This is a genomic window from Treponema sp. J25, assembly GCF_004343725.1.
Lineage (GTDB): Bacteria > Spirochaetota > Spirochaetia > Treponematales > Breznakiellaceae > J25.
In genome coordinates, this window is sequence record NZ_PTQW01000005.1 from 115,344 (window position 1) to 173,014 (window position 57,671).

The 57,671-nt window shown below is 47.8% G+C and carries 43 protein-coding genes (1 of these 43 only partly in view); 29 read left to right on the top strand and 14 right to left on the bottom strand.

Annotated elements, in window-relative coordinates; translation table 11 throughout:
- Positions 1 to 249 precede the first annotated feature (249 nt).
- Both ybaK and C5O22_RS01530 read right to left on the bottom strand, forming a co-directional pair.
- The gene (ybaK, locus tag C5O22_RS01525) at positions 250 to 717 is read right to left on the bottom strand and encodes a Cys-tRNA(Pro) deacylase (RefSeq protein WP_132779431.1); all 468 of its coding nucleotides are present in this window, start codon (positions 715 to 717) and stop codon (positions 250 to 252) included.
- Between the two features lie 16 nt (positions 718 to 733).
- Positions 734 to 1,948 (bottom strand): FprA family A-type flavoprotein, encoded by a 1,215-nt coding sequence (locus C5O22_RS01530; protein ID WP_132779432.1) that lies wholly within the window; start codon positions 1,946 to 1,948, stop codon positions 734 to 736.
- 199 nt (positions 1,949 to 2,147) lie between these two features.
- Here C5O22_RS01530 and C5O22_RS01535 point away from each other — a divergent pair, with 199 nt between their 5' ends.
- Positions 2,148 to 4,382 (top strand): diguanylate cyclase domain-containing protein, encoded by a 2,235-nt coding sequence (locus C5O22_RS01535; RefSeq protein WP_132779433.1) that lies wholly within the window; start codon positions 2,148 to 2,150, stop codon positions 4,380 to 4,382.
- 70 nt (positions 4,383 to 4,452) lie between these two features.
- Here C5O22_RS01535 and C5O22_RS01540 read toward each other — a convergent pair whose 3' ends face one another.
- Positions 4,453 to 4,890 (bottom strand): response regulator, encoded by a 438-nt coding sequence (locus tag C5O22_RS01540; RefSeq protein ID WP_132779434.1) that lies wholly within the window; start codon positions 4,888 to 4,890, stop codon positions 4,453 to 4,455.
- 113 nt (positions 4,891 to 5,003) lie between these two features.
- Here C5O22_RS01540 and C5O22_RS01545 point away from each other — a divergent pair, with 113 nt between their 5' ends.
- Positions 5,004 to 5,981: a tRNA dihydrouridine synthase gene (locus tag C5O22_RS01545; protein ID WP_132779435.1), complete on the top strand. Its 978-nt coding sequence runs from the start codon at positions 5,004 to 5,006 to the stop codon at positions 5,979 to 5,981.
- Here the strand turns inward: C5O22_RS01545 and C5O22_RS01550 are convergent.
- Together C5O22_RS01550 and C5O22_RS01555 are read right to left on the bottom strand one after the other, a co-directional pair.
- Positions 5,978 to 6,607 (bottom strand): carbohydrate-binding family 9-like protein, encoded by a 630-nt coding sequence (locus C5O22_RS01550; protein WP_132779436.1) that lies wholly within the window; start codon positions 6,605 to 6,607, stop codon positions 5,978 to 5,980. The two genes, C5O22_RS01545 and C5O22_RS01550, sit on opposite strands and share 4 nt — an antisense overlap.
- On the bottom strand, positions 6,604 to 7,236 hold the full coding sequence (locus tag C5O22_RS01555) for an adenylate kinase (protein ID WP_132779437.1): 633 nt from the start codon (positions 7,234 to 7,236) through the stop codon (positions 6,604 to 6,606). The genes C5O22_RS01550 and C5O22_RS01555 overlap by 4 nt, the downstream gene beginning before the upstream one ends.
- 275 nt (positions 7,237 to 7,511) lie before the next feature.
- On the opposite strand from C5O22_RS01555, the gene C5O22_RS01560 reads away from it, so the two are divergent.
- Genes C5O22_RS01560 through C5O22_RS01570 form a run of 3 tightly spaced genes read left to right on the top strand, consistent with a single transcriptional unit; the run spans position 7,512 to position 10,330 of the window.
- Positions 7,512 to 8,516 carry an ABC transporter substrate-binding protein gene (locus C5O22_RS01560; RefSeq protein WP_132779438.1) on the top strand — a complete coding sequence of 335 codons (1,005 nt, stop codon included), beginning with the start codon at positions 7,512 to 7,514 and terminating at the stop codon, positions 8,514 to 8,516.
- 1 nt (position 8,517) lies between these two features.
- Positions 8,518 to 9,546 (top strand): ABC transporter permease, encoded by a 1,029-nt coding sequence (locus C5O22_RS01565; protein WP_132779439.1) that lies wholly within the window; start codon positions 8,518 to 8,520, stop codon positions 9,544 to 9,546.
- Positions 9,539 to 10,330, top strand: coding sequence for an ABC transporter ATP-binding protein (locus tag C5O22_RS01570; RefSeq protein WP_132779440.1), 792 nt, complete (start codon positions 9,539 to 9,541; stop codon positions 10,328 to 10,330). Before C5O22_RS01565 ends, C5O22_RS01570 begins: the two co-directional genes overlap by 8 nt.
- A 4-nt stretch (positions 10,331 to 10,334) precedes the next feature.
- Here the strand turns inward: C5O22_RS01570 and C5O22_RS01575 are convergent, their stop codons facing one another.
- The 6 genes from C5O22_RS01575 to C5O22_RS01600 all read right to left on the bottom strand — a co-directional run bounded on the left by C5O22_RS01575 (position 10,335) and on the right by C5O22_RS01600 (position 20,453).
- Positions 10,335 to 11,450, bottom strand: coding sequence for a glycoside hydrolase family 88/105 protein (locus tag C5O22_RS01575; RefSeq protein WP_207895322.1), 1,116 nt, complete (start codon positions 11,448 to 11,450; stop codon positions 10,335 to 10,337).
- Positions 11,435 to 14,623, bottom strand: coding sequence for a hypothetical protein (locus C5O22_RS01580; RefSeq protein WP_132779441.1), 3,189 nt, complete (start codon positions 14,621 to 14,623; stop codon positions 11,435 to 11,437). The genes C5O22_RS01575 and C5O22_RS01580 overlap by 16 nt, the downstream gene beginning before the upstream one ends.
- The gene (locus C5O22_RS01585) at positions 14,616 to 16,919 is read right to left on the bottom strand and encodes a helix-turn-helix domain-containing protein (RefSeq protein ID WP_165910359.1); all 2,304 of its coding nucleotides are present in this window, start codon (positions 16,917 to 16,919) and stop codon (positions 14,616 to 14,618) included. Before C5O22_RS01585 ends, C5O22_RS01580 begins: the two co-directional genes overlap by 8 nt.
- Before the next feature lie 45 nt (positions 16,920 to 16,964).
- Complete coding sequence (locus C5O22_RS01590; protein WP_132779443.1) at positions 16,965 to 18,548, bottom strand: extracellular solute-binding protein; 1,584 nt, start codon at positions 18,546 to 18,548, stop codon at positions 16,965 to 16,967.
- A 136-nt stretch (positions 18,549 to 18,684) separates the two neighbouring features.
- Positions 18,685 to 19,548, bottom strand: a complete 864-nt coding sequence (locus tag C5O22_RS01595; RefSeq protein WP_132779444.1) for a carbohydrate ABC transporter permease — start codon at positions 19,546 to 19,548, stop codon at positions 18,685 to 18,687.
- Positions 19,548 to 20,453: an ABC transporter permease gene (locus C5O22_RS01600; protein WP_132779445.1), complete on the bottom strand. Its 906-nt coding sequence runs from the start codon at positions 20,451 to 20,453 to the stop codon at positions 19,548 to 19,550. The genes C5O22_RS01595 and C5O22_RS01600 overlap by 1 nt, the downstream gene beginning before the upstream one ends.
- 122 nt (positions 20,454 to 20,575) lie before the next feature.
- On the opposite strand from C5O22_RS01600, the gene C5O22_RS01605 reads away from it, so the two are divergent.
- The 6 genes from C5O22_RS01605 to C5O22_RS01630 all read left to right on the top strand — a co-directional run bounded on the left by C5O22_RS01605 (position 20,576) and on the right by C5O22_RS01630 (position 28,198).
- Complete coding sequence (locus tag C5O22_RS01605; protein WP_132779446.1) at positions 20,576 to 22,303, top strand: sensor histidine kinase; 1,728 nt, start codon at positions 20,576 to 20,578, stop codon at positions 22,301 to 22,303.
- Complete coding sequence (locus C5O22_RS01610; RefSeq protein WP_132779447.1) at positions 22,288 to 23,838, top strand: response regulator transcription factor; 1,551 nt, start codon at positions 22,288 to 22,290, stop codon at positions 23,836 to 23,838. Before C5O22_RS01605 ends, C5O22_RS01610 begins: the two co-directional genes overlap by 16 nt.
- 85 nt (positions 23,839 to 23,923) lie before the next feature.
- Positions 23,924 to 25,234 (top strand): ABC transporter substrate-binding protein, encoded by a 1,311-nt coding sequence (locus C5O22_RS01615; protein ID WP_132779448.1) that lies wholly within the window; start codon positions 23,924 to 23,926, stop codon positions 25,232 to 25,234.
- 163 nt (positions 25,235 to 25,397) lie between these two features.
- The gene (locus C5O22_RS01620; RefSeq protein WP_132779449.1) at positions 25,398 to 26,303 is read left to right on the top strand and encodes a carbohydrate ABC transporter permease; all 906 of its coding nucleotides are present in this window, start codon (positions 25,398 to 25,400) and stop codon (positions 26,301 to 26,303) included.
- A 3-nt stretch (positions 26,304 to 26,306) separates the two neighbouring features.
- On the top strand, positions 26,307 to 27,149 hold the full coding sequence (locus tag C5O22_RS01625; protein WP_132779450.1) for a carbohydrate ABC transporter permease: 843 nt from the start codon (positions 26,307 to 26,309) through the stop codon (positions 27,147 to 27,149).
- A 14-nt stretch (positions 27,150 to 27,163) separates the two neighbouring features.
- Positions 27,164 to 28,198 (top strand): glycoside hydrolase family 88/105 protein, encoded by a 1,035-nt coding sequence (locus tag C5O22_RS01630; RefSeq protein ID WP_132779451.1) that lies wholly within the window; start codon positions 27,164 to 27,166, stop codon positions 28,196 to 28,198.
- Between the two features lie 307 nt (positions 28,199 to 28,505).
- Here the strand turns inward: C5O22_RS01630 and C5O22_RS01635 are convergent, their stop codons facing one another.
- Positions 28,506 to 29,276 carry an NADase-type glycan-binding domain-containing protein gene (locus tag C5O22_RS01635; RefSeq protein ID WP_132779452.1) on the bottom strand — a complete coding sequence of 257 codons (771 nt, stop codon included), beginning with the start codon at positions 29,274 to 29,276 and terminating at the stop codon, positions 28,506 to 28,508.
- A 297-nt stretch (positions 29,277 to 29,573) separates the two neighbouring features.
- Here C5O22_RS01635 and C5O22_RS01640 point away from each other — a divergent pair, with 297 nt between their 5' ends.
- The 13 genes from C5O22_RS01640 (at position 29,574) to C5O22_RS01700 (ending at position 46,759) form a co-directional block, all read left to right on the top strand.
- Positions 29,574 to 31,484 carry a cache domain-containing sensor histidine kinase gene (locus tag C5O22_RS01640; protein ID WP_165910360.1) on the top strand — a complete coding sequence of 637 codons (1,911 nt, stop codon included), beginning with the start codon at positions 29,574 to 29,576 and terminating at the stop codon, positions 31,482 to 31,484.
- Position 31,485: 1 nt separating this feature from the next.
- Complete coding sequence (locus tag C5O22_RS01645; protein WP_132779454.1) at positions 31,486 to 32,790, top strand: response regulator; 1,305 nt, start codon at positions 31,486 to 31,488, stop codon at positions 32,788 to 32,790.
- The gene (locus C5O22_RS01650; RefSeq protein ID WP_207895323.1) at positions 32,787 to 34,676 is read left to right on the top strand and encodes a substrate-binding domain-containing protein; all 1,890 of its coding nucleotides are present in this window, start codon (positions 32,787 to 32,789) and stop codon (positions 34,674 to 34,676) included. Before C5O22_RS01645 ends, C5O22_RS01650 begins: the two co-directional genes overlap by 4 nt.
- Before the next feature lie 96 nt (positions 34,677 to 34,772).
- A complete protein-coding gene (locus C5O22_RS01655) occupies positions 34,773 to 35,732 on the top strand; it encodes an ABC transporter substrate-binding protein (RefSeq protein ID WP_132779455.1) in 960 nt (319 codons plus the stop codon).
- A gap of 94 nt (positions 35,733 to 35,826) precedes the next feature.
- Complete coding sequence (locus tag C5O22_RS01660; protein WP_132779456.1) at positions 35,827 to 37,416, top strand: sugar ABC transporter ATP-binding protein; 1,590 nt, start codon at positions 35,827 to 35,829, stop codon at positions 37,414 to 37,416.
- Positions 37,397 to 38,458 carry an ABC transporter permease gene (locus C5O22_RS01665; protein ID WP_132779457.1) on the top strand — a complete coding sequence of 354 codons (1,062 nt, stop codon included), beginning with the start codon at positions 37,397 to 37,399 and terminating at the stop codon, positions 38,456 to 38,458. Before C5O22_RS01660 ends, C5O22_RS01665 begins: the two co-directional genes overlap by 20 nt.
- Before the next feature lie 124 nt (positions 38,459 to 38,582).
- A complete protein-coding gene (yjfF, locus tag C5O22_RS01670; RefSeq protein WP_132779458.1) occupies positions 38,583 to 39,590 on the top strand; it encodes a galactofuranose ABC transporter, permease protein YjfF in 1,008 nt (335 codons plus the stop codon).
- Between the two features lie 284 nt (positions 39,591 to 39,874).
- Positions 39,875 to 41,173 (top strand): ABC transporter substrate-binding protein, encoded by a 1,299-nt coding sequence (locus C5O22_RS01675; protein WP_132779459.1) that lies wholly within the window; start codon positions 39,875 to 39,877, stop codon positions 41,171 to 41,173.
- Between the two features lie 184 nt (positions 41,174 to 41,357).
- Positions 41,358 to 42,254: a carbohydrate ABC transporter permease gene (locus C5O22_RS01680; RefSeq protein ID WP_132779460.1), complete on the top strand. Its 897-nt coding sequence runs from the start codon at positions 41,358 to 41,360 to the stop codon at positions 42,252 to 42,254.
- Complete coding sequence (locus C5O22_RS01685; RefSeq protein WP_132779461.1) at positions 42,251 to 43,066, top strand: carbohydrate ABC transporter permease; 816 nt, start codon at positions 42,251 to 42,253, stop codon at positions 43,064 to 43,066. The genes C5O22_RS01680 and C5O22_RS01685 overlap by 4 nt, the downstream gene beginning before the upstream one ends.
- A gap of 125 nt (positions 43,067 to 43,191) precedes the next feature.
- On the top strand, positions 43,192 to 44,229 hold the full coding sequence (locus C5O22_RS01690) for a LacI family DNA-binding transcriptional regulator (RefSeq protein ID WP_132779462.1): 1,038 nt from the start codon (positions 43,192 to 43,194) through the stop codon (positions 44,227 to 44,229).
- A 134-nt stretch (positions 44,230 to 44,363) separates the two neighbouring features.
- Positions 44,364 to 44,738: an ArsR/SmtB family transcription factor gene (locus C5O22_RS01695; RefSeq protein WP_132779463.1), complete on the top strand. Its 375-nt coding sequence runs from the start codon at positions 44,364 to 44,366 to the stop codon at positions 44,736 to 44,738.
- A 26-nt stretch (positions 44,739 to 44,764) separates the two neighbouring features.
- Positions 44,765 to 46,759, top strand: coding sequence for a heavy metal translocating P-type ATPase (locus tag C5O22_RS01700; protein ID WP_132779464.1), 1,995 nt, complete (start codon positions 44,765 to 44,767; stop codon positions 46,757 to 46,759).
- A 109-nt stretch (positions 46,760 to 46,868) separates the two neighbouring features.
- Here the strand turns inward: C5O22_RS01700 and C5O22_RS01705 are convergent, their stop codons facing one another.
- Positions 46,869 to 48,011 carry a glycoside hydrolase family 88/105 protein gene (locus tag C5O22_RS01705; protein ID WP_132779465.1) on the bottom strand — a complete coding sequence of 381 codons (1,143 nt, stop codon included), beginning with the start codon at positions 48,009 to 48,011 and terminating at the stop codon, positions 46,869 to 46,871.
- Positions 48,012 to 48,218: 207 nt separating this feature from the next.
- The gene (locus C5O22_RS01710) at positions 48,219 to 51,590 is read right to left on the bottom strand and encodes a substrate-binding domain-containing protein (RefSeq protein ID WP_132779466.1); all 3,372 of its coding nucleotides are present in this window, start codon (positions 51,588 to 51,590) and stop codon (positions 48,219 to 48,221) included.
- 252 nt (positions 51,591 to 51,842) lie between these two features.
- Here C5O22_RS01710 and C5O22_RS01715 point away from each other — a divergent pair, with 252 nt between their 5' ends.
- The 5 genes from C5O22_RS01715 to C5O22_RS01735 form a co-directional block, all read left to right on the top strand.
- Positions 51,843 to 52,883: a bile acid:sodium symporter family protein gene (locus C5O22_RS01715; protein ID WP_132779467.1), complete on the top strand. Its 1,041-nt coding sequence runs from the start codon at positions 51,843 to 51,845 to the stop codon at positions 52,881 to 52,883.
- A 12-nt stretch (positions 52,884 to 52,895) separates the two neighbouring features.
- Entirely contained in the window at positions 52,896 to 54,431 is a 1,536-nt protein-coding gene (locus C5O22_RS01720) for a tagaturonate reductase (RefSeq protein WP_132779468.1), read from the top strand.
- 52 nt (positions 54,432 to 54,483) lie between these two features.
- Entirely contained in the window at positions 54,484 to 56,085 is a 1,602-nt protein-coding gene (locus C5O22_RS01725) for a UxaA family hydrolase (RefSeq protein WP_132779469.1), read from the top strand.
- A 142-nt stretch (positions 56,086 to 56,227) separates the two neighbouring features.
- Positions 56,228 to 57,664, top strand: a complete 1,437-nt coding sequence (gene uxaC, locus C5O22_RS01730; RefSeq protein ID WP_132779470.1) for a glucuronate isomerase — start codon at positions 56,228 to 56,230, stop codon at positions 57,662 to 57,664.
- A protein-coding gene (locus tag C5O22_RS01735; RefSeq protein ID WP_132779471.1) for an IclR family transcriptional regulator crosses the window boundary here: on the top strand, positions 57,652 to 57,671 show its beginning. Its footprint extends 748 nt past the window's final position; the window shows 20 of its 768 coding nt (coding positions 1-20); its start codon is at positions 57,652 to 57,654; its stop codon lies beyond the right edge, outside the window. The genes uxaC and C5O22_RS01735 overlap by 13 nt, the downstream gene beginning before the upstream one ends.

Consider the following 57,671-nt stretch of genomic DNA (forward strand, 5'->3'; position numbering starts at 1 on the left):
GTATGAGGATACGCTTTTATTCTTGAAAAATCAAGGGAGATGTCAAAAATTCAGAATAAATTTTACAGAAAAAGCTAAAAATTGATATTTCTATTTTGGTTTTTATTGGAAAAATCAATTTTCTTTTCTTGAAATTGAGAGTGAAGGGGTGAAAAATGATGGCGATCTTCTGGCTGTGATGGCGATGATACCTTCTTCCTAGAAGAAAAAATCTGCGGCGGTACGCTTCGCAGAAAAGCAGACGGGGAGTTATACCAGCGAGGCAAAGTGGGCTCCGATAAGCCGGGCCAGATCCTGGGCCGCCAGTTGGACCTGGAGTCCCCGCTTACCCGCGCTTACGGTGATAGCATCAAACAACAGGGCGAGCTCTTCGATGTAGGTGGGAAACAGTTTTTTCATCCCGATGGGAGAACAGCCCCCCCGAATGTAGCCGGTAAGGCCTTCCAGTTCCCGGAGGGGAAGGGGATCTATTGCCTTGTTGCCCGACGCCCGGGCGGCCTTTTTCAAGTCTACTTCGTAGGGGCCGGGAACCACACATACGAGGGGTCCGCTACGGTCCCCTACTAACACGATGGTTTTGAATACCTGTTCTGGGGGTATTTGTAAGATCTCGGCCGCATGGACCGCGGAAAGATCCGATTCGTCCACCGGATACGACAGAACCCGGTGGGCAATCTTGTGGCCTTCGAGGATCCGTATCACGTTAGTTTTTTCCATGGCTCCTGATTTTTTCTTAAACCCCTTTTATCTTTTGGGCAAGGAGTTTCCCCGCTTCTTCGAGGCGCTTGATGTCCCCTTCCTTGGGGATTCCCGCCCATTCAACGGAAGCCAGGCTTTCCCATTTGAGGGGTTCGATGGCTGCTTCATATTCCTTTTGTGCTCCTCCGACCCATCCCCAGGAACCGATGCGGACCACCTTTTTGTGATAGATGTGTTTTCGGCGAAAAATATCGAGCACATACGCCATGGGTGGAAACATGGCATATTCATAAGTAGGCATGGCAAGGAGAATTCCCTCTGCCCGGTATGCGTCGGCCAGCACATACGAAACATCTTCGTTGGGTACCCGATGTATCCGGTAGGGAACCCCTTCGCTTTCGATACCCCGCAGAACCGCCTCAAGCCCCAGCCGGGTGTTATCATACATGGAACCCCAGATGACACAAACTTCCTTTTCTGCGGGCCCTTTGCTATAAGATGCGTACCGAAGGTACCGTTCGATGATTTCGGCCGGCCGCGTTCGCCACACAATCCCATGGCTTGGGGCCACACAACGAATGGGAAGACCGGAAAGTTTTTGAATGCCCCGTTCTACAAAGGTGGAAAAGGAGGCCACAATGTTGGCGTAGTACCGGAGACTTTCTTCTTCATAAAACCGGTGTTCCTCCGGGGTAAATTGATCATCAAATACCCGGTCTCCCAGTTTCCCAAAGGACCCAAAGGCGTCGCACGAGAAGAGGGTCCCCGAGGTCTCTTCCCAGGTCATCATCGTTTCGGGCCAATGGATATTAGGGGTCTCGAAAAACCGGAGTATCACCCCATTACCAAGGTCAAGCTGGTCGCCATCTTTTACTGCCCGTACCCCCTCTGTGATATTGTAAAAAGATTCTACCAATTTGATGCCCTTGGCGGTGGAGATAATTTCAAGGCGGGGATTAATGTTTCGCAGTTCTGCCAGATACCCCGTGTGATCCGGCTCAAGGTGGTTCAAAATGATATAGTCAATCTGTTCAAAGGATGTCCCGAGAGAATCGAGTTGCCTTCGCAACTGATCCGCCGCATTAGTCCAGTCCCGTACCAGATCGATGAGGGCGGTTTTTGTTCCCCTTACCAGGTAGGTGTTCAGGGAAACCCCTTCGGGAATAGGCCAGATCCCTTCGAATCGGTCATCCGTTTCGATATCTGCATGCAGACAGTATACATGGTCTGCGATACGGTGGGCTTTCATAAAACTGCTCCTTTCAGGGTAATCGTAGTAATCTTACATTGATACAAGGTAACGGATTTTTTGTATTCTCTCAATATGGGTGCTTCGGAAAAAAGAAAGCCTTTTTATAATGGGCTGGCCCACCGGTTTTCCCCAAAGGTGAAAAAAGAGGAATGGGGCGCCCTTTGATAAGGGTGTACTACAAGGATACCGATCCGATTTGAAAGATCCTTATGGTTGTAGTATAGTTAAGGCGGTAATGAGTGGTCCCATGAAAAATGCTTCTTCTGGCATGTCTGATTTTTATCCTTCTTTTTTGTTGCCCATGACGGAGTGGGAAGAAAGTCCGGGAGAAGGCGAACCCCTGATTGAAGAGCGTCCCTCGACAGATCCTATCCAGCTTGCCTGGAGTTACATCCGTAAGGCCCGTTCGGTACTCCTCTTATCTCGAACAAAGGAAGCCCAGGAATGGGCCATGAAGGCCCTGGAACTGTTTAAGGCCCATCAACATACCCGGGGCCTTGTGCATGTGTTTCTGTTTTTGGGTATCCTTTTTCTTGAACAAGGGGCCTTAGAAAAATCTCTGGAAAATACGACCCTGGCCATTGAGCTTGCTCAAAATATGAAAAGCCCTGAATTAGAAATTCTGGGGTTCCATACGGTGGGTCAGGTTTTGCTTAAAACAGGAGAGGTTCATGAGGCGCTCCAGTATTTCCTCCAGGCCGATAAGAAGATAAAAGAGGCTACCAGCCTGCAGGGGAGCAAGGTTTTCTATGAGCTAGAAACCCTCCTTTTTATCAACCTGGGAGAGGCCTTTATTGCCCTGGGAGAGACGGACAATGGGGCGGAGTATTTTGCCCTTGCCCAGGAAGCGGCGACCCATTTGAACAATGTGACCGTAGAGATACGGATCTTAAAGGGCCTTGCGATTATTCAAAAGAGAAGGGGCTTCCGAAAAGAGGCCATGGAGATGTTAGAGCGGGCTATCGAAGAGGCCCAGCGCTATTCCCTTCGTCTCTATCTTATCGAACTGTGGCTTGAGCTAGGAGTGATTCATATTGAGCTCAATGAATATGATCGGGCTATTCAGATATTTACTGATGTTGTAACCGAATCAGAAAAGAATGGGCTTTTCCCGTATGTGGCAGAGGGATATCGAAATCGATCCCTTGCCTACGAAGCATCCCTGAATTTTCGGGAGGCCCTTTCAGATTTTAAACGATTCCATGAAACCCTGGAACATATTTCTCTTGAGCAAAGTGTGAGCCGCCGTCGAGATGCGGAGATTCTCTTCGAACTTGAAAAGGCCCAACGAGAAGCAGAGATATTCCGCTTACGAAATGTAGAATTACGGGAGCATAAGGATGCCCTGGAGCGTTCTAATCGGCAAATTCAGGCTGTTGCAGAGGCTGGTAAGGCAATTACTTCTTCCCTGGATATCCAAGAGATAGCCCGTTTAGTTCAGGAAAATCTTAAGACCCTGATGGAGATAGAGGGCTTTTCTTTGGCCATGTATGAGGAAGCACAAGAACAACTGCAGTTTGTGTTCTGTGTGGAAAAAAACGAGCCCCAGTCCTTGCCCCCTCTATCTTTAGACGATTCCTGTCATCTGCTGGTATGGGTGGTACAACATCAGCAAAGTATCCGCATTGATGATCTGGAAAAGTCATTAGCCGAGGGAGTTAGTCCTTTAAGATATCTGGAGGGAGTCTCGGCCCGATCGGTGATTGGAATTCCCCTGACGCTGGGGGGGACAATTATTGGAACCCTCAGCATCCATTCTCAAAAAAGAAAGGCCTACTCCGAAGAGGATGTGCGTCTTCTGGAATCGATCGGTACCTTTGTGGCCATAGCGATCCAGAATTCCCAGCATCGCCAGGAATTGCTTCGTCTTAATGAAGCCCTACGGGCAGAAAAAGAAGCCCTTGAACAACTTACCCGTAAGGTTTCTCGCCTAGCAAACCATGATGGCCTTACGGGCCTTCCGAACCGTTTGCTCCTGGCGGAACTTCTAGAGCGGGCGATTCAGCGGAGTAAGCGGCAAAAGACGCTGTTAGCAGTCTTGTTTATGGATCTGGATAATTTTAAACCCATCAATGATACCTTTGGACATCAGGAAGGGGATCGTGCCCTGGTAGAAGTGGCCCACAGAATAAAAGGGGCTCTCCGCGCTTCTGATGTGATAGCCCGTGTGGGAGGCGATGAATTTGTGGTGCTCCTGATGGATATGGACAACGAGGAGGGGGCGCGACTTGTGGCGGAGAAAATCATAAAGACCCTGGAACACCCCCTGTACATTGAAGGGCAACTGTGTCAGCTGGGGGTATCTATTGGAATTGCCCTGTATCCCCACGATGGGGGCTCTGGGGACGAACTAATCCGGCATGCCGACGAAGCGATGTACCGAATAAAACGGGCAGGGAAGAATGGGTATACCTTTTATTCTGTTCGTTAGGATGGGTCGCCGCCGACGCAGATCGGCAGCTTTGATTTATCTATTGTGTCACCCGTGAGGAGTCGTTGTATTATTTTTTAAGAACCGCTACAACCCGCTCTAGAACCTTTTTTCGGTCCAGGGGTTTTACAATGTAACTTTTAGCGCCGAGAAGAAGGGACTTCTTGACCACATCTTCCTTTCCAAGGGCACTTACCATTATAACGGTAGCATTTTTGTCAAATTCCAGTATTTTCTCCAGGGCCGTTACCCCATCGAGGACGGGCATGGTAATATCAAGCGTTACAAGATCCACATTTGGGTAGAGTTCTTTGTATTTTTCAATCCCCTGCATACCGTCGGTAGCGGTAGCCACTACTTCGAATCCTTCTGAGGTCAGGATCTGGCCCAGTTGCTTGGCAATGAACATAGAATCATCGATGATGAGGACCCGATAGGGAGTGCCATCGGGTTTTATCCCATCGGGCTTTTTCTCGTTGATACTGGGCATGTCGGTTTTTGCAATCATGGGGTATCCTCCTTCTTCTTTTATAGCGTAACTTAGAGGATATTGCAAGCATCAGTGGGTATGGTTCTGGATCTCCTTTTCATAAAAAGATCCCTATGGTAGGATAAAACCCCATGTCAGTGCCCTATCTTCTTGCCCCCATGGCATCCTTGAGTAATCGGGTTCTCCGGGAACTAATAGAAAGCTTTGGTGGGTGTGATGAGTATTTTACCGAAATGATCAGTGCCCCCGCTCTGCTTGCCGGAGGCCCCTACGAAAAATTCTATATCGATGGGGAGCCCGTTCCCTCTAAGATAGTCTACCAATTGGTTGGCTCTGATCCCGAGGCCTTGGCCCGGGCCGCGGCCTTGCTCGATGGGCGGGAATGTAAGGGGATCGATATCAACATGGGCTGTTCCGCGCCGGAAATCAAGAAGCGAGGTGCCGGGGTATGGTGGATGGCCCATCCGGAAGCGGCATGGAATATGGTAGACCAGGTCCGCAAACAGGTGCGGCGTCGGCGACTGAGTGTAAAGATCCGGCTTGGTTTTGAGCTGAACCCGGAGGAACTCCTTCGTTTTTGTAAAGGCCTTGAAGCGGTCGGGGTCGATATGATTACCCTTCATCCCCGAACGGCCAGTGAAAAGTTTAAGCGTTCTTCCCGCTGGGAATATGTGGGACTGGTACATTCGTCCCTGCGGATTGCGGTCATAGGAAACGGAGACATCGAGACTGCTTTCCATCTTTTGGAACGGGGCCAGTCAGGTCTGTGTGATGGGGTTATGGTTGGACGGGCGGCGGTCCGACAGCCCTGGATTTTTGCGCACGCAAGGGCCCTGGAAAAGCAGGAGCCCTTTTCTCCGGTGGATCTCCTCGAGGTGGGGCTCCGTTTCCTCAACTTCCTTGCTCAGTACCAGCCGGAAGAGTTTCATCCTTCTCGGGCGGAAAAGTTTTTTCTCTATTTTTGCGACAATGTACGCTGGGGCCACTATCTTCGAACCCTCTTGAATCGGGCGGCAAGCCTCAGAGAGAAGGCCCAGGTCCTGGAGCAGTACTTTCAGGACCATCCTGAAGAACGATGGATTCCTCGTCCTTCGACCCTTAACCCTTAGACAAACTCGAGGATCCCAAAATATTCTGGTTGATGGAAACTTACTTTTTCTTTGGGGAAGGAGCTCCAGCTGCCGTAGGAGGGCTTTTCTTCTTCGTTCAATATGATTCGATTAAGACTTATCCGCCACTGAGTTCCTGGTAATGGGGGCTCGGTACGCTCAAAATCATGCCAGGGAAGGGCTAGTTCCAGGACCAGCGTCTTTTCTTGGGAATAATACTGGACGGTATATTGGGCGGTGCTTTTCCAGGGGTACTCAAATTCGATTTCCTTGCCTTCCTGGGTATAGGCCTGGTAATCAAGTAGCGTACCAAGGGCGTTTATTTCCCAGGCCCAGTAGCGGCATCCCGGTGGCATAAGGAAAACTTCAAGGCAGTCATCCCGAAAAACATCCGACTTCGGTTCGGTTCTCCGGGCTCGAAGAGTAGGGGCATACGCGTCAAACCGAACGTAGAGGAATTGGTCCGTATATCCTATTCGTACGCAGGTGGAATATTGCAGGGTATCATAACCCGCCCAGGGAAAATGGAACTCCTCTATGGCGGGTTTATCTTCTAGTTCCTTTCGAAGTTCCGGGGCATCGGGAGAGAAATCCCGGCCAAGGCGGTACGTACGGTAGTGCTTCACCGTAAACCCAGGGCTTTTTTGAAGTTTTCTTCCACCACTTCTACCGCAGGACGGGCATCCACATCGACCAGGAGACCTTTTTGACGATAGTACTCGATAAGAGGAGCCGTCTGGGCCCGATATACCTCGAGGCGTTTCTGGATGGCCTCGCTCCGATCATCATCACGAATGTAGAGCTCTCCTCCACAGCTATCGCAGATCCCCTCTTTTTTGGGTTTCTGAAACAGGACGTGGTAATTGGCTCCGCAGTTTTTACATACCCGCCGACCCGAAAGCCGCTCGATTACCGCCGCATCGGGAATATCAAAATTGACGACCTTATCAATTTTAGAAAAGGTGGCAAGGGCCTCTGCCTGGGCAATGGTCCGGGGAAACCCATCGAGGATATACCCTTTTTTCGTATCCTCCTGACTGAGCCGTTCCCGCACGAGGGCCACGGTTGTCTCATCGTCTACGAGTTTCCCCTCATCGATAATCGCCTTTACCTTAAGTCCCAGGGGTGTTTTGGCTGCAATGGCGGCCCGAAAGATCGCTCCTGTAGAGATTTGGGGGATCCCCAAAATTTCTACCGCCCGGGCGGCTAATGTTCCTTTTCCTGCCCCCGGGGGACCTAAAAATATAAGATTCATGGACTGCTCCTTACTGACATGAAGATACCAGGTCTTTTGTGGGACCCTTTGAATGCGTTCATAATGGAATAAAATTTCACTTTGAGCAAGGTGGCCCTTTGAAAATTCTGTAGTTCTAAAAGCGGTCCAAAGGGCGTAATGGTGAGTGGTATGGGTTTTCTCAAAGAATCGACTATGGGGGATGTAACCCTAAAAGATACAATAACAAAACCCTTGACGGTTCCCTCCTTTTTTGCTATGGTTGTTTCTGTTTATAGAAACGTAGGAGGAAAATAATGAAACAAATCGATGGGTCCCTGCACAAAGGACTGACTATTCTTTTTTTAGGATTAGGTCTCCTCATGGTCGAGGCTTGTACGCAGCGTGAAGGTCGGGCTCCTTCCGAACCCCGCATTGGAATTGCTAAGATTGTTTCCCATCCCGCTCTGGATGCTTTGGAAAAGGGTGTTGTTGAAGAAATATCTGCCGCCTTCCCGAAGGCCCAGCTTGATGTGCAAAATGCTAACGGAGAGCCCGCCACGGCTACCCAGATTGCTCAAAAATTCAAGATGGATAAGGTGGATGTGGCTGTCGGTATTGCTACTCCTACCGCCATGGCCTTGGCAAATGTGATAAAGGACCGGCCTGTTATCTATTCAGCCGTTACTGACCCCGTGGCGGCGGGCCTCGTAGAAAGTTTTGATAAGGGAGGGGAGCATATCACGGGAACCTCCGATCTACCCCCCTTGGAAGCCCAGATTGATACGCTTCTTGCCATTGCCCCGAATGTTAAGCGAATCGGTCATATCTACAATGCCGGCGAAGCCAATTCGGTAACCACCGCAGAGCGCTCCCGGGCCTACTGTGAAAAAAAGGGCATCGACTTTGTGACCGCCACGGTTTCCAATTCAGCCGAAGTATCCCAGGCCTTGCAGTCCCTTATAGGAAGGGTCGATGGAATTTATCTTTCTACGGATAATACGGTCTTCTCTGCCATTTCCACCGTGGCGGATATCTGTTTAAAAAATAAGCTGCCCCTGGTTTCCGCCGATCCCAGTTCGGCAGAACAGGTCCCTGTTCTCGCGGCGGTGGGCTTTAATTATTATGAAATGGGAAAAGCTACTGGTCGCATCGTGGTAGAGGTGCTACGGGGTAAAAAACCCAGCGAGATCCCCACCTATTTTGCCCGGGACCCTAAAGAGCAGGCCCTGGTTCTTAATCTTGATGTGGCAAAAGCCCTGGGACTTACTATCCCGGAGGATCTGGTACAACGGGCTTCTCTTGTGCTAGGCTCCCGGTAAGATGATTGAGGCTATTATTGTCGAAGGACTCGTATACGGCATTCTTGCGATTGGTGTTTTTATTAGCTTTCGGGTGCTGGACTTCCCCGATCTCACCGTAGAAGGTTCCTTTCCTCTCGGCGCGGCGGTTGCCGCTGCCGCAGTGGTGGGAAAGACCCCCTTTTTTATGGCGGCGGCCCTTGCTCTTCTTGCAGGGGCCCTGGCAGGTATAGGGACAGCGCTCATCCATACCCGCTTTCGGGTGCCCCCTCTTTTGGCGGGTATTGTTATGATGACGGCCCTCTATTCTGTCAATTTGAGAGTGATGGGGGGCCGATCTAACATTCAGTTGATTGGCCATCGTCCCTTGATAGAGTTTAGTACTACGTGGATCCCTGGGCTTCCTGCTGACGTAGGGGAGGCCCTCTTTTTCGTGGTGGTGGTAGGGCTTTTCATTGGGCTCCTTGACCTGTTTTTTCATACCGAACTCGGACTTACCATGGGGGCCCTGGGAGATAATGAGCAGATGGTCATTGCCTCCGCCTCGAATCCCGACACGATAAAACTCATTGGGGTTGCCCTTTCGAATTCCCTGGTGGCCTTTGCGGGCGCCCTGGCAAGCCAGCATCACGGCTTTGCCGATGTAAACCTGGGAGCAGGGGTGGTTGCCCTGGGGCTTGCCTCGGTGATGCTGGGGGAGATTCTTTTTCGGAGTAACCGAATCGGAGCCCAGCTAGTACGGGTAGTGCTGGGAGCCCTCTTGTTTAAGGCCATCATGTTTGCCGCCCGTTACTATGGGTATGTGGCGGGGATCACCCCCAATGACCTAAGACTTCTGACGGCTCTGATGATTATTCTTTCGCTGGCGATTGGTAGATGGAAAAACCGTTCTCTTGACCGCCGGAGTTATCGCCGCAGTCGGAGCGGGTTTGTCCCATTGCTCCGGGAGGAGGGAAATATATCTTTGGGGCGAGAGCCAGGTAAATCCGGCGAAGGTCCATTCATGCGGAAAGGTTCTTCCTCTGGAACAAAGGGAGCCCAGGATGATTGAGTTACAGCAGGTTTCGGTGATTTTTAATCCGGGGACCCAGGATGAACGGCGGGCCCTTCAGGAGGTGAATCTTACCATTCAAAAAGGGGACTTTCTCACCGTTATTGGATCAAATGGGGCGGGAAAAAGTACGCTCCTTAACGTGATTGCCGGTTCCATCAGTCCGGTAAAGGGGCGCATCTTAATAGAAGGGAAGGACCGCACGGGGGAAGCCGAATTTCGTCGGGCCCGAGTGATTGGCCGGGTGTATCAGAATCCCCTGGCGGGAACCGCCGCGGAGATGACCGTGGAAGACAACTTGGCAATTGCGCTCAAAAAAGGAAGAAAAACCCTCAGGCTTGGGTTAAACACGAAGATCCGTAGTCGTCTTCGGGATGCCCTTGCCCAGCTTGATATGGGGCTAGAGCATCGCATGAAGGAAAATGTGAGTCGCCTCTCCGGCGGCCAACGCCAGGCCTTGACCCTCCTTATGGCGGTTCTCTCCTCGCCGGCCATCCTTCTCTTAGATGAACATACCGCTGCCCTGGATCCGGCGAATGCTGAGAAAGTGATGTCCTTAACCCAACATTTTGCCCGGGAGTATAATCTCTCGGTGCTCATGGTAACCCACGATATGGCAGAGGCCCTTGCTATTGGAAACCGGCTTATCATGATGGACCGGGGAGAAATCATTTACGAATGCCAGGGTGAAGAAAAACAGCACCTTACGGTGGATATGCTGGTAGAACGGTTTCGTCGCCTCCGTCACCGGGACTTTGCGGGGGACGCGGCCCTCCTGGGATAAAAGATTATCGGAGGTTTCCTAGCTCAGCACAGGCAAAAAGAAAGGCCCCTACACCATGGAGATCATTTACCTGTCGGGGCCGATTGACATAGTGGGTGTAATCTCCCACGCCGGTGCCGATGCAAATATCGGGTATCTGAACCATGCCGCGGGAGTCAATAGTGACCCTTCCTGAAATCCCTTCCCAGCTTTTTTTAAGAACTTCCTGGTAAGAGGGTGAAAGGTAGCCAAGACGAATGGCCTTGGCAATACCGTAAGTAAACAAGCAAGAACAGGAGAGTTCTATCCAGTTGTCTGTTCTATCCCCTTTATCAAGAACCTGATACCAGAGCCCTGTGCTGGTATCCTGAAAGTGAACGATCGCTGCAACTAACTCTTTATGCCACTGGATAAGCTGCCGCCGTTTGGGATGTTGGAAAGGGAGCCACTCCAGCATATCAGGGAGGGCTGCACAGACCCAGCCTATTGCTCGTCCCCAAAATTCGGGGGAGCATCCCGTTTCTGGATTTGCCCAGCCAGCTTTTCGTGATTCGTCCCATGCATGATACAAAAGACCCGTTTTTGTGTCTTTACAGTGTTTAAACATCACTTCTAAATGGGTAAGGGAGGGTTCAAAAATCTCTGGTTTGTTAAAAGTAATTCCGTACCGGCATGCCAGGGGGCCCTGCATGTAAATGTGGTCAAGCCACACTTGATGAGGGCAATCTTCCTTGTGCCAGAAGGCCCCCTCACTTGTGCGACTCCACCCCTGATAAATCTTTATGATCCTGTCGAGGGCTTTTTGGTACTTTTTTTCTCCCGTCTCTGCTAAAAGATTAAAGAGAAGAATTCCAGCCTGGACGTCATCTGCCTGATCAGTGTTAAATTCGATGTGCTCTTCATCGATAATGATGCTGTCCACCCAATTTTTTATGTATTCGAAGTATTCTTTCTTATGGGTCTTGTGCCAGATCATTTCCATTCCCAAAAGGAATACTCCCTGGTGGTAGTGAAAGCGCCCCACTGGTGGAAGTTGGGATGCCTCATAGGTGGCCATCATGGTCTCACAGGTTTTCTCGGCTATAGAAAAAGGATCCTGCATTTTTTCTCCTCCGTTGTTTTTCTCTAAGTATCGTTGCATCGTAGGTACCGTTGTGCGTGAAAATCATAATACATACCTTCAAAATATCCTAGGCGAGTTGTAGCTACTTCCAGAATATAGTGATTAATTCCCTGCTGAAGATGTTGGGAAGAAAGTTCCCACACAAAGGGATGCCAGGCTCGTCGTCCCAGGTCGAATCCGTTTACCCATAGATGACTGGCCGCTCTCCACCTGCTATCTGGAATCCTAATCTGTATGTTTACTCCTTTTTTATTCTGGGGTTCCCACATAAAGGTACCCCCATAGCGAATATATCCTGCGTAGTGGGGGTAGCCGTAGTTCTGTGGTTCCAGGGGACCCCCCTGTTTTATAAGGGGGACCAGGGTTGGTACGGTAGGAACACCAGGGTCTCCAAATCCGATAGACTTCTTATTCCCCCTTTTAGATAAAAGAACTGAGAACTGTCCTGCCAGGTGTGGGGCAGCTCGCAACCCCTGCCCTTCTTTTTGAGAAGTAAGTCGTATTTCTAATTTGTTCAATCCCTCTCTGGGTGTGCCAAGTTTGATACAATAAGTTTCAAGACCATCAAAGGATAAAAAGAATTCATTAGTGGAATTGCCAGAAGAAAATGGAGCATAATCCGTAATATCAATATGTTGTTCATTAAAATACAATGTCCAGTCCCCTGTGAGGCTGCCCTTTTCAATCAGAAAGGTAAGAGGTCCCGTAAAATCCTGACAGTAGAATTCATAAAAATAGGTGACTGCTTGAGGAGGGAACAGAAGTTCCTTGGAGTTCCCAAAACGATCTTTAATACGAAGGGGTAGCCGAAGATTTCCCCGACTACATTGATCGATAAGCGGCATAGGTTCCACGAGTATAGTTTCTTCTGTCCCCTCTAGTTTCAGAATCCATCGGTCCAACAGGAGCGTATTCTCTGAGAGAATTTCTATACTATGGGGAGCTTTGATATCAAGATCGATAACCTCATAAGAAGGGATGTTTTCTGTATTAGAAAAGTTACTATCAGGCTTATAAGCTGTAACGCTGGTTTTGTGAGAATAAGATTTTCTCTGTGGCGAAAAACTGATGTATCGACTTTCAAATGGAGCAAGGTGTACCACCTGGGAATTTGTAACCCCCAATGCGGCCTTTTTATGAACTGGTCCACAAATAAGTACCGTTTTCTCTTCAGGTAAAGGGTTAATCACAAACAACCAGGAGGACTTCTTACGTTGATAAAGCATCCCTTGCACCTCGGTTGCTTCTTGTCCTTTCTGGGAGTTCTGGACATACTGAATAGAAAAATCCCTTAAACCAGCCTCTTCTAAAACATCGGGTATGTCTGAAATATTCTGGATTACCCGTGAGTGTTTCCAAAGTTCTTCCCATGCCTCAAGGGAAACCTCCCCAATAGTGTTCATGGGGGCTTTCCCACACCAGAGGAATTTTCCTCCTGTTTCAAGGAATGTTAGAGCTTTGTGATATACGCCATCTTCAATGGCATGACAGGGGGGTATAATAACACATTCAAAACGTTGGTCCCCTATTTTTATCTCCCCCTTTTTCACAGAAGCCTTCTGAAATAGTTCGGGGTCAACAATCCAAAAATCAAAATGATGAGAAAAAAGAATATTCTGAAGTTCCGCAAAGGATGCAGCTTCTTCCTTTTGTTTAGAAGAACCAAAAGGAAGACTCCATTGAGAGGTAACGGGATCGAGAAGGAGAATGCGTGGGCATCGATCCCGATTATTTGTCCATTTGAGGATCTCTACTACGTACTCTGAAAGGAGGTCCTGATAAGACCACCATGGCATTTGAAGAAATGAGGAAGGGGGGGCGTCATGCTTGGTAAGGGCTGCAGTGGTATAATAATAGGCATGGGGAACAAAAAAGTTAATTCCCTGCAGGGCGAGGCGGTCGTAGGTCCATTTCATATCCTGGATATCCATGCCCCAGCCAATGCTGTGAAAGGCTTCACACAAACAGTGTGTTTTGCCATATAAACGGGCTGCGGATGTAAGAATTCGAGGATTTGCACGATAACGGGCAGGAAGATCTTCCGGGGGTTCGCCTGCCTTTTGGTGTCCCGTATCGATGCCGGGGATATCCATATACCTGAGTTGACTGCTACGGAGAATCGGTTTTTCTCCAATATAATACAGGTTATGTTTACGACACCAGTCTCCAATAGTTTGGTCATAGCTTTTGATAAAGCCGTCGGTAAGGCTTTTCATAAAGCGATAACGAACCTTTGCACCGTTAGGGAATGATGTTTCTGTGAGAGCCGGTAAAAGGGGCAAAAGTTCCTCGTGCCAGTCTTGCCAATAAAGGGTGGGTATTTGGGGTGACCAGGGGATCCCCGCCCCTTCAAAACCAATAGGGTGTACTTCATCGGTAAAAAAACCTTTAATGGTTTTTCCAAATTCATCGCCTAACTCTTCTCGGTACCGTTCATGGGTAAGTTGAATAAAGTAGGAAACCGCCTCAGGATTTAGGGGATCTGGAAAGCGATCGTAATATTTATGTCCTCGTAAAGGAACTTCCTCGGCAATATAAACATAATACGACGGGGCAAGCGCTTTATCGTTCCTCAGGGATAAAGGATGAGGATCTCCTTTTATGAGTTTTTCTTTATTTTCTAGCTTGGTAGTGTCCCAATCAAGATAGAGGGTCGGTTCACAAGCGAGAAATCGTTTTTGATTTAGACTAGTAAGCCCGGTGTTATGAAAAACCTCGTTTGTAAAGAGGGTCCCTATATATGGTACGAGATCAATTTCCTTTTCCCAATCAGGCTGTCTAGGATTCCCCTTGTCCTGCAGGGGATATGCCCGAGCCCAAAGCACTCTTCCCCACTCAAGGGGAAACTGAGTTCTAGTACCTCTGGTAACCTCAAAGGTGTATATTTTTAGCTCCTTTGCCTCAAATTCAGGATGTTCTAAAACAACTCGCCCTCCTGCCGCAAGGCTAGGATAGGGATATTCATCGTAAAGCCAGATTTGCATACCCAGTCGTTTGGCTTCTCTTACGATTTGTCGAACGAGTCTGAACCAGTTTTGTGAAAGATAGGGTATACGAAGCCCCTGACGAGCACAGATAATACAGGCCTGGATTCCTTTTTGGTGCATGACCCTAAGTTGTTCTATGAGATGTTCTTCTTTTATTTCTCCATTCCAGAACCAGAATGGGGCAATAGGGAAAAGGTCATTCATAGGCTCCTCGTTTTTGCGAAATAAAATAGCGATATTCTTTTGGACTCATGCCAGTTTGTTCTTTAAAGAATTTCATAAATCCATGAGCATTAGGATATCCTGCTCGATTTGCTATTTCAGTAATAGAAAGCTTGGTTTCGCTAAGAAGTCGTTTTGCTTCGATGCTACGGACTTCGTTTATAAATTGTTTTAGAGGTTTCCCCATTTCTTCGTGAAAAATTCGGGAAAGATAAGCTTCGCTTAAATAGACATGGCGTGATAGCATGCAAAGACTTAAAGGCTCATGAAAATGATTTTGTACATAGCGGGCTATTCTTTCTGCTACTAATTTATTATGGGAATCTTTTTTATTTTTTGGAATCTCTATAATTTTTTGATACCAGGAACGAAAAAAAACTTCTAGTTCTTCAAAATTCCGGGCTGTAAGAATATCTTGATACTTTATCATCTGAACAAGCCCTCGTTCAGCTGCAAGTTTATTAAGAGCCGCCATGAGTTGAATCGCCATAGAATGCTGATGGTTTTTTTTAAGACTTTCCATAAGGACCGCATGGGCCTTTTCAACAGATCTTGTATCGGCCCGTCGTAATGCTAGAATCAATTCCTCCTCTGCATCAAAAGGATAGTTATTGTTATATCCCAACTCGGTTTCTAGTGAGGAATCTTGTGAAATACGAGTGCTTTCCCTTTCATAATTACGTTCTTTCCGGATTATGGTGCGCCCTTCATTAAAAGAACGGGCGATGTCCGAAAGGTTATGATAGACTTTTCCTACCCCTATCCGTACAGAAAAGAAATAGGGAGAAGCTAACTCTTTTTCTATTGTTTCTCGAACCTTTTCTGTTAGGACTTGTTTTGTTCCTTCATCTATATTTGCTTCAATAATAAGAGCGATTTCGTCTTCTCTGGTAAAAACTGCGGCGGTATGTCGTGTCATGGGAGCAATTACTTCCCGTAATGTGTCTAACACAAGAATAGTAGAAAGATCTCGCCGACGACTAATCTGGTCGTCGGTAATATCCTCTTCAATTATTGCTACTATACAAAAGAAATCTCCTTTAGGAGGAAAAGTAATACCGTAGGAAGAAAGAATCTTATCGAGATCTTCATCCTCTTCTATTCGACCTTTGAGCAAATTTTCAAGGATGTTGTTTCGCAAGATAGGTAGCTGTTCTCGTAGACTTTCTTCAAGGGCTTCGCTATGACTTCGTAATTTCCGTAATGTATCTTCTAAGGAATCGAGGGGATCTTTTTTTTGTGGTTCCTTCCCGGGTGAAACAATGTTGAGTAAATCTATCAAGAGCTTTTTTAGACGCCGGGAAAAATAGAAAGAAAAGCAAATCGAAAAAACGATTCCAAATAAAAATACTGAGGTGGAATAGGTTCGTAAAAAACGAATTTGGTTTGAAATAGCCGGAAGCGGAATAATACCTACATATTTCCACGGCACAAGATAAGAATTTCGGATGGTGCAAAGATACCGATCCCCACTCTCTATGATAAGCGAGGCCTCTTTTGAAGTAAGGGCTTTTTGAAAGATTGGATTGTTCTTTAAGAGCTGGGTGTATCCTCGTTCCTTAAGTTTAGAAAAAATATCTCCCTTTTCATCTATCAGAAGTAACTCTGTGTTTGTATCTGTAGTATCGATTCCCGCAAGATATCGGAGATAGGATTCATCCAAATTTATGACAATGAAGGGACCTCCATTAGAGTAACCAGAGCTGAGGTGTTTTACGACGGAGATAACGGAAATTCTGTTACCAGTACGGAGATCTTCTATCGAATGAGCCCCATACCAGCCAGTCTGAATTGGTTTTCCATCCATAAGGTGTAAAATGAAAGGATCCCCTTGTTCTGCGAATCTAAAATATCCTGCGTTTGGAATAAAAACTTTCTGTTCTTCAGGAAAGTAGATAGCAAGAGACTGAATATGACTATGGACAATCCGGAAATTATTCAGTTTATCATTAGTTTGGAGAATAAAATCGATTTTTCCTTCTTTGTAATATTTGGTAATCTTGCAAAGATCTGTTTCTGTTGATAGTTGTTGTAACGAGAGATCCGTTTGTCGGAGCGCCGTATCTAAGGAACGAGCTGCCTGTAGATAAAGTTGATGTTGGAGCCGTATAGTTTCTTCTTCTAACTCTGCAGGAGCTTTGGTTGAAAGAAGAAAGCCAGTTATCCCTGTTCCTATAATATTTCCAAGAAATAAAAAGAAGAAAAAGCGGGCGGCGCTCCCTGGCCAGGGGAGTTTTTTCCTAAAAGGGAAAGAAGAGTAGTGAAAGAAACTATTCAATAAAGGCCTGTGTATACCCATCGTCGCCCGTTCTTGTTCCTTTTTTTACTTGGTATACTGTTGTCGGTAGGCATTTACTAAATCTTTAACTACTTCATCCCCTCCTTCGGCCCTATATGCCCGAATAGCCTCATCAAAAAGGGTGTTAAATTTATCGGGACTGGAGAGTACCATCTTAGCAAGAGCTTCTTCCCATTTTTTCTGGAGTGCCACAAGATATTTATCTGCCACAGGGGTAGGAAGATTGAGAGGTGGGGTACTGTATTTCAGCAGGGTAATTGGAGTGCTTTCATTGATAAACTGTTGTCGCAGGTTCTCGGGGAAAAGACGGGCTGCATTTCGTAAGTACAGTGATTCTTCTCCTTTGCTTGCAAAGGGTTTCCGAAAGGCCATATACTGGGGTTCTATCCAGGAAACCCGGTTTGTGTATTTGACAGGATCAATTGGCTGGGGTACCCCATTGACCAGGGTGTAATCTATACCAGGTAAACCCAGGTTAGCCACCATGTAACCTTCTTCGCTGGCGAGCCAGTTTAGGTATTCCATAACAAGATCGGGGCGTTTTGCTGTCTTTGGAGAAAAGAAATAATACAGATAAGGGCTGTTCCGGATAAAGTTAACATAATATTCCTTGGATTCAGGATGTTTCCAGGGATTGATACTCACAAGCTGGGCCTCTGGAATATTTTGTTTCAGCTTTTCATAAACTGAACCATAGGCTGGATGATATGGCCAATGTCCAAAAGATACAAAGGCCCCAATCTCACCCCGGATTACCTTTTGTTTAAAAATAGCCCCGTCCTTATCTACCACGAATTCGCCGAGTAGCTTTTCGTTATAAAGTTTGTTTAGGAAGGCTATGGCATTTTTTGTTTCGGGCCAAAGTGGGGCTGGAGTTACGAGTCGTTCGCCAGTTGGGGGATCTTTCACAAAGGCCGGTAGGATAACACTTTCCCATAGGGTAAAAGAAGCCGAAGGACTCCCCATGAGAGCAAAGGGAACGAGTTTGTCCCCAACTCCACCGGGGTCCTTGTCCCGAAAGGCCTTAAGGACCGCATAAAACTCATCTACCGTTTTTGGAAGAGGGAGTCCCAATTTATCAAGCCAATCTTTCCGAATAAAGGTGGTATCTGCGACGCCGTTGGACTTACATACAAAGGTGTACTGCCGCCCATTGATTTTTCCTGCCTCAAGATCGGTACTACTGCTTATTTTCAGGATATTTATTCCTTTTTGGGCAAGAAGGTCGGTGTAATCAACGAGGGCCCCGTTCTTGACATAAAGGTTAAGGAGATTTTTATCGTAGGTAAAACAGAGGTCTGGCGCTTCTCCTGCTGCTAACATAAGAGGTAATTTTTGTGTTTCCTGAGCCCGGGGAATAGGGACAAAACGAACTTTAATACCCTTGGGGGCCATTTTTTCGTTCACATATCGAGTCCACCAATTGTCTTCAATAGTACCCTGGTCTGCTGGTATTGTTCCCCGATCCCATACGAGTTGGGTAATTTCTACCAGTTCCTTTGTTTGACCTGTTTTGTTTGTTCCGTCCTGTTGACCAGAAGCAAAAAGGAACATCGCTGTACCAAGCCATAGACACAGGACTTCCAAAACATCTCCCCATTTTCTCATACTAACCTCCTATTTGTTTTATACGATACACCGCCGGTGTATCGGGTTTTTTTGTAGAAAAAATGCCTTGTCATCTTCTCATCGCTATTTTCTGTTTTTTCCTCTGTACAAAGAACATCTTCTTTGAAAACTTCCTCTAGCCTTTTAAGGCTCCGAGGGTTACCCCTTTTATGAAATAGCGTTGCATAGCAGGATATACCACCAGAATAGGCAATACCGTAAGGGTTACCGTAGCTCCTTTTAGATTCTCTGGAACCACCCGAGAAATTGCTTCTGTATTCGCCTGGTTAAGCATGGCGTCGGAAAAGACATTCAGAACCTGGTATAGTTTGATTTGAAGGGTATATTTATTGGGGCTCTGCATGTAAATAAGGGCGCTGAAAAAAGTATTCCAATAGGCCACAGCATAAAATATTACCAGTGTCGCAATAACTGCCACTGACAAGGGAATCGCAAAACGAATCAGGTAGTTTATGTTTGAACATCCATCTAGTTTGGCCGATTCTTCTATTTCTACCGGTAACTCTCTAAAATAACTGATAGTGATAATCAGCAAGAAAGTATCGATGACAGAGGGAAGGATCAGGGCTCCCATGGTATTGGTTAATCCTAACCGTTTTACAAGGAGATAGGTAGGGATAAGGCCACCGCTAAAGTACATAGTTGCAACGATACAACGAAGAATGATATTCCGACCTTTTAACCCCTGTTTTGAGAGTGGATAAGCCATAAGAACCGTCATGCTTACGCTCGAAAATACCCCGAAAAGCGTTAAACGTGCCGTGAAGAGAAAAGCATTCATGATACTTTTATCCTTAAATAGCATTTTGTAGGCTTCTAGAGTGGGATCTACTGGCAAAAGGTATACTCTTCCCTCTAAAATTGCCTTGGCGCTACTTAAGGACATAGCGATGGTGTATATAAGAGGGTAAAGAAAAAATCCACATAAAAGAGCCATTAAAAGGTTATTCATAAAAATAAACAGAGATGTCCGTTTCATTATTTTACATCCCGCATAAAAATTCCTTTCTCTCCAAGGAAGCGTGCTACGTAATCTGCTCCCAGAAGGAAAACAAAATTCACTATAGATTGAATAAGACCTACCGCGGTAGTAAAGCTAAACTGGGCTTGTAAAAGACCCCGTTCATAAATAAATGTAGAAAGAACGGTAGATACCCGTGCAACAAGAGCGTTCCCCAGAAGATAGGGTTGTTCAAATCCAATGGTCATAATTTTACCGATCTGTAAGATAAGGATTACTACAATGGTCCCTTTAATACCGGGAAGTGTGATATACCACATTTTATGTAGCCGGTTTGCCCCATCGATTGAGGCAGCTTCGTACAGGGCAGGATCAATAGTGCTGAGGGCCGCTAAGTAAATAATAGCAGCCCATCCCATATCTTTCCAAATACCTGAAAGGATATAAACAACGGTCCACCAGAACTCATTTCCCAAGAAAGCAATTTCCTTGGCTCCTATTTTTCTTAAAAATACGTTGATCAAACCCGTTTCTTTAGCAGTAAAGGAAAGAATAAGACCGTACAGGATAACCCAGGAGATAAAATGGGGAAGGTAAGAAATAGACTGGATAGTCTTTTTGTATACTTCGTTATTTATCTCGTTTAATAAAAGGGCGAACAGTATAGGTAGCGGAAAAGTAATGCAGAGGGAAAGAACATTTAGGCGAATCGTGTTTGTTAATGCCCGCCAGAACTCGCTATCTCGAAATACTTCTTTAAAAACATCAAGTCCTACCCACGGGCTCTTAAATACACCGATCATAAAGTTATAATCTTTAAAAGCCATTAAAATTCCGTACAAAGGGATGTACTTAAAAATAAAATAAAAAGTTATCCCTGGAATCAGCATTAGATAAAGGTCTGCTTCTGTTTTTCGCTTCATATTCAGTATGGTAGGAGTGAAGGGTAAAAGACGCAAGTTAATTTTTTTTAAAAAGAGTCCCTCTTTTGTCGAGTTGTATATACTTTACCCCAATTCTTTATTTCCAGTGTATAATATGGGCCATGTGGAAAAAACTGTATCATTGGTGGAGCGGTTTAAGAATTCAATATAAACTAGCGTTGATATTACTCCTGGCTATTGGGATGGTCTCGTTTTTTAGTATGGGGGCAATCCGGGTTGTTTCTCATTTCTACGAACAACTCCTGTATACCCAGGCTGCGGGGACTTTACAGCTTGCTTCTATCAATATTGAAAAGGAACTACAGCGGATCGAACAAATTTCTTTTACCATTTTGCAGAATCGAGATATTCAGCAAAGCCTTGACCGCATCCGTACTATCCGCTCTGAACCGATTCTGGGGCAGGAAAAGAAACGACTGGTCGATCTCCTATGGGTTACAACCTTTGAGAAAAATGTGCTTTCAGTCAATATTATTGATGTTTTTGGTAATCAGTATGCGGGGGGACTCAGTTTTTCCTCTTCCCATATACCAGAAATTGTACAGAAGGCAGCTCAGAAACAAGGGAGCATGGAGATCCACATTCTCAAAGAAGAGCCGGGGGTCTTGGTTTGTGCTCGTCAGATCAGAAAAATCGAACAGTTAAGCCTGGAACCATTAGGAACCCTTCTTATACGGGTAAACTTAAAAAAAATGGTACAGGAGGCTCTTGCGGGAGTTCTTGATCGTATGAGCCTGGTGATTCTTTCCGATTCGACTCCTTTTTATGCCTCTGAGCCCATTCTTGCTGCAATGGCTCAACGTTTTGTGGCAAGCCGGCGTGCCTATGGAAGTCTCGATAATCCCGAAGGCCGACGTTATTTTGTGACGGTTGGTACATCGACGCAAAATTCCTGGACCTATGTGACCTTTATTGAATATGAACGGATATTCAAACGGCTTGAGTTAGTTAATTCTCTTAGTATCCTTATCCTAATTCTCCTGGTCTTTTTTGCCTACTTCATTCTTGTTCGCATTGGGCGAAGTATCAGTTTACCCCTAGAACTACTTTCTGCGTATGCTACTCATGTGGAAAAGGGGGATTTTACTATTCCCTTTATCCAAGAGGATGTTTTTTTGCGACATAATGATGAAATAGGGCAGATTGAACGGGACTTTATTTTTCTTTTGAACAAGATTAATGACCTTATCAAAGAAAATTATGCCCATGAATTACTTGCAAAGGATGCCCAACTCAAAGCTCTAGAAGCCCAAATAAATCCCCATTTTTTGTATAATACTTTGGATACGGTCCACTGGCTTGCTAAGCTCAGGAACGAACAGGAAATCGCCGCCATTGTGGAAGCTCTGGCGTATATTTTACGAAAATCCCTGTCGAGTAAAGAACCAACGATCTCTCTGAAAGAAGAACTTGAACTCCTTAAAGCCTATGTCACTATTCAAAAAATCCGTTTTGGGAAAAAACTGGAAGTTTTTTATTTTGTGGCACCAGAATTAGAATCCTGTACTATTCCAAAGTTGACCCTTCAACCTATTGTGGAAAATTCTATTGTCCATGGAATTGAGGTGACGGGGAACCCCTGTTTCATTCGAGTTGAAAGTGAAGATCAGGGTGATGATTTTGTGCTTCATATCTCTGATACAGGACCTGGTTTTCAGGAGGAGAAAGAAAAACGGGGCAGTGGTATTGGTCTTGCCAATATTCATCAACGGATTCAGTTGTTGTGCGGAGAGTCCTATGGGCTTTCAATCCAGAGTGTTAGCAAAAGCGGCACAATGGTTTCTATCCATCTACCCAAAAGGAGGGCAGAACCATGTACTCAGTCTTGATTGTGGATGATGAAGAAATAATTCGTCAGGGTATTGCTCAGGTTATTCCCTGGGAAGCAGAAGGTTTTCGTCTCATAGGAGTCGCTGAAAATGGCCAGGAGGCCCTAGAAAAGGTTGAATTATTTCATCCTGACATTGTCCTCACTGATATCAAAATGCCTGTCATGGATGGGATTGAACTTATCCGACAGGTACGGGAACGGGGTTTTTCAGTCGAATTTATTATTCTCTCTGGCTATGGTGAATTTGAATTAGCCCAGGCCGCCCTTGAATATGGAGCTCGGCACTATCTTTTAAAGCCTTCGAGCGAGGCCACAATTATAGAAGCCCTACGGCATGTGGCCGAACAGATTGAAAAAAAACGGAATGACGAAGCTTTTATCAAGGAATCAAAGGAACGGCTCTATAAATTTCTTCCTTTAGTCAAAGAACAATTTATTCGGGATCTTTTTATGGGGGCTTCGTATACAGAAGAGGAATTCGAATATTATCGTACCTATCTTCATATTGATTTTGAAACAGCCTCATTAGTGTTATATCAGATTGAAGGAATTCTTTCTTATGAGGATCTTTTTGTACTACTTCGGATCTGCAAAAAACTATCTCCTAGTCAGGATGCAATAGGAACAATTATCAATTCCCATGTGGTTGTGCTATATCCACTGGTACAGGAACAGGTGTTGATCTCACATATAGAACAGGTCCAGAAAGAATTTGCTACGTATTTTTCTCGAAAAATTTCGGTGCTGTATGAGACCCAGGTATCGCTTCACGAGCTTGATTCTTTGTATCAAGAACTTCTTATAGGATGTCGCTACCTGGCTCAGAAAAATCCGGGCCTTGTCTGGCATCGAACCCAGATACCCTTCAGTGAGATTCGAAAATCGGATGATCTGTATCGATTGCAGGATTTACTTCTTGCTCTTCAATGTGGAGACAAGGCGGCAGTAAGTCGGGAATTAGAATCCCTGTTTGCGGTGTATCGCAGCAAAAAAATGGGTCTTCGGCTTGTTCGTTCTCATCTTGAACAACTTTTTTTGTGGTTAGAAAAAGAGGGAAATTTTGAATTTTTTAGAGAATCAATAGATATTTTTCTGGGAAGTGTCTCTGATACAACAAGTTTAGAAGAATTAGAAAACATGGTACGAACAATGTTCGAAGAACTGGTGAATCGGAACTATCGATCTATTAAAAATTATAAAAACCGGCTGGTAAATTTGCTTATTCATTATGCTCAAGCCCACCTTTCGAATGAACACCTTTCTCTTAAATGGCTTGCTCAGAAGTATCTCCATGTCGATCCGGGGTATCTTAGTAAGCTCTTTGTGAAAGAAACGGGTCAACGATTTAAACACTATCTCCTTAGAATGCGAATTGAAAAAGCTCGACGACTTCTGGATGTATACAGTGAAGATCGAATCTATGAAATTGCCCGAGAAGTGGGGATGGGGGACAATCCTCAATATTTTAGTCAGGTCTTTAAGAAGTATACGGGGAAAAGCCCTTCAGAATATAAAAAGACTACCATTTTTTGAACAAAAATCACGTTTTTTTATACATCCTTTTTTCTTTAAACAGCGGGACAATAGAACAGAAATATTTCTAGAAAGGGAGGTATCGATGAAACACCTAAAGAGTATAGTAAAAATTTTCGTGGTTCTGCTGGTGTGTGTGGGTATGCCCCTCGGGGCAGAAGGGAAACAGGAAGCGACCCCGCAGAAAAAAGTAACCCTTCGGCTTGCCTGGTGGGGGAACCCTACCCGGGATGAGCGAACGTTAAAAGTGGTAGAAATGTATATGGCCCAGAATCCCCATGTGGTCATTCAAACTGAAACTACCGGCTGGGCGGGATACTGGGATAAACTCGCAAGCCAGGCCGCGGCAAATGATTTACCGGACATCATCCAGATGGACTATGCTTATATTACCCAATACGCTCAGAAGAATCTTCTTGCGGATCTCACCCCGGCGGTAAATGCGGGACTTATCAACCTGAAAGGGGTGGATGACAACTTCATTGTGGGTGGAAAGGTCCAAGGAAAAATCTATGGGATTAGCCTGGGAACGAATGCATGGTGTATTCTGTATGATCCGGCGATTCTTAAGAAAGCGGGTATTGATACCATAAAGCCTACCTGGACATTGGAAGATTATGAAAAAATCGCAAACCAGGTATATAAAGCTACTGGGGTAAAGACGCCTCCCTTCTCTACGACGGATCCTAAACAGGCCTTTGATAATATGCTTCGGCAAACGGGAGATTCCTTCTTTGACCGAGCTACCGGCGCTTCCCTTGGTTTTACCAAACCGGATCTTCTTATTCAATTTTATGAGATTCAGCTCAGACTTCTTAAGAGTGGCGCCCTGGTTTCTCCTGATGAAGCCTTTATTACCGTGACTCCTCAGGAAAGTGGCTTCGCAAAAGGAACCCAATGGTTTGTGGATTTGTGGAGTAACCAGGTGATTGCCACAGCAAGCGCTGCCAATCGACCGGTTGAGATTGCCCTTGCGCCGCGGATTGCCAATTCTAAACGGCCGGGAACCTATTTTAAACCTTCTATGTTCTTCTCAGTCTCAAATAATTCCAAAAATAAAGAAGAGGCTGCAAAATTCATCAATTTCTTTGTGACTAATATTGAAGCGAATAAGGTATTACTTGCTGAACGGGGTATTCCTATTATACCAGCCGTTCGAGAGGAACTTAAGAAAGTGGTAGATCCCTTGAATAAACAGGTGTTTGAATATATCGAACTGGTGGGGAAAGGTAATAACAGTCCTCTAGATCCCGCAGATCCTCCCGGGGCAGGAGAGGTCCTTAAGATCTTCCGTTCTGTGGATCAAGAAGTACTGTATGGGATTCTTGATCCCAAGGCAGGGGCCGAAAAATTCATGAAACAGGCAAATGAAATTCTTGCAAAAAACAAAAAATAACAAAAAGTGTTTTCTATGAGTATCTGGTTTTGAGCACGGAACCAGTAGTTTTTAGAATAGATACATCAGAATAAATACAGAAAAGGCTCCGAATGCGGTTCGGAGCCTTTTGTTGAAGAAGTCAGGCTCTTAGTCCTGGTCATAGTATTGCAAAGGATGGAATATGGCTTTTCGTTCGGGAATAACTACTCGGGATACACTGGCTGGCTATGCCTTTATTAGTCCCTGGCTCATAGGTTTTTTTGTGTTTACCCTGTATCCCATTGTGGCCTCGTTATATTTTTCGTTTACTGATTATGATCTTTTATCTCCTCCTGTTTTTGCAGGATTTTCTAATTTTAGAAGGCTCGTACAGGATGACCTGTTCTGGAAATCCCTCCAAGTGACTTTTCATTATGCCTTTGTATCGGTGCCTTTGCGGATCATTTTTGCGCTGGCTATTGCCATGGTATTCACCAGGAAAACCGTGTTGGTAGGATTGTACCGGGCAGTCTACTATATCCCTTCAATTATCGGTGGCAGTGTGGCGGTGGCGGTGATGTGGCGTCGGATTTTTATGAAGGATGGAATTATCAACCTTATTTTGAATAGCATTGGTATCCGTTCCGATATTTCCTGGATTGGTAACCCAAAGACAGCTATCTGGACGTTAATACTCCTTGCGGTATGGCAATTTGGATCTTCCATGTTGATTTTTCTTGCGGGGCTTAAACAGATTCCCACAAGTTACTATGAAGCAGCCCATATCGATGGGGCCAATGGATTCCAGCGCTTTTTTCATATTACGTTACCCCAGCTTACGCCACTTATTTTTTTCAATTTGATTATGCAACTGATTAATGGTTTTACCGTTTTTACTCAGGCCTATATCGTAACGGGACCCGCGGGAGATCCCATGAATAGTACGCTTGTGTATGCTTTGCAATTATATAAAAAAGGCTTCGAATACTATCAGATGGGCTATGCTTCGGCGATGGCATGGGTTCTGTTGCTTATTATAGCATTTTTTACAGCCCTTTTATTTAAATCATCCTATTTCTGGGTATACTACGAATCCCGGGAGGACTAATTTATGCGCAGTAGATATCAGAACATCAAGAATGTGCTTTACCACACCTTTGTTATCCTCTTTGGCTATGTGATGGTGTATCCCGTCCTCTGGATGATTGCAAGTTCCCTTAAACCAAATACTGAAGTTTTTTCAGATTACTCGCTTATTCCTTCCTCGATAGATGTTTCTAGTTATTTCCGGGGCTGGAAAGGAGTAGGGGGTGTTACTTTTACTACCTTTTTCCGAAATTCCTTTTTTTACTCTATTCTTGCTACTATTGGGGTGGTCCTTTCCTCGGCCTTTGTGGCGTATGGTTTTGCCCGTATTCGATTCTGGGGAAAGAAATTCTGGTTTTCCTGTATGCTCCTGACGATGATGCTTCCTTATCAAATTGTTATGATACCCCAGTATATTCTTTTCTTTAAGCTTCGCTGGGTAAACACCTTCGCTCCTCTGATTGTCCCTACTTTTTTTGGGCAGGCCTTCTTTATCTTTTTGATGGTTCAATTTATCCGGGGACTGCCGGTAGAATTAGACGAGTCGGCAAAAATAGATGGCTGTGGTAGATTACGGGTTTTTCTTCATATTATTTTTCCTCTTTTAACGCCAGCTATTATTACGAGTGTGATTTTTCAATTTTATTGGAAATGGGATGATTTTTTAGGGCCCCTTCTATATCTGAACCGGCCGGATCATTACACGGTTTCATTGGCCCTCCGCATGTTTTCGGATCCTACCACTACTACCGATTGGTCTGCCCTTTTTGCAATGGGGAGTCTTTCTCTTGTTCCTATTTTTGTGATTTTTGTGTTTTTCCAGCGATACCTTGTAGAAGGAATCAGTACATCGGGTCTTAAGGCCTAAAAAAGGATGTCTTTATGAAAGAAAACAACATTACCAAAGAATTGATATTTGAATATATTGATCGAATAGTCGATCGTACCTTCGCCATTGATTTTACCTGGGATTGGCCTGCAGGGGTGGCTTTTCACGGGGTATGTAAGGCCTGGGAAGCAACTGGCAAGGAGTCTTATTTAGAGCGGCTTGAACAGTGGGTTGCAACGTATCGAAGGGTAGGGCTTCCTCCTTTTACGGTGAATGCCTGCGCCATGGGGCATACTCTGCTTACCCTGTACGAAGGGACAGGGAAGCAGGAATATCTAGACCTGGCGGTAGAAAAAGCAACCTATCTTCACGAACGGGCTGTCCGGTTTGGGGATAAGGTTTTCCAGCATACGGTTTCTACAAAAAACGATTTTCCCGAGCAGGCCTGGGTAGACACTCTGTTTATGGCTGCCTATTTCCTTTTACGGATGGGTAGAAAACTGGATAACAAAGCCTGGGTGGAGGATGCCCTTCACCAATACTACTGGCATGAAGAATTGCTGCAGGACGAACGGACAAATCTATTTTATCATGGCTGGGACAACATTCATAAAAACCATATGTCAAGTGTTTTTTGGGCCCGGGGTAATGCCTGGGCTGCGTTAACCATGGCGGAGGCCCTGAAACTTATCGATTATACCTATCCGATGTTCATGCAAATCGATGGGGCCCTGCGAGATCAACTCAGTGCCTTGGTACGGCTCCAATCAGAAAGCGGATTGTGGCATACGGTCCTCACCGATCCAACTTCCTATGAGGAAGTCTCCGCTTCTAGTGGTATCGGGGCTGCCCTTATTCGGTACGGTCATCCTCTCCACCGGGCATATGTGGATCGAGCTCTCCATGGTGTTCTTGCTCACATCGATGAGGATGGTTCGGTACGAGATGTCTCGGCGGGTACTGCAGTCATGGCCGATGCAGAAGCCTACAAGCAGGTCCCTAAAAAACGGGTCCAGGGCTGGGGACAAGGGCTTGCCCTTGTGTTTTTGTCGTATTATGGAATTCACTGTATGCAACCAGAGGAATGATTCTTAGATGTACCAAAGGAGGATAGGCCGTTCGGTTATCCTTGCGTCGGTATCTTCTGTTATTTAAGGGGGTCGGGTCTGGAAGCCGGCCCCTCACCGAGTTAGATGAGGGCCGCTGGCCCTTGGGCTTTTGCAGCCCTCCTCGCTGGCGGATACTTACACCCTTTAGGGATTGGGGGTCTTCTTAAGGACGCGGCTCTCCCTCAGCCTTTTAATGAAGGAAGGCCCCGTCCTGGTATCTGGGCCTTTGGGACTCTTTTCGGTTCCCTCCGTCCTCTAAAGAGTGGCCGCTCCTTCAAAAAATATCTCAGGGCATAGTCCCAATTTCAGTGATGCAACAATCTTCCCACTTAGAACCGGGGTAGACGCTTACAATCTGGATGGCCACAAGCCAATAGGGTTTCCAGTGTTTGGGATCCAATCCCTCTGTTTTGGTCTTAGGAACAGAGGCCGGTATGGGCGGTACGGGAAGGGGTTGCCATCCCATGGTATCCTTAAGTTCTACCTCGTGGACTGCGTAGACTTTTATGTTTTTTAAATACCCCGGGTCTCCAATAACATTCTCTTCCGCTGCCATCAGCCATACCTTTACCTGTCGGGGCCGGGCATTTTTCTGGTACAGGTCTTTGTTTTTCTGAAATCCTATCCTGATACCCAGTTTCTTAAGGTCATCCCCAACCGCAGCGATTACTACTTCCCCTATGCCAGGGCCCTCTACCCCCTCTACCCAACAGGTATCCGCAAGATTATCCTTCAATCTTCGTGGGCCGTACATACTTGCCCATCTAACGAAGGATATCTGATATTCATATAGGACCTCTGGTTCTAGTTCCTGGCCTGCGGGGGCTTTGGGTTTTTCCGGCGGTTTACCCTCTGGTTTTAGGAAGGATGATGCCCACTGGTCCTCGGGTTTTCCCAATTCATCCTCCAGCATGGGAATAACATACCCCAGGCTGATGTTTCTCAGGTCGGGGTTCCCATAGGTGACGGGGGGATAGAGGGGATTCATCTGTCCCCATACGCCGCACAGGGCGGCCCCCCAGACTAGTCCCAGCGTAAAAAGCACTTTTTTATACATTGCTCTCTACCTCCTTTTTATGTTGTAGGGGACGTATAGCAAGGAACCCACTTAGTTTTCAAAGCTGTAACACGTTGGGGGTGATTTCACAATAGAGGGCCCCTTTTGGGATAGAATATAAAACACTATCAGTGAAATTTCAAAACAAAAATCACTAATATTTCATTTTACATTTGGCTATATCGAGTGGTGCGAACCGGGGAAAAGGGGATAGCATCGATCCTATCGACGCTTTTATGCACAGATTTGTGGATTTGTGCAAAGCGAGGGGAAGAAGAACCATGGTATACTATGGGTATGCTCAGGATGGAGAGTTCCATTCGGAATCGTCTTTTGTTTTTTTTCTTTGCCCTCCTCCTCTTACCGGTCCTTACCCTGGGACTCATCGGCCCCACCGTGTATTCCCGGACCATGGAAGAGCAGATTGTGGCCCACACCCTCAGGATGATTGCCCAGGTAGATAAAAACCTGGAGTACCTTATTGTGTACATCGAAAAGCTATCCCGGCTTCTCGAAACCCTGCCGGAGATTCAAGCCTTTTTTATGGGAACGCCGGAAGGGATGTCTGGTGAAAGCCCCGGGGTGACGCCGGAAGGGATGTCTGGTGAAAGCCCCGGGGTGACGCCGGAAGGGAGTGCTGGGTCTGAAAAGTCCGGCGGGACATCCTCATATAGGGGCCCCTCTTTTCTCGGGGGGGCTACGAGGGCTGAAGAGCGGGCACTGCTCTATATGGAAGACTTCCGTAAGACCCATCGGGAAATCGCCGGTATCATGCTGATTGCGGCGGATGATCGGATCCTTACTTCCCATTATGCTCGGATAAATCGGGACCCCCTGACCCTGGAAAACTGGTATTTAAAAGGGGCGAATTCAACGAGGGGAATCGCCATTATCCCCCGTCCTATTGGGCGAAACATTCGCAGCCTCTTTGGATTCGGGGCCGACGACGTGGTTTCCCTGGTACGGCCGGTATGGGACCCCCGGAGTCCCCGGCATCTTCTGGGCGTTATTTTGATTGATATTCAGCTTGAGTATATTCAGGAACTCCTGGCCGATTCGTCCCTGGGGCGTGATGGGTATCTGTATATTTCTGATCAGAATGGGGAACTGGTGTTTGCCCCCCTTACTACCTCCGTCTATCGAATTGCACCCCGGAAGTTAGAGGGTGATTCGGGACGCCTCTTCCGCCGTTTTGGACAAGAAGAGTTTCAGATCCTCTTTAAGCGATCCTCCTACACCGGCTGGGTCACGGCGGGGGTTTTTTCCATGCAGAGTGCCCTTCGGGAAGTATCCCTGATTAAATGGTTTGTGGTGGTGGTGGGAAGCATCACGATTTTTTTGGCCATCATCCTTTCCCTCTTTTTCTCCGCCTCTATCGCCCGGCCTATCGAACAGTTGCGGAGCCTGATGAAACAGGTGGAAACGGGGGACTTTTCCATCCGCTTTACCGGGGCGCAACACGATGAAATTGGGCAACTGGGGCATTCATTCAATAAAATGATAGAAGAGATCCACCACCTTATTCAGCAGGTGTACGAAGAACAGCGGTTGAAGCGGGAAATAGAACTGCGGGTGTTGCAGGAACAGATAAAGCCCCATTTTTTGTATAATACCCTGGATACGATCCAATGGATGGCCCAGGAAAAGGGCGCCACCGATATCGTGCATATGGTGTCAGCCCTGACTCGCCTGTTCCGGGTGGGGTTGTCCCGGGGAGACGAAATGGTCCGTCTTTCCGAAGAAATCCGTCATGTGGAAAGTTACCTGTATATTCAAAAAATCCGGTATGAAGACAAATTTGACTATTCTATAGAAATCCAGGAAGGGCTTGATAATTATCGGGTGCTCAAGGTGATTCTTCAGCCCCTGGTGGAAAATGCAATTTACCACGGGATAAAAGAACGGCGGGGCAGGGGCCATATTTCAATCTCGGTTCGCCTTGAAGGGGCAGATCTCCTTTTTATTGTGGAAGATGATGGTATCGGTATCCCTGAAGAACGGCTCCGTCAATTGGAAGAAGAACTGGAAGGAACTCCCCGAACCGCCCATGAGGGGGCGGTCGGTGCCTTCTCCCCCATGGGCTTTGGGGCCCGCAACGTGCACGAGCGGATTCGTCTTGCCTATGGGGAACCCTACGGCCTTCGTTTCTCGAGCATGTACGGAAAAGGAACGGTAGTAACGGTCCGCCATCCGGCGGTGGAGGGATGATATGTGGAAAGTGCTTATCGCCGATGATGAACCAAAAATCCGGCGGGGGCTCCGGTCCCTTTTAGAAAAACTGGATAGCAGCCTTGAAGTAGTGGCAGAAGCGGAAGATGGGGAGGCCGCCTATGAACTTGCCCTGACAACGAATCCGGACATCCTTTTTATCGATATTCGTATGCCCTTTATGGACGGACTCGAGCTTATCCAGCGGCTCAGCGAATACTCGAACCAATGGATTATCATCATTGTGACGGGCCATGATGAGTTTGACTATGCTCGACGAGCCATCTCCCTCCAGGTCTTTGAGTACCTCCTTAAGCCGGTTGACCCGGAGGTGTTAAAAAAGACCCTCGACCTGGCAAAGCAGGAGCTTTCCCTGCGACGGGAAACGAATCGATATATTAGCTGGGCCCGTAATCAACTGGAGCAAAACAGGGACTCCCTTCGGGAAGCCTTTTTGCGGGATCTTGTTGAAGGAAAGCTTTCCCGTACCGACGTAGGGGAGGGCTGCCGTTTCCTGGGCATTCAATTCCCTCAGCATCCGGTGATCCTGCTGGTGCAGGTGGAGGAGCGCATCATGAGTGTGGGTACCATCCAGATTGGATATCGCCGGTTGATGATGTATGCGGTCAAAGCCGTCGTGGAAGAGTTTTTGGGCAGGGGAGCCCTGGTATTTATTGATGGGCAGGAAAATGTGGTGGCCATTACCGAAGGCCCAGAGGAATCCCTTACGGCCCGCCTCCCGTCCTTAGAAGCGGCCATTTACGAAGCAACCCATCAACGGCCGCTCCTGGTGCTGGTTTCCGGAAGCCCTCTGGAACGGAGCTTTCATAGTAACGGAAATGGTGCTTCTTCGGCCACCCTTCACGGAGAAGATACCTATCCCTATTCTCAGCTTCAAGAACTGTATGAAGAAGTCCAGGAAGAATTAGAAAAAAAACTTTCGACCCAGCCCCTGGTATTACTGGCTCAAAATTATATCGAAAGAAATTATCCTTACCCCGAGCTTTCCCTGGAAGAAACGGCCCAGGAACTGGAGGTAAGCCCGGGCTACCTTTCCCGGCTTTTAAAGCGAGCCACGGGCTATTCCTTTGTGGAATATCTCTGTCGGGTTCGAATTAAGCATGCCCTCCAGCTTATGGAAAATCCGGCCCTCAAAATATATGAAATAGCCGAACAGGTAGGTTACCGAAGTCAGCATTACTTTAGTCGGGCCTTTAAACAGGTGTTGGGTATTTCTCCTATTGAGTACAAGAACCGCGGTGGTTCTTCCCGTTCTGTGACTACAAAGGAGGAGCCTGAGGTATGAAAGTTCCCTCCTTTCAGCGACTCGTTCTTATTAGTATGGGGCTGCTCTGTTCTCTTGCCCTCTTTGTGGCCATAAGTCCCCTCCAGCTTACTCGTCAAAGTCCGCAAGAGGTTTCAATGTTGATAGGCCTTTCCCAGGCAAATCTTTCAGAACCCTGGCGCATCACCATGACGGAAGAAATCCGTCAGCAGGCAAAGCAGTACCCCGATATGCGGGTTATCATTACCGATGCGGTGGATTCCAGCGATCGGCAGATTGAAGATGTGCGTCGTCTCATGGACTATGGGATTGACCTCCTTATTATTTCCCCCACGGATTCCCAGAAGCTTACTCCCATAGTAACCGAAGTGTACCACAAAATTCCCGTGATTGTGCTCGATCGGGCGGTGGAAGGCTATGATTACACCCTGTACATCGGCCCGGATAATCAGCTTATCGGAAGAGAAACGGGCCGCTATGTTTCGGAACTTCTGGGCAGTCGGGGCGGGACCCTCTGGGAGGTGCAGGGAAGGGCGGGCTCTCCCCCCGCCATTGATAGGAGTGCTGGCCTGCGGGAAGAGATTGCCCGTCATCCCGCTATTCGGGTGCTTCAAACGGTAACCGCCGATTGGCTACGGGATCAGGCAGAAGATGCCCTCTCTACCCTGGTTCGCCGGGAACCTCTGCCAGATGTGATCGTTGCCCAGAACGATGCCATGGCCTATGGGGCCATCCTGGCCTTCCAGAAAGCGGGGCTCCCTTTGCCCCGGATCATTGGGGTCGATGGCCTTGAAGGGTCCAACGGCGGGCTTGATCTTGTGCGACGGGGGCTTCTGGCGGCCACCTTTATTTGTCCTACGGGCGGTAAAGAGGCGGTGGACTACGCCCGGGATATCCTTGCCAAAAAGTCGGGCATCCCTAAAAAGATTTACCTCCGCACCCAGCAGGTAACCGCTCAAAACATTAGCTGGGCCATGGATCCCTATCGATCGGTGAGGAGGCCCCGTCCCCGGGAAGAACCTATTACCCTGGGTTTTGCCCAGGTGGGAAGCGAAAGCCGCTGGCGGCTTGCCAACACCCGTTCTATAAAAGAAGCCGCCCAGGTGGCGGGTATTCGACTCATTTTTGAGGATGGTAAGCAAAAACAGGAAAACCAAATTGCGGCGATTCGTTCCTTTATTCAGAAAAAAGTGGACATTATCGCCTTTTCTCCTATCGTAGAATCGGGCTGGGAGGAGGTCCTTTCGGAGGCTAAAGCCGCGGGGATTCCCGTGATTCTTACTGACCGGGAGGTGGATTTAAAGGATGATACCCTCTGGGCCACCTTTATCGGTTCCGATTTTCTGGAAGAGGGACGGCGGGCCGCCCGCTGGCTCTTACAGTATATGGAAAAACATCCTACCCCGGATGGAAACGTTCATATTGTGGAACTTCAGGGTACCGTCGGGTCTGCCCCGGCCATCGACCGAAAACGGGGTTTTGAGCAAACTATCGCTCCCTACCGGAATTTTAAAATTATCCGTTCTGAGATAGCAAACTTTTATTTTGATCAAGGAAAGGCGGTGATGCGGGAAATCCTTAAAACCGAAACTCAGCGAATTGACGCCCTGTTCGCGCATAACGATGATATGGCCCTGGGGGCTATCGAGGCCCTGGAAGAAGCGGGCCTGCGGCCAGGAAAGGATGTAATCATCGTCTCGGTGGATGCGGTAAAAGAGGCGTTCCAGGCGATGCTAAAGGGAAAACTCAATTGCACGGTCGAGTGTTCCCCCCTCCTAGGACCTCAGCTCATGAAAATCGTACGGGATTATTTTGATGGGAAGGAACTGCCGACCCGTATCATTACTTCGGAAGAAGTTTTCCCCGCAGAAACATCTCGGGCGGTAATTGCTCGAAGACGCTATTAACGGTGCGGTATCGTACACAAAATAGCCGATTTGTCTAAATACAAAGCAAAAAAGGGGGAGTACCATACCCATAACCTATATCCAAAGGAGGTTGGTATGGTACGAACTACCAAAATTGTGGCAGGGGCGCTGGTGCTCCTCATGGGGATTTCCTTGTCTGTGTTTGGACAGGCAAAGAAAAAGATAGTCCTGGGCTTCTCACAGATTGGGGCCGAAAGCGAATGGCGCACCGCCAATACGGAGTCCATTAAGGCCGCTGCTGCCGCAGCGGGAATCGAACTGAAGTTCGCCGATGCCCAGCAAAAGCAGGAGAACCAGATTAAGGCGATTCGTTCCTTTATCGCTCAAAAGGTCGATGTGATTGCCTTCTCCCCGGTGGTAGAAACGGGATGGGAAACGGTTCTCCAGGAGGCTAAGCGGGCAAAGATCCCCGTTATCCTTACAGACCGGGCGGTGGATGTAAAGGATGATAGCCTGTATACCTGCTTCATCGGATCCGACTTTGTGGAAGAGGGGCGACGGGCGGCGGTCTGGTTGTTGGGGTATCTCCATACGGACAAGCCGGTGAACATCGTCGAACTCCAGGGCACCGTGGGATCCGCTCCGGCCATCGATCGTAAAAAAGGTTTCGAAGAAATCCTGAAACCCTTCCCCAACTATAAGATTATCCGGTCCCAGACCGGCGACTTTACCCGGGCGAAAGGTAAGGAAGTTATGGAAGCCTTCCTGAAGGCGGAAGGAAAGAACATCAACGTGCTTTTTGCCCATAATGATGATATGGCCATTGGGGCTATTCAGGCTATTGAGGAATACGGGCTTAAGCCGGGAAAGGATATCGTTATTGTATCTATCGATGCGGTAAAGGGTGCCTTTGAGGCGATGATTGCGGGCAAGCTCAATTGTACGGTGGAATGCTCGCCCCTCTTGGGGCCCCAGCTTATGGAATTAGTCCAGGCTGTGGCGGCGGGTAAATCGGTTCCCAAGCGGATCGTAACTAACGAAGGGGTCTTCCCCGCCGAGTTTGCCGCTCAAGTGTTCCCCAGCCGTAAGTATTAAGGGGTAACTTCTTAAAAGAGGGTGTTCTGCCAAAGGGGAGGACACCCTCTCTTTTATACCAGGGGCTCCCGAGGAGCCTGGGGAGGAATATGGCATGGTGGTCCAACAAGAAAGTAAAGGAAAAGTAAGCCCCCCTATTCTTGAAATGAAAGATATTTCTAAGTACTTCCCCGGCGTACGGGCCTTAAGCCGGGTGAATTTTTCGCTGCGGCCGGGAGAAATCCATGCTCTTATGGGGCAGAATGGGGCCGGCAAATCAACATTGATTAAGATAATGACCGGCGTCTACCATCCCGATGGGGGAAGCATCTGGCTTGATGGTGCGAAAATAACGGTAGAATCACCGGAACATGCCGAAAGCCTTGGCATTGCCACGGTGTATCAGGAGGTAAACCTTTGTCCTAACCTGTCGGTGGCCGAAAATGTGCTTCTTGGACGGGAACCCCGCAAGGGACCCAATATCGATTGGAAAAAAATGTATGCCACGGCCCGGCAGATTTTGCAAGAAAAATTGGAGCTTACCCTGGATCCCACCGCTCCGCTCGGGAGTTATTCCCTGGCAATTCAACAGATGGTGGCCATCGCTCGAGCCTTGTGTATTCAATCTCGAATTCTTATTCTCGACGAACCCACCTCCAGTCTCGATGATACGGAGGTAGCCCGATTGTTTGTTATCTTACGGAAACTAAAACAAGAAGGGCTGGCCATTCTTTTTGTTACCCATTTTTTGGACCAGGTGTATGAAATTTCTGATGTGATTACGGTGCTCCGCAATGGGGAATACATTGGTACCCTTCCCACGAAGGACCTTCCAAAAATAGAGCTTATTAGCATGATGGTTGGCAAGGATCCCCTGGATCTGGCGGCTACCATGGCCCGAGGCGGGAAAAAAGAGGAAAGTTCGGCGGCTGCTTCCCCTGGTCCTCTCCCAGAACAGGAGTTTGTCCGGGCCGAGAATTTGGGGAAAGAAGGGTATCTCAAGCCAATCAACCTGGCCATTCAAAAAGGGGAAGTTCTGGGCCTGGCGGGTTTATTAGGTTCTGGCAGAACCGAAACGGCCAAGCTCCTTTTTGGGGCAGAACGGGCTGGGGAAGGGACAATTTTTTATCAGGATGAACCGGTGACGATACAGCATCCCCTCGATGCCATGATGATCGGTATGGGCTTTTGTCCCGAGGATCGCAAAACCGAAGGACTCGTGGCGGATCTTTCTATTCGGGAGAATATCATCCTGGCCCTGCAGGCAAAACGGGGGGTGTTTCGCTATCTTCCCCGGAAAACCCAGGAAGTATTGGCGGAAGAGCTAATCAAAGAACTGGGGATTAAAACCCCCGATGCGGAACGACCGGTACGAAGCCTTTCGGGGGGAAACCAGCAAAAGGTCCTCCTGGCCCGCTGGCTTGCTACGGATCCCCAGATTCTTATCCTCGATGAACCAACCCGGGGAATCGATGTGGCGGCCAAGAGCGAAATTCTCCAGCGGATCCTGGATTTAAAGAAACGGGGTATTTCGATCGTATTTATTTCTTCCGAGTTAGAGGAAGTGGTGGCCGTCAGTGATCGGGTAGCGGTATTCAGGGACAAAAAGAAGATTGGAGAAATCCGCGGAGCCCAGATCCAGGAACACACTATTATGCGGCTTATTGCCCAGGGAGAAACGGAACATGCCACAGAAACATCGTAGATTAACCGAAGCTGCTTTGTTTTGGCCCCTCTGTGTATTGGTACTCCTTATCGTGGTGAATATTTTTTTAACCCGGGGCTTTTTGACTATTGAATGGAAGGATGGTCGCTTTTCAGGGATCATCGTGGATATTCTGAATCGATCCACCTACATTGGCATTATTTCTGTGGGACTCACCTTAGTCATTGCCACCGGTGGTATTGATATCTCCGTTGGTTCGGTGGTAGCCATTTCAGGGGCTATTGCGGCCTACCTTATTGGGGGAGAGCTCATCCTCCAGGGTTCAGAACAGGTACTGGTAACCCGTACTCCCATGGGGGTAGCCATTGTGATGGCCCTCCTGATTTCGACGGTAATCGGTTTGTGGAACGGATTTCTTGTGTCCCGCTTACGGATTCAACCTATTGTGGCGACCCTGGTCCTTATGGTTGCTGGCCGGGGGATTGCTCAATTAATCACCAATGGCCAGATTATCACCATCTATTATAAACCCTATTATTTTATTGGGAATGGCACCCTCCTGGGTATACCCTTCTCTCTGTATATCCTTGCCTTTGTGCTGGGAGTGGTGGTTCTTGTGACCAGAAAAACAGCCCTGGGGCTCTTTATCGAGGCAATTGGTTCCAACCGTACGGCCAGTCGCTATTCGGGAATTCGGGAAGAACGAATTCTGTTGTGGTCCTATGCCTTCTGTTCCTTCTGTGCGGGGGTTTCGGGTTTGCTGGTGAGTTCTAATGTAAAGAGCGCCGATGGGAACAACGCGGGAGATCTCTTTGACCTGGATGCTATTTTAGCGGTGGTGATTGGTGGTACCTCCCTCAATGGGGGAAAATTTAACCTTGCCGGTTCAGTCCTGGGGGCGATTATTATCCAGACCCTTACCACCACTATCTATTCGATTGGCGTGCCGCCTCAGGTAAATCTTGTCATAAAATCGGTGGTGGTGTTTCTTGTTTCTATGATTCAATCAGAAAATTTCCGTTCTTTGTTCCGGGGAGGATCCCGCCGGTTGGTACAACTTACGACAAGGAGCGGCATATGAAAAGAAATCATATAAGTTCTGGACAGCCTTTATGGCGCGGGAGTCAGAAAAAGTTTCAAGAGAAAATCGATGAAAAATGGCCGGCTCCCCGGTGGATAGCCGCTTTTTTGAGGGGGGTGCACCCATGAAACATAAGAATCTTCCCCTCCTTATTACGCTTGGTCTTTTTATCGTGATGTATGGGGCCGGGTCTCTGGCATACTCCAACTTTTTTTCCCTTCAGGTGTTTATCAATCTTTTTATTGATAATGCCTTTCTCGGTATCGCTGCGGTGGGGATGACCTTTGTGATTATTTCGGGGGGTATCGATTTGTCGGTGGGGTCCGTGGTGGCCCTAACCACCATGCTTTCGGCGGACCTATTACAGAAAGGTTTTTCTCCTACCCTGGTTATTCCTCTGGTATTGCTTGCTTCCAGTGCAATCGGTGCCTTTCAGGGAATCATGATCCAGTATTTTAAGATTCAGCCCTTCATTGCTACCCTGGCGGGGATGTTCTTTGCCCGTGGGGCCTGCTACTTAATCAGTATTGATACCATCAATATAGAAAATGAATGGTACCGAACCGTAAGTATGGCCGCTCTGGAACTGCCGACGGGGGATTTTATTTCGGTAAATGTGTTCATTTTTGTGTTCTGGGCTCTGCTGGGATGGTGGCTTCTCCGATATACCCGGTTTGGTAGAACCGTCTACGCGATTGGTGGCTCTGAGCAGTCGGCCCTGCTCATGGGGCTTCCGGTGCCTCGAACAAAGGTGCTGATATATACGTTTAACGGCCTCTGTTCGGGCCTCGCGGGAGTGGTTTTTACCTTCTACATGCTTTCGGGGTATGCCCTCCATTGTAAGGATCTCCATCTTGATGCCATTGCTGCCGTTGTTATGGGAGGAACCTTGCTTACCGGTGGGGTAGGGTCTATCGAAGGTTCTATCGTGGGGGTCCTTATTCTGGGGACTATCCAGACCATCATCAATTTCCAGGGAACCTTAAGTTCCTGGTGGACCCGTATCGTAGTGGGAATTCTTATTTTCGTGTTTATTTTCTTACAAAGCCTGTTGAACCGGCGTACCCCGGAAAAACTGAAAGCAAGAAGTGCCACAAAGAATTCTGTGAATCCTTCTCTCCGTAAAACTTAATTAAAAAAGAACCCTCAAAAGGGCCCCGGAAGGGGCCTTTTTTATTTGTGGGGATTCCTCCCGGTCCCCTCAGAAAGGGGAGCTATTAGGGGAACTCCAGCCTGGGATTATTAGCGAGCCTTTCTTGAGGGCTTAATTCATCACCTCGTCATACGAGAAAGCTTAGGGCCTGCGGGGAAGGGGAAAAATTAATTTTTAGTTTGACAGCTTTATCTTCCAATGGTACAATTTTTAGTAGTTACGCGCGTAACCACAATAAAAATCCTACCAAGAGGAGGTTAGGTATGAAACGAAGTATTCTTTGGGGTATAGCTGTACTTGCATGGATGACTCTTATTAACTGTGGAGGGGCAAAACCTGCCCAAGTAAAAGGTAAGATTACGGTTTGGTGTTGGGATCCTAATTTTAATGGTTATTCTATGCAGAAAGCCGCAGAAGTGTACAAAAAAATTAATCCCGATGTAACTGTAGAAATTGTGGATATCCCAGAAAACATCGAAGGAAAGATAGAAGCGGGACTTCAGGCTGGTGGGGCAGGATTGCCGGACATTGCCTTGTTCCAAGATTTTGTTATTGAGCGTTTTATCCAAAACTATCCCGGTGCTTTTGTAGACCTCAAAGCAGAGGGGGTAGATTACAGTAAATTTGCCCAGTACAAATTGGGACCCATGACCGAAGGTGATAAAATTTACGGAATTCCCTTTGATACGGGAAGTACCGGCTTTTTTGTGCGGGCTGATATGTTGCAAGCTGCAGGACTCAATCCTGATGATTACCAGAAAAACATGACCTGGTCTGAGATAATTGAGTTAGGAGAAAAGGTTAAAGCAAAAATAGGCAAGCCCTTTATTGCCTATGATACCACGGTGTTTGATTTTCTCAGGATTATGGTCCAATCGACAGGTACTCAGTTCTTTAATGAGGATGGTTCGGTAAATTTTACTTCCCCCGCTATGCTTAAATCAATCGAATATCTCAAAACTATGCACCAAAAAGGGCTTCTTTATATGACCGAGGGATGGAACAATTGGATTGCAGCTTTTAATGGGGGAGAGGCAGCGGGCATGCTTACGGCAATCTGGATTATTGGTACTTTAAAATCCCAGCCCCAGAATGCAGGAAAATGGATGGTAATTCCAACTCCCCTTGTGGAAGGAGTTCCGGGTGCTCAAAATGCATCGAACAATGGGGGATCTAGCTGGTATGTGTTTACAAAGGCGCCTAATAAGGTCGCGGCTATTGATTTTTTGAAAAAAGCCTGGGCAACGGAATCTCCAGAGGTGCTTGAGTTTTACAATACCATACTTAAAGGGGCAGGAGCTATGGGAACTTTCTTACCATCCCGTAATGGTTCCAATTATACTGCCCCCGACGAATTCTTCTATAAAAATCAAGCGGTTTACAAAGATTTTGCTACCTGGATGGAAAACGTACCTTCCCTTCGCTATACCCCTAACTATGTAGCTATGCGGGGAGCTGTGAATAACGCCCTGAACAAAATGTTTAATGGCCAGTTAAAAACCCCTGAAGAAGTTGCGAAAGCCGCGCTTGAAGAATACAAACAGGTAACAGGGAATCAGTAAAAAGAGAACAATTGGGGGCCTGCAACCCATAGGAGGGGTGCAGGCCCTAATAAACTGTGATGATGGAGCCATATGAACGACTTTGCTTGTACCTGTGTGATATGAAACTGAAAAAATAGCAAAAGATCTAAAAAGATGGGAAGAAGTATCTTAAAAATATTAGGAAAGAAAGAAGGAGGTTCCGGTGGAAGTAAAATTAAAAGGACGATTTCATCGATATCTTAATAGAATTGGCTGGGCTTATGTAACCCCTGCCCTTGTGTTTTATGGGCTTTTCATGGTGTATCCGGTCTTTTATTCTCTTGTAATGGTTACCCAAAAATGGAGGGGCTTTAACCGTCAGTTTGTTGGTTTGGGGAATTTTGTCCGGATGGCCCAGGATAGTATTTTCTGGAAAGCCTTGAGCCATAACTTTATTTTTATGGCTATCCAGATCCCTTTGATGATTTTTCTTGCCCTTATTCTTGCTACCTGGCTTAACACGGAAATCCGCCGGTTTCGGGGAGTCTTTCGTACAATTTTTTTCCTGCCCTGTGTTACCTCCCTCGTAGCCTATTCGGTCCTTTTTAGAATATTGCTGCAAACAAATGGCCTTTTTAATAATCTCTTAAAAGATTTACATCTTATTTCTGAGCCCATTGGATGGCTTACCAATGGATTTTGGGCAAAGGTTACCATTATGATAGCTCTTACCTGGCGATGGACCGGATACAATATGGTGTTTTTTCTGGTGGGTATGCAGAATATTGATAATGAGATTTATGAAGCCGCAGAAGTTGATGGGGCAAGCCGGATTCGACAGTTTTTTAGTATTACCCTACCTCTTTTAACGCCGGTGATTCTTTTTTCAGCTGTGACATCAACAAATGGGACCATGCAACTTTTTGATGAGCCTAATATTCTTACCTGGGGTGGGGGACCTTCTAATGAAACAATGACGGTAGCCTTATATATTTATAACCAGGCCTTTGTATTAAACTCAGACCTTGGTTATGCGGCAACCCTTTCCTATGTAATGGTAATTATTGCAGCTCTTCTAGCATTTGTGCAATTAAGACTGTTGGGGGATAAAGAAAAATGAGGCGAACCCATACTATTTCGTATTTTATTATTCGTTTTATTCTTTTAATTGGGGCGTTTGTAAGTATTTTCCCTTTTATATGGATGATAATTGGAACTACTCAAAACCCTAACGATGTGGTTCGAGGTGTGCTAAAACCGGGGGCAGAATTCCTTTCGAATTGGAATAAAGTAAATAGTAGTTATTCGGTTTTTACATTTTTTATGAATTCCTTTGTGATTGCTTTTACCACCGTAGCGGGAGGTCTTGTTATAAATGGTTTAGCAGCCTTTGGTTTTGAAAAATATCGTTCCAGAAAACGGGAAGCTTTTTTTAATATTCTCCTGGTATCGATGATCTTACCCCAGATGGCCATTGTTATTCCACTTTTTAGACAGATGGCTTTTTTCAATCTATTAAATACTCGGATTGCTATTATTCTTCCTTCATTAGTTTCGGTTTTTATTATCTTTTTCCTTCGCCAGAATTTTAAGATGTTTCCTACTGAAATTATGGAAGCTGCCCGTGTTGATGGTGCCGGTGAATTGAGTATTTTTCTTCGGATTGTAGTTCCTTCGATGAAAGCAACTTTTGCCTCTGCCAGTATCTACTTGTTTTTAGGTCAATGGAATTCTTACCTGTGGCCCCTAATGACTATTCTTTCGGATGCAAAGAAAACCCTTCCTATCGCTATGTCTTCCATGATGCGAGCTTATACTATTGAATATGGAGGGCTCATGATCCTTGTATGTATTTCTACTCTACCCATTTTAGTGTTGTTCTTAACGATGCAACGTCAATTTGTGGCTGGGCTCTTAGGTTCTATTAAATGAACAGGGAACAAAGAAAATAGACTTTCAAGAGGGGGATGAGAATATTCAAAATCTCTCTTTTGACAAAAAATAGGTGGTCTCCTGGTATAGCAGGCAGGGTAAAAACATGGTAAAGTTTGTTTAAGATGGTAACCCGAGAAGATGTGGCCCGACGGGCAGGGGTTTCTACTGCAACCGTATCGAACGTATTGCGGGGAAGAAAATTTGTAAGTGCAGAGCTTTCCCGTCGGGTGTATGCTGCAATAGAGGAATTAGGCTACATACCCAATCGAGCTGCTCGGAGTCTCGCTTCTCGTCGGACTGACCATGTGGGTATCCTTGTGCCAAGTTTACAAAACCCCTATTATGGGGCCGTTGCAGAAGGGATGGAAACGGTTGCCCGGGAACATGGGTATATTGTCTCTCTTGTGATGGCAGAAGGTCCTTCAGATCAGTATATAACCCGGATTATTGAACGCCAAATGGATGGAGTTTTTCTCTCTGATTATAGTTTTGGTTTTACTCCTGGGCAGCTTCATCATATGTACGAGAGAGGTGTTCGTTTTGTTGTTGGAGGTGATTCGGCCCGTTCGGCGGCAACCAGGGAAACTCTCCATGGCGCCCGGATTACCGTGGATTACCATGGGGCAATGCAGCATTTATTTGATATGCTGTATCGCTATGGACATCGGAGAGTTGCCTTTCTGAGTGGTAACGATCCTGCCATTCATGAGGCCCGGGCCGAAGAATTTGAATATTGGCGTGCCTATTACCGGATGGATCAGGATCCTACCCTGTTTATCCCTGGGAATCCTCCTTATCGCACCCTGGTAGAGGATGGTTATCGGGATATGAAACAATTTCTGTCCCGCCATATTCCGTTTACAGCACTTATTGCTCTCAATGATCTTATGGCAATCGGGGCGCTACGGGCTATTCGGGAAGAAGGGTTGCGGGTACCAGAAGAGGTATCGGTGATAGGATGTGATAATATCTATCTGTCAGAAACAACGGTTCCTTCTCTAACAACTATTCACATCCCTAAATATGAAATTGGTATTAAAGCTATGGAAATTCTGATGAATATGATAGAAGAAAATGAATATGAAGATGCGGTTTTGCAGGCACACCTCGTCATACGAGAAAGCTTAGGGCCTGCGGGGAAGGGGAATAACGGCTCTTAAAAGATTCTCTCGAGATTGTTTTTCTTTATGGTTTCTCTAACAGCGAAGAGAGAGGCCATTGACGAAAGATGGTTCCTTATAGTAATATTTTTATGAACATATGAACATTTGTTCATATGTTCAGGAGTTGATAGATGCAGGACGAAACAGACTATTCCTGTTCCTGTTCAGAGGTAGATTCCACAACCCTTGAGAAAATTCGGTCTTCCCTGTGGACGGTTCCCAAACTTTTGGGCCTTTCTGAGATTTTTAAGGTCCTCTCGGATCCGGGGCGGCTACGGATTCTCAATGCCCTGATGGTGCATCAGCAATTGTGTGTGTGTGACCTTGCGGCCCTGCTGGAGGTAAGTCAGTCTGCCATAAGTCACCAACTGGCCATTTTGCGACGAGCCCGGTTGGTTCGTCCCTACCGGGAAGGAAAGGTGGTGTATTACCAGCTTGATGATCAGCATGTGAATGCCCTCATCTCGGTGGCGCTGGAACATATCTCTGAGCAGGGGATTGTGTAGTTACTACAGCGAAGGAGTGTAGTTTTATGGATGATACCACCTGCGCCGTTTGCGCGGCCACTAGTCAAAAAGAATCCTCTGAAAGCGTGTGTTCGGATATTCAGGAAAAAGGGGCCCTCAAAAAACATGGCCCTTCCCGGGAGAAGATGCTCTCAAAAGAGCAGTATCAAGAGGCCCTGGTGTTGGTTCTCTGCTTCGTTATGGCCCTGCTTGGTATCCTGTTGCATGAAGGGGTGTGGCGGTTCCCTGGCAGTATGGTTTTCTCCTATGGGATTCTGGGACTTACGTATGGGATTGCGGCCTTTCCCGTTCTGCGGGGAGCCTGGAGAAATATTCGCCGGGGAAAGGTTTTTGACGAACTGTTCTTAATGTCCCTTGCCTCACTGGGGGCCATCTTGTTAGGTGCCTGGGAAGAGGCGGTAGGGGTGATGGTGTTTTATCGAATCGGAGAGTTCCTGCAGGAATACGCGGTGCTCCGTAGTCGGCGTTCTATCCGTTCTCTTATAGCATTGCGCCCTTCTACCGTACGGATACAAAAGGATGAGGCGTGGGTAGAAGTTCCCCCCGAAACGGTCCCTGCGGGAAGTCGTATCCTCTTACGGTCAGGGGAACGGCTTGCTCTGGACAGCCGGATCCTGGAAGGCCGGGGCACCTTTGATACTTCTGCTATCACAGGAGAATCCCTCCCGAAGGCCGCGGAACCAGGGGAGGAGGCTCTGGCGGGATATATTCTCAAAGAGGGGACCCTTATTCTTCGCAGTGAACGGGCCTACACTGATTCTACCCTTGCCCGAATTCTGCATCTGGTAGAAAAAGCCCAGGAGCGAAAGGCTCCGGTGGAACTTTTTGTAAGCCGCTTTGCCCGTTATTATACACCGGTGGTGGTGATTCTGGCCCTTCTGGTTGCCCTGGTACCTCCTTTTGTAGTGCCAGGGGCCTCGTTCTATACGTGGATGTATCGGGCCCTGGTGATGCTGGTTATCTCCTGTCCCTGTGCCTTTGTGCTCAGTGTCCCCCTTACCTATTTTGCTGGCCTTGGGGGAATGGCCCGCCGGGGGATCCTTTTGAAGGGGGCGGTGGTGCTGGATACCCTGGTCAAGCTGCGCACGGTGGTGTTTGATAAGACCGGAACCCTCACCCGGGGAGAGTTTCAGGTTTCTAAACTCCAGGCTCAGGACCCCCATTCGGCGGAAGAACTCCTTACCTATGCAGCGGTTGCGACGGTCCATTCGAATCACCCCCTTTCGCGGGCTATTCAACAACAGTGGGAACGCCGGGGGCTCCCTCTGCCGCAGCCTGATGAGGGATCCTTCTATGAAATTCCGGGTCATGGAAGCGTGGTCTCTTTTAATGGAAAGGAAGTCCTCGCAGGGAACGATCGACTCCTTCATCTTAAGGAAATACCCCATACCTGTCGCGAAGATGATGCTACCACCGTCCATGTGGCACTGGCGGGAGAACTGGTTGGTTCGGTGCACCTGGAGGATCAATTAAAGCAAGATGCTCCCCGGGTAGTTCGGGAACTGAAAAAGCGGGGAGTTCAGCATATTGCCCTTTTTACGGGGGATAGCGCCGTACCAGCCCAGCAGGCAGGTGCTGCCGCAGGGGTAGATGAGGTTCACCACAGCCTGCGACCTGAGGAAAAACTCGAACGGCTCGAACGCTTGATGGAAGACGGTGAGGGCGCCCCCGTAGCCTTTGTGGGGGATGGGATAAATGATGGGCCTGTTCTCGCCCGTTCTGATGTGGGAATTGCCATGGGGAAGGGTGGATCGGATCTGGCTATCGAACAGGCGGAAGTGGTCCTTATGACCGATGATCTTTCCCGTATCCCCGAGGCAGTTGACCGGGCCCGGAAAACCCGTCGTATCGTGTGGCAAAATATCCTGTTTGCCCTGGGCGTAAAACTCGCTGTTCTTACCCTGGGTGCCGTTGGACAGGCCACCATGTGGGAAGGGGTGCTCGCTGATGTGGGGGTGGCGCTCCTGGCGGTGCTTAATGCTCTCCGGGCATATCGCTAAAGGTAAGATCACGAGGGCGGAACCCGTTCGCGGTTCTAACAATAGGAAGGTATATGAAAAAGAACTGGTGCCTTCTAATTGAAGAGCGCCAGCTCTTTTTTAGGAGATTTTACCCTTTCCTCTGGGCCCGGATAAGTTCGGCCCCTGCTAAGATAAAGGGCCCTAGTCCTTTAAAATCGTCTTCTACCACGGGCTCGCTCATGTAGTACGCAAATGAGCCATCTCGATACGGATTACCACCAAGGCCCGCCACCTTACAGATTCCACCCAGATGGGTCTTGCCCTCTGTATCGGTTCGGAGATAGCGCTTCACTATCGCGGTATACGATTCTCTGGCAGATTGAATCAACGTCTCATCGGTGAGTATGTTTCTGTTCCATGCCTTTGCCATGGTATAACAGAACATAGAGGAACAGGATGTTTCCAAATAATTTCCTGTTCTTCCTCTCTGATCTAATATTTGGTACCACAGCTTTTCTTGAGGATCCCTATACCGCAGAATCGTGGTAAGACAATCCTCTAAAATTGAACGGAGCCGTTGATATTCAGCCTGTTCTTCGGAAAAGAAGCCCAATACATCCACCAGGGCCATACAGTACCACCCCATGGCTCGTCCCCAGGCATGGGGGGATCTGCCCGTTCGAGGATCGGCCCAGAGTTGCAGGGCCCGCTCATCCCAGGCGTGCCGCAAGAGGCCTGTCTCAGGATCCAATGTTTTTTCTCGAATGTCCTGGAGATTTTTGGCTACTTCTCGCAGCAGTTCTTCTTCACCCTGAATCTGTGCCCACCGTACCGCAAAGGGGCCGTACATATACAAACCATCTAGCCAGATCTGGTGGGGGTAAATCTTCTTATGCCAATAACCACCGAGTTCGGTCCGAGGATGATCACGAAGCTGATTCCGCAGGATCTGACAGGCCTTTAGATACCGTTCGTCTTTATAGGTTTCGTACAGTTCCAGAACTATTTTCCCACTGTTTATTTGATCAAGATTGAATTCGTCTTTTTTGTATCCCTTGATGCTTCCATCGTCTAAAATCAATGTGTCTACCTGACCCTTCACATAGTGAGTTATCTTTTCATGGTCAAGAAATGGTTGTTCCTTTGATACCTTTGCAAGTTCCCAGAGAGCACAGAGAATAAGACCCGATTCATAATTCCATGCTAATGAGCCAACAGGATGGGTATTCATCACTGTAGTTGCAACGGCGGTATTCAAGGCCTCATAGGAAGCCGGGACTCCTTGTTCCATACCTACACCCCTCTCATAAATTTAATTCCTACTATACTGGCATCTTCTGACAATGTGCAGTTCCGAATTTGCATTAAACCGTCATATCTCCCTCTTATCTTTCTAATACTTATTATTTACGAACAGGAGAAATTCGCAGGAGCTCCTTTTATATTTTTTTGCTATAAGAAATCTTGTTTAAGAGAGAATAATTCCCATGAAAGCCCCTTAGAGTCCCTTTGGTTGCCCTTCTTTGCGCCGAAAAGAGAGGGGAGAACGGCCGGTGTATTTTTTGAATACCCGACAGAAATAGGCCTGGTCAGAAAATCCTACCATTTCTGCAATTTCGGAAATGGTGGCTGTTTTCTGGGTTAATAGTTTTTTGGCCATTGAAATCCGAAGGCGAATAAGGTATTCCCAGGGAGACATGCTGATTTCTTTTTTAAAAATCCGGCTTAAGTAGTCTTCACTGATGTGCACGTATTCTGCGAGTTTCCAGCGAAGGATATTTTCCTGGTAATGTTGATTCAGGTAGAGCAGAGCCCTTTTAACCAAAATACCCGTGTAGGGAGGTAAAAGACTCTTACCTTCCAAAAGTCGTTTTAAGAGGGACAGGAATTCCTGCTCCTGGTATATGCCGGCGTTAAGCAGAAGACAATTCCCCTTTGCACCACTTTGTTCCACCAGGTTTTCCTCAATTTTTTGTTCACTGAGGATAACAAAAGGAGGAGTCCCCTCTCGAACACTGGGAAGTTCCAGTATTTCTTCATAATTAGAAGGCAGTTCGGAACACAAAATAAGGTGGACCTGTCGTATCTTTTTTAGCTTTGTAGCAAGTTCTTCCGGATCTTCTGCAATCTGGATATCTAAATAATTGAGGCGAGAAAGGGTTACAATGGTTTCCCGTTTCAATTCTCCGTAAAAACGATACAGAAGAATCACCTTCTCCTGGGGAAGGGAATTTTTCTCTGAAAGATACGAGAGGATCGATTCTCCTACGACGAGAGTACTATCTTCTCGAGGGAAAAGTGCTATTGGTATTGTTTGAAAGAGGGGATCCTTAAGAATAGTGTACAACAAAACCAGGTCTTCTGAAGAAAGTGGAGAAAGAAATATCACCAGCATCGATACTTCACTGTATACCTCTTTTTTGTCGAAAAGTTCCGAAAGATCAGTAAATTCTTTCTTCCTGGCAGGATCAATGAAAATAGAAGAGGGAAAGGTTCCTGTAGAGGTTCCTACTACAAGGATTGGTCCTGACCTATCTATGATCCCTCGTCCCTGGAGAGTAGGCAAAGGAAATTTTAAAAGCCATCCCTGATTTTCTTCTTCTTGAAAGTATTCTAACATTCCTTCGTGGGCTGCCACGATCCGTTGAGCCAGAAGAAGGGCTGTTTCCTGGTGGAGGGTCCCGTTTGCAGAAAGGAGCCCCTCATGATAGATCGTTAAAACAAGGTAGTTTCCTTCTATCTTCCACAAAATCCCCTTAAGAGGCCAGAGCCCTGCCAGGGTAGTAAGAATTTCTTCTATCCGCCGGGCATCTCCCATAAGGAGGGGAGGGGTGGTCGGAGGCTCTACCTGAAACAAGGGATACTGTTTTTTCATATCTTCTTGTACTTTTTTTAGAATAGCCCCCAGAGAAAATAACCGACTCTCTATACGCAGATCCCCTACTTCTGCCCGAGAAAGTTCCAGAATATCTTTTACCAGCCGGGCTTGATGATGGAGTTCTTCCTTTATAGAGCCTATCGTAGCTTGAAGGCCTTCGCTTCTTTTTTGCTTGCCTAACGTGTCAATCTCTGTGGTAATCCTTTCTAAGGGCTGAAGAAGTTCCTGGCTTACATGGGCAAGGAAACGGCTTTTTATTTTTTCTGCCTGTTCTGCCGCTTTTTGGGCCTGTCTTAGGTTTTCGATAGCCCTGAGGCTCATAAGGCTGTTGGAGAGGGCACTTCGAATTTCTTCGTAAACGGTACCAGTGGATACCCCCATACGGAGCACGGCCCATCCCAGAAATTGTCGCTGCGAAATAAGGGGCTCTATCAACCACATGCTTCCTGGATCGTGAGGAAACAGACTTGGCGGAAGGAACTTTCCCCCTTCACAGAGGAGGGGCACTACTAATTCAAGGGGGCCCTGGTTATCGAAACCTGCAATACAGTGGCCTTCTCCCGTAGCGCTTGTTTCTATGACATATCCCTGTTTAATGCCTAAAGAGGGTAAATAGTGATGCAATACGCCCGATAATTCGGTTCTATTCTGGACATTGATGAGATCCCGTTCAAGCTTTCGAATAATCGTCCATTGTTGTTCGTTGGTCCACTCATACACCTGGTGCATGCGGAGAATCCCTTCCGAAATAATCAGACGGGCCTTGTCGAGTATCACCCGAGAGTCCTCTTGTAATGATTCAGGGAAAGAACGCTGTACCCGTTGTATCAGGTAGGTAATAACCGTTTGCCAGGGAGCAATATCCCGCCCCTTTTGGATGTGTCGTTCTATAAGGCTTTCTAATAAATCGGGGAATCGATTAGTCTCCCCGAGACAGGCCTGTTTAAAGGCTTCCAGAAGGGGAATTATCCAGGCATCCTGCTCTTCCCGGTCAGTCCCCAGGATCTGGGCAATAATAGGGGTATCTATGGGGATAAATTCGGTTAATTGCGGCGAATACCCTTCGTCACATTTACTACTCTGGACACAGAGCTGATCGTAGATATCAAGCTGAGGAATACACCCGCAGGAACGTCGAATAATAAGAGACCCCTGTAAATCCCTGCGGGGACTAATGGTTTGCCCGGTAAACAGGTGGAGTAGTTCCCGGAAGGCAATGATTGCTTGCTCTTCTACCGGAGAATCGACGGTGGTAAAAGGAGGAAAGGCAATTTTACTTTCGATAGAGTTGTTAAAGCCCCCCACCAGAAGATCCTGGGGGATCCTAAAACCCCGGCGTTGTAAGATTTCCACCGCCCGATACAATTGTAAATCGCTACAGGCAATGAGGGCCTCAAAGTCCTTCCCCGGCATAAGGTGCCGGCTATCCATGAGTTCCTGGATGCCCTGATCCCCTTCGTTCCATCCAAAGGGGGAGGAGATGCAGTTCTCTTCAAGGGGAAGCTGTTTTTTATGATGAAAGTCCCGAAACGCCCGTAGCCTATCCTGGGCAGAAAAATGTTCCCGGGGCCCCTGAATAAACGCAAAACGGCGAATCCCATGGTGGCTGTAAAAATGATCTAACAAAGAAACAAGTGCGCTGTAGGCATCGATTCGTACCACCGGTTTGCCAGGTATTTCATGAGCCATGGTAACCAGGGGGAGGTGATCAAATTGATGATGAAAATCGGTTAGATTCTCCTGGTTTACGACCCCACCTAGACTGGATGCCCAGGAAATCACTCCGTCTACCGATTCGGCGATCAGGGAGTAAATTTTGTTTCGAAGCTGCTCTTCTGTATCCTCCGCCTCAAGGCGTCCGCCGGGAAAAAGATAGAGGGTATGCTCGGTTTTTTGAACTTCTCGCATAAGAGGGGAAAGGATTTTTAAAGATGAACCACTGTGAATGTTGGCTAAAATAAGGGCGATATTTTTACCAGCCCGATGTTTCATTGAATAACCCCGTTTATCTATATTGAAATAAGATTTCAAAAAAAGCAAGGCCGGAATTATTCGTTCCTAGAGTGTGCTTGCGAAATAAGCTAAAACCGCTGCATTCTTTTAAATTCAGTAAAAAAAGAGGTTACACCTCTTTTAGAGTAGGGAGGCCTTCATAACATCACAGGATAGGGAGAACGGAATTCTACAAATTTTGTTCTTTTCCTGTGGATTGACAGGGTCTAAAAAATAACTAATACTGAAACAGTGTTTCATTATCGAGAGGATGGGATGCCTGTTCGTTATTACTTTAATCGATGGAATGAGCTTATGGAAAGGAGCATGCCTCTTTTAACCCCCGGAGGTGTGATCCTTGGCCTGGTGTTCCCATCCTTTTTTGTTGGGCTGCGCCCGGCAATTCCCTATCTTTTTGGCTGTATGACCTTTTCTGGGGCCATAAAACTCCAGGGGCGGGAACTGGCAGCGGTCTTTCGTACCCCCCGTTCCCTGCTTCTCTTTTTTGTGGGGGCCCATCTGCTGATGCCCCTTCTCAGTTTCCTGGTGGGATCCCTGGGCAATCCTGATGAACCGGCGTTTACTGCGGGGTTTGTACTTCTCTTTTCGATTCCTACGGCCGTTTCCGGATTTATCTGGAATACCATTTTTCGTGGCAATGGGGCCCTTTCGTTAAGTTTGATTGTGCTTGATACCCTTCTTGCTCCCCTCGTGGTTCCTCGAACGGTGGCGCTCCTTATGGGAACTTCGGTGGTGATTGATATGCGGGGGCTTACTCTCTCGCTGATTTCCATGGTGGTGATTCCCACCATCCTCGGGGTGCTTGCCCATGAACTGAGCCGGGGAGAGGTGCCCCGTTTGGTGGGCCCCTACCTGAATCCCTTTGCCAAACTATTTCTTGTCCTGGTGGTGGCCGCCAATAGTGCGGCGGTGGCCCCCTCTCTTAAGGTTACCGATCCCGCAGTGTATCGGATCGCCTTTTTGGCCCTTGTCCTGGGGTTTTGTGGTTTCTGGTTGGGGCGTTTCCTTGCCCGTCGGGGAAAGCTCCCGGAGGATCAACAGAGGACCCTGGTGTTTTCCGTGGGACTGAGGAATATCAGTGCCGCGGCTACCCTGGCAATCGCCTTTTTCCCCGAAAAGGCGGCCCTCCCCGCCATTATTGGTATGGTGTTTCAACAAAGCATGGCATCAGTGGCCGGGCGGTTTCTTCTTGGGAAACCGACAGCCTTTTCTGATAGTTCTGCCGAAGGGCAGGACCCCATACGATCAGTATCTACGCATAATAATCCATGAACGGAGGTAGTTATGAAACGGCTATGTGAAATACAGGCCCCTGTTACTCGCCCTGAGCGAATTCTGCAGTTTGGGGAAGGAAATTTCCTGCGGGCCTTTGTAGATTGGATGGTTCAGAAGATAAACGATCGGGGGCTCTGGAATGGTTCGGTGGTATTGGTCCAGCCCATAGCCCAGGGCCTTGCCCCCTTGATCAATCAGAATAAGGGAATGTACACGGTACTTCTGCGGGGTATCGAGAAGGGCGAGGTGGTAGAAGAGGTTACCCGGATCGATTCGGTTTCCCGCTGTATTAATCCCTACGCAGAGTACGACGCATATCTGGCCTGTGCGGAAAACCCGGATCTACGGTTTATTATTTCTAACACGACGGAGGCTGGCATTGCCTATCAGGGGGGCTGTACAAAGGATGACCGGCCGCCGGCCTCTTTCCCCGCGAAGGTGGCCCAGTTTCTGTATCACCGCTGGCGGTTTTTTAAGGGAGACCCCAACAAGGGGATAGTGCTTATTCCCTGTGAACTTATCGATCGCAATGGGGATACCCTGAAACGGGTGGTACTCCAATATGCCGCCGAATGGGGCTATGAAAAGGCCTTTACTGACTGGCTTGAAAAATCCTGTGCATTCTTGAATAGCCTGGTGGATCGAATCGTAACGGGTTACCCAAAAGAAGAAGCCCCTCTCCTGTGGGAAAAACTGGGGTACCAGGATGAACTTTTGGATACGGCGGAACCCTTTAATCTGTGGGTTATCGAAGGGGATAGCCGCTATGGAGAGGAACTTCCCTTCCATAAGGCGGGGTGTAATGTGTTGTGGGTCCCCGATATGACCCCCTATCGAACAAGGAAGGTACGCATCCTGAATGGGGCCCACACCGCCTCGGTTCTTATTGCGTACCTGGCGGGATTTAATACGGTAAAAGAGATGGTAGATAGCCCTGTCGGGAAGGCCTACCTGGAGCGACTCTTGTATCAGGAGGTAATGCCCCTACTTCCCCTTCCCAAAGAAGAGGTGGAAGCCTTTGCGGCCTCTACGCTGGAACGTTTTGCTAACCCCTATATCAAACATCGCCTCTTGGATATCAGTTTGAATTCGGTCTCTAAATATAAGGCCCGGGTACTTCCCTCTCTCTTGGAAGCCATCCAGGCGGGGAATAGCCGGGGAACTGCTCCTGCGCAGGCGGCGCCGGTCCTGGTCTTTTCTTTGGCGGCCCTTATCGCCTTTTACCGTGGTTCGGCCATGGAAAACAATGCCCTGGTGGGGAAACGGCAAGGGGAATCCTATCCTATCCGGGATGACCTCCCTGTCCTGGAAGCCTGTATGTCCTTATGGCAACAGTTTGAAAGGGCCCTCGCTGCGGGGGCTCCCCTCAACAAGGCGGCAGAGGAACTGGTACAGGCGGTTCTTGCCAGGACGGATTGGTGGGGCGAAGACCTCCGTTCCTATGGGGGCTTGCCCGACGCCGTGACCGCTGCCCTCATCCTCATCCTGGAAAAGGGTCCCCAGGCGGCGATGGAACAGGTGGCGTTCCGGGGTCGAATCGGTTAAGCCGCAGTAAACGAAGGGGGTCGGAAGGCTCCTGTGAAAGGTGGAGGTACCTATGGGTGTGCGATATCGGCTGTTATCTTCCCGGGATTCGGTGCTTGTGGCGGTAGATCCCATTCCCCGGGGAACAGTGATTACTATAGAAGATGAAAAGGGGATGCGACAGGTTACGGCCCGGGATGATATTCCCCGGGGGCACAAGATGGCCCTCCGGGATATTCTTCAAGGGGAAGAGATTATCAAGTATGGGTATCCCATTGGACGGGCCAAAACGGCTATTCCTGCGGGAGGCTGGGTACATACCCACAGTTGTGGAACCCAGCTTGAGGGTACCCTGGAGTATAGCTATCGCCCTGCAGAGGAAACCATGGAAGCCTTTGTCCGTCGTATGGTTCCGCTGACGAAGGACCTTCCCCGAACCTTTGCAGGATATCGTCGTTCTAATGGGAAGGTCGGGGTCCGCAACGAAATCTGGATTATTCCTACCGTGGGCTGTGTGAACCAGATCGCAGAACTCGTGGCCCAGCGGGCCCGGGAGATTCTTGCCCGGGAAGGCTTGCTCGCAGAAAAGGAAAAAACTGGATCGGCGTCCGTTGCTGGCGGAGCCTCGACGGGTCAGATCGATGGGGTTTTTACCTTTCCCCATCCTTATGGCTGTTCCCAATTAGGAACCGACCATGAAACCACCCGCCGGATTCTCGCAAACCTTACGCTGCATCCTAATGCGGGAGGGGTGTTGGTCCTGGGCCTGGGTTGTGAGAATAACACCGTCTCGGAGTTTAAAAAGCTCCTGGGAAATTTTGATGAGCGGCGGATCCGTTTCCTCGTGGCCCAGGAACTCCAGGACGAGGTGGAAGAAGCCCTGCAAGTAGTCCTGGATCTGGCCCGGCAGGCCGCTGAGGATCGACGGGAAGAAGTGCCGGTCTCCGAACTGGTGGTGGGTCTTAAGTGTGGCGGTTCCGATGGGTTTTCAGGGATCACCGCTAATCCCCTGGTGGGAACCTTTTCGGATCGCCTGGTGGCCCTGGGGGGAACCACCATTTTGACGGAGGTTCCCGAAATGTTTGGGGCCGAGACTATTCTCATGCAGCGCGCCCGGGACCGGGAAATCTTTGAAAAAACCGTGCACCTTATCAACGATTTTAAAGAATACTTTATCCGCCATGATCAGGTGGTGTATGAAAATCCCTCGCCGGGTAATAAAGAGGGGGGCATTACCACCCTGGAAGATAAATCCCTGGGCTGTGTCCAGAAGGGCGGCACCGCTCCGGTCTGTGGGGTCTATCCCTATGGAGGTATGGTGGATACCCATGGGCTCGTCCTGCTTTCTGGACCGGGGAACGACATCGTGTCGGTTACGGCCCTTGCGGCGGCGGGGGCCCACCTGGTACTCTTTACGACAGGAAGGGGGACGCCCCTGGGAGGTCCCGTCCCCACCGTAAAAATAGCGAGTAACACCGCCCTGGCGGAGAAAAAGCCCCACTGGATCGATTTTGATGCGGGGCGCCTCCTTGACCTGCCGGGGCGGGAGGAACGGATCAACCTGGAAAACGAGTTCTATCGTCTGGTCCTTGAAGTTGCCAGTGGGCGCCCCACGAAAAACGAGATAAATGGGTATCGGGAAATTGCCATCTTGAAAGATGGGGTTACCCTGTAAGCGGGTCTAGGCGAGAAGGGATGCTCAAACGCCTGGGTTCCTTGGGGATCCTGAAAAGAACGAGAAGAACGTGCCCCGGCTTGGAGGAGAACTGAAGGGCCATCCCCTCGGTTCATAAGAACACGAAAGGAGAGAAGTGCCGATGAAACGATTCATGGATAAGGATTTTTTGCTAACCACTAAAACTGCCCGGTGGCTGTACCACGAGGTGGCAGCCCAGGAGCCGATTTTTGATTACCACTGCCACTTGAATCCAAAGGAAATTGCCGAAAATCGACGATTTTCGAATCTTACTGAAATATGGCTGGGGGGCGACCACTATAAGTGGCGGGCCATGCGGTCCAATGGGATCGATGAGCGCTTTATTACCGGTGATGCATCTCCCTATGAGAAATTTCTTGCCTGGGCCAGAACCATTCCGGAGACGCTGGGAAATCCCCTGTATCACTGGACCCATCTAGAACTCCAGCGGTATTTTGGGATTTATGAACCCCTAAACGAGGGGACCGCTCCTGCCATCTGGGAAAAGGCGAATGGGGCCCTCGCTTCAGATCCGGACCTGTCGGTATACGGGATCTTTAAAAAATTCCGGGTCTATGCGGTGGGGACCACCGATGATCCCGCCGACGATCTTGCCTGGCATGACGAAATTCGCCGATCAGGAAAAACCATGACCAAAGTGCTTCCTTCGTTTCGTCCCGATAAGGCCCTGAATATCCACCTTCCCGGCTTTGCGGACTATATCCAGAAGTTAGGTTCCGTGGCGGGCCGCTCAATCCGTACCCTGGCGGACCTCCTCCAGGTTTTAGAAGAGCGGATCCGCTACTTTGATGAGCGGGGATGTCGGGCCTCGGACCACGCCCTGGAGTATCCACCCTTTGAGCTTGCCAGTGATGGCCACGCCGGCGCAGGATGGGAAGCGGAGGTCCAGCAGATCTTTGTTCGAGCCCTGGAAGGGGCGTCCTTGAGTCGGGAGGAAAGCGACCGGTATCGGACCTTTGTGCTCCTGTTCCTCGCGGGAGAATATAAGAAACGGGGCTGGGCGATGCAGTTGCACCTGGCGGCGATCCGGAACAATAATTCCCGCATGTTTGCCCGGTTGGGTCCCGATACGGGTTACGATGCGGTTCATGATCATCCCGTTACCGCAAACCTGGCGGCCCTTCTTAATTTGATGGAAGGGGAAGGGAAATTACCCAAGACCATTCTGTATAGCCTTAATCCAAAGGATTATTATCCCCTCGGAACCCTGATGGGGTGTTTCCAGGGAGAGGGAATTCCTGGTAAAATACAACTTGGATCTGCCTGGTGGTTCTGCGATCACCGGGATGGGATGGAAGAACAGATGCGGGTCCTGGGAAATTTGGGGCTCCTTCCCCGTTTTATTGGGATGCTTACCGATTCCCGGAGTTTCCTTTCCTATCCCCGGCATGAATATTTCCGGCGGATCCTCTGTAATCTCCTGGGTCAGTGGGCCGAAGCGGGAGAAATCCCGCGGGATCGGGCGCTCCTTTCCCGGGTGGTGCAGAATATTTCCTTCCGGAACGCACAGGGGTATTTTGAAGGATGGGACAAATAAAAACCAT

Coding starts and splice junctions, on each gene's coding strand:
- ybaK (WP_132779431.1), bottom strand. CDS start 717: ATGGAAAAAACTAACGTGATACGGATCCTCGAAGGCCACAAGATTGCC.
- C5O22_RS01530 (WP_132779432.1), bottom strand. CDS start 1,948: ATGAAAGCCCACCGTATCGCAGACCATGTATACTGTCTGCATGCAGAT.
- C5O22_RS01540 (WP_132779434.1), bottom strand. CDS start 4,890: ATGATTGCAAAAACCGACATGCCCAGTATCAACGAGAAAAAGCCCGAT.
- C5O22_RS01545 (WP_132779435.1), top strand. CDS start 5,004: ATGTCAGTGCCCTATCTTCTTGCCCCCATGGCATCCTTGAGTAATCGG.
- C5O22_RS01555 (WP_132779437.1), bottom strand. CDS start 7,236: ATGAATCTTATATTTTTAGGTCCCCCGGGGGCAGGAAAAGGAACATTA.
- C5O22_RS01560 (WP_132779438.1), top strand. CDS start 7,512: ATGAAACAAATCGATGGGTCCCTGCACAAAGGACTGACTATTCTTTTT.
- C5O22_RS01565 (WP_132779439.1), top strand. CDS start 8,518: ATGATTGAGGCTATTATTGTCGAAGGACTCGTATACGGCATTCTTGCG.
- C5O22_RS01570 (WP_132779440.1), top strand. CDS start 9,539: ATGATTGAGTTACAGCAGGTTTCGGTGATTTTTAATCCGGGGACCCAG.
- C5O22_RS01575 (WP_207895322.1), bottom strand. CDS start 11,450: ATGCAACGATACTTAGAGAAAAACAACGGAGGAGAAAAAATGCAGGAT.
- C5O22_RS01580 (WP_132779441.1), bottom strand. CDS start 14,623: ATGAATGACCTTTTCCCTATTGCCCCATTCTGGTTCTGGAATGGAGAA.
- C5O22_RS01590 (WP_132779443.1), bottom strand. CDS start 18,548: ATGAGAAAATGGGGAGATGTTTTGGAAGTCCTGTGTCTATGGCTTGGT.
- C5O22_RS01595 (WP_132779444.1), bottom strand. CDS start 19,548: ATGAAACGGACATCTCTGTTTATTTTTATGAATAACCTTTTAATGGCT.
- C5O22_RS01600 (WP_132779445.1), bottom strand. CDS start 20,453: ATGAAGCGAAAAACAGAAGCAGACCTTTATCTAATGCTGATTCCAGGG.
- C5O22_RS01605 (WP_132779446.1), top strand. CDS start 20,576: ATGTGGAAAAAACTGTATCATTGGTGGAGCGGTTTAAGAATTCAATAT.
- C5O22_RS01610 (WP_132779447.1), top strand. CDS start 22,288: ATGTACTCAGTCTTGATTGTGGATGATGAAGAAATAATTCGTCAGGGT.
- C5O22_RS01615 (WP_132779448.1), top strand. CDS start 23,924: ATGAAACACCTAAAGAGTATAGTAAAAATTTTCGTGGTTCTGCTGGTG.
- C5O22_RS01620 (WP_132779449.1), top strand. CDS start 25,398: ATGGCTTTTCGTTCGGGAATAACTACTCGGGATACACTGGCTGGCTAT.
- C5O22_RS01625 (WP_132779450.1), top strand. CDS start 26,307: ATGCGCAGTAGATATCAGAACATCAAGAATGTGCTTTACCACACCTTT.
- C5O22_RS01630 (WP_132779451.1), top strand. CDS start 27,164: ATGAAAGAAAACAACATTACCAAAGAATTGATATTTGAATATATTGAT.
- C5O22_RS01635 (WP_132779452.1), bottom strand. CDS start 29,276: ATGTATAAAAAAGTGCTTTTTACGCTGGGACTAGTCTGGGGGGCCGCC.
- C5O22_RS01640 (WP_165910360.1), top strand. CDS start 29,574: ATGCTCAGGATGGAGAGTTCCATTCGGAATCGTCTTTTGTTTTTTTTC.
- C5O22_RS01645 (WP_132779454.1), top strand. CDS start 31,486: ATGTGGAAAGTGCTTATCGCCGATGATGAACCAAAAATCCGGCGGGGG.
- C5O22_RS01650 (WP_207895323.1), top strand. CDS start 32,787: ATGAAAGTTCCCTCCTTTCAGCGACTCGTTCTTATTAGTATGGGGCTG.
- C5O22_RS01655 (WP_132779455.1), top strand. CDS start 34,773: ATGGTACGAACTACCAAAATTGTGGCAGGGGCGCTGGTGCTCCTCATG.
- C5O22_RS01660 (WP_132779456.1), top strand. CDS start 35,827: ATGGTGGTCCAACAAGAAAGTAAAGGAAAAGTAAGCCCCCCTATTCTT.
- C5O22_RS01665 (WP_132779457.1), top strand. CDS start 37,397: ATGCCACAGAAACATCGTAGATTAACCGAAGCTGCTTTGTTTTGGCCC.
- yjfF (WP_132779458.1), top strand. CDS start 38,583: ATGAAACATAAGAATCTTCCCCTCCTTATTACGCTTGGTCTTTTTATC.
- C5O22_RS01675 (WP_132779459.1), top strand. CDS start 39,875: ATGAAACGAAGTATTCTTTGGGGTATAGCTGTACTTGCATGGATGACT.
- C5O22_RS01685 (WP_132779461.1), top strand. CDS start 42,251: ATGAGGCGAACCCATACTATTTCGTATTTTATTATTCGTTTTATTCTT.
- C5O22_RS01690 (WP_132779462.1), top strand. CDS start 43,192: ATGGTAACCCGAGAAGATGTGGCCCGACGGGCAGGGGTTTCTACTGCA.
- C5O22_RS01695 (WP_132779463.1), top strand. CDS start 44,364: ATGCAGGACGAAACAGACTATTCCTGTTCCTGTTCAGAGGTAGATTCC.
- C5O22_RS01700 (WP_132779464.1), top strand. CDS start 44,765: ATGGATGATACCACCTGCGCCGTTTGCGCGGCCACTAGTCAAAAAGAA.
- C5O22_RS01705 (WP_132779465.1), bottom strand. CDS start 48,011: ATGGAACAAGGAGTCCCGGCTTCCTATGAGGCCTTGAATACCGCCGTT.
- C5O22_RS01710 (WP_132779466.1), bottom strand. CDS start 51,590: ATGAAACATCGGGCTGGTAAAAATATCGCCCTTATTTTAGCCAACATT.
- C5O22_RS01720 (WP_132779468.1), top strand. CDS start 52,896: ATGAAACGGCTATGTGAAATACAGGCCCCTGTTACTCGCCCTGAGCGA.
- C5O22_RS01725 (WP_132779469.1), top strand. CDS start 54,484: ATGGGTGTGCGATATCGGCTGTTATCTTCCCGGGATTCGGTGCTTGTG.
- uxaC (WP_132779470.1), top strand. CDS start 56,228: ATGAAACGATTCATGGATAAGGATTTTTTGCTAACCACTAAAACTGCC.